At 42.9% G+C, this 56,410-nt stretch carries 69 protein-coding genes and 1 riboswitch (2 of these 70 running past the window's edge); of the genes, 11 read left to right on the top strand and 58 right to left on the bottom strand.

Annotated elements, in window-relative coordinates; translation table 11 throughout:
* On the bottom strand, positions 1-684 hold the 5' portion of the coding sequence (locus tag ABLT31_RS07050) for an alpha/beta hydrolase (RefSeq protein WP_367750080.1). Its footprint begins 132 nt before the window's first position; 684 of the gene's 816 nt are visible here — the first part of the coding sequence; its start codon is at positions 682-684; its stop codon lies off the left edge, out of view.
* 171 nt (positions 685-855) lie between these two features.
* Here ABLT31_RS07050 and ABLT31_RS07045 point away from each other — a divergent pair, with 171 nt between their 5' ends.
* Positions 856-1,710, top strand: a complete 855-nt coding sequence (locus tag ABLT31_RS07045; RefSeq protein ID WP_367750078.1) for a DUF72 domain-containing protein — start codon at positions 856-858, stop codon at positions 1,708-1,710.
* A 49-nt stretch (positions 1,711-1,759) separates the two neighbouring features.
* Here ABLT31_RS07045 and ABLT31_RS07040 read toward each other — a convergent pair whose 3' ends face one another.
* From ABLT31_RS07040 to ABLT31_RS06940, 21 genes are all read right to left on the bottom strand, one after another.
* Positions 1,760-2,428, bottom strand: coding sequence for an oxidoreductase (locus ABLT31_RS07040; protein WP_367750076.1), 669 nt, complete (start codon positions 2,426-2,428; stop codon positions 1,760-1,762).
* Between the two features lie 95 nt (positions 2,429-2,523).
* Entirely contained in the window at positions 2,524-3,477 is a 954-nt protein-coding gene (locus tag ABLT31_RS07035; RefSeq protein ID WP_367750075.1) for a glutaminase, read from the bottom strand.
* 208 nt (positions 3,478-3,685) lie between these two features.
* Positions 3,686-4,429 (bottom strand): ABC transporter ATP-binding protein, encoded by a 744-nt coding sequence (locus tag ABLT31_RS07030; RefSeq protein WP_367750073.1) that lies wholly within the window; start codon positions 4,427-4,429, stop codon positions 3,686-3,688.
* A 1-nt stretch (position 4,430) separates the two neighbouring features.
* A complete protein-coding gene (locus ABLT31_RS07025) occupies positions 4,431-5,117 on the bottom strand; it encodes an ABC transporter permease (RefSeq protein ID WP_367750071.1) in 687 nt (228 codons plus the stop codon).
* 11 nt (positions 5,118-5,128) lie between these two features.
* The gene (locus ABLT31_RS07020) at positions 5,129-6,067 is read right to left on the bottom strand and encodes a substrate-binding domain-containing protein (protein ID WP_367750069.1); all 939 of its coding nucleotides are present in this window, start codon (positions 6,065-6,067) and stop codon (positions 5,129-5,131) included.
* Between the two features lie 289 nt (positions 6,068-6,356).
* On the bottom strand, positions 6,357-6,716 hold the full coding sequence (locus ABLT31_RS07015; RefSeq protein WP_367750068.1) for a Lin0512 family protein: 360 nt from the start codon (positions 6,714-6,716) through the stop codon (positions 6,357-6,359).
* 43 nt (positions 6,717-6,759) lie between these two features.
* Positions 6,760-7,668, bottom strand: coding sequence for an HPr(Ser) kinase/phosphatase (gene hprK / locus ABLT31_RS07010; RefSeq protein WP_367750066.1), 909 nt, complete (start codon positions 7,666-7,668; stop codon positions 6,760-6,762).
* A gap of 134 nt (positions 7,669-7,802) precedes the next feature.
* Positions 7,803-9,158 carry a hemolysin family protein gene (locus ABLT31_RS07005; protein ID WP_367750064.1) on the bottom strand — a complete coding sequence of 452 codons (1,356 nt, stop codon included), beginning with the start codon at positions 9,156-9,158 and terminating at the stop codon, positions 7,803-7,805.
* Positions 9,159-9,531: 373 nt separating this feature from the next.
* Positions 9,532-10,443, bottom strand: coding sequence for a DMT family transporter (locus ABLT31_RS07000; protein WP_367750062.1), 912 nt, complete (start codon positions 10,441-10,443; stop codon positions 9,532-9,534).
* A 225-nt stretch (positions 10,444-10,668) separates the two neighbouring features.
* Positions 10,669-11,340 carry a GNAT family N-acetyltransferase gene (locus ABLT31_RS06995; RefSeq protein WP_367750060.1) on the bottom strand — a complete coding sequence of 224 codons (672 nt, stop codon included), beginning with the start codon at positions 11,338-11,340 and terminating at the stop codon, positions 10,669-10,671.
* A gap of 16 nt (positions 11,341-11,356) precedes the next feature.
* On the bottom strand, positions 11,357-12,037 hold the full coding sequence (locus ABLT31_RS06990) for a GNAT family N-acetyltransferase (RefSeq protein WP_367750059.1): 681 nt from the start codon (positions 12,035-12,037) through the stop codon (positions 11,357-11,359).
* 32 nt (positions 12,038-12,069) lie between these two features.
* Positions 12,070-12,927, bottom strand: coding sequence for a carbon-nitrogen hydrolase family protein (locus ABLT31_RS06985; RefSeq protein WP_367750057.1), 858 nt, complete (start codon positions 12,925-12,927; stop codon positions 12,070-12,072).
* Positions 12,928-13,084: 157 nt separating this feature from the next.
* A complete protein-coding gene (locus ABLT31_RS06980; RefSeq protein ID WP_367750055.1) occupies positions 13,085-13,471 on the bottom strand; it encodes a hypothetical protein in 387 nt (128 codons plus the stop codon).
* A 69-nt stretch (positions 13,472-13,540) separates the two neighbouring features.
* A complete protein-coding gene (locus ABLT31_RS06975; RefSeq protein WP_367750053.1) occupies positions 13,541-14,761 on the bottom strand; it encodes a benzoate/H(+) symporter BenE family transporter in 1,221 nt (406 codons plus the stop codon).
* Positions 14,762-14,827: 66 nt separating this feature from the next.
* Entirely contained in the window at positions 14,828-15,454 is a 627-nt protein-coding gene (locus tag ABLT31_RS06970; RefSeq protein ID WP_367750051.1) for a protein kinase family protein, read from the bottom strand.
* Positions 15,455-15,500: 46 nt separating this feature from the next.
* A complete protein-coding gene (locus ABLT31_RS06965; protein ID WP_462976473.1) occupies positions 15,501-15,893 on the bottom strand; it encodes a DUF350 domain-containing protein in 393 nt (130 codons plus the stop codon).
* A gap of 26 nt (positions 15,894-15,919) precedes the next feature.
* On the bottom strand, positions 15,920-17,203 hold the full coding sequence (locus tag ABLT31_RS06960; RefSeq protein WP_367750048.1) for a glutathionylspermidine synthase family protein: 1,284 nt from the start codon (positions 17,201-17,203) through the stop codon (positions 15,920-15,922).
* A gap of 46 nt (positions 17,204-17,249) precedes the next feature.
* Entirely contained in the window at positions 17,250-17,744 is a 495-nt protein-coding gene (locus ABLT31_RS06955; RefSeq protein ID WP_367750046.1) for a hypothetical protein, read from the bottom strand.
* Between the two features lie 26 nt (positions 17,745-17,770).
* Positions 17,771-18,253: a hypothetical protein gene (locus ABLT31_RS06950; RefSeq protein ID WP_367750044.1), complete on the bottom strand. Its 483-nt coding sequence runs from the start codon at positions 18,251-18,253 to the stop codon at positions 17,771-17,773.
* A gap of 158 nt (positions 18,254-18,411) precedes the next feature.
* Positions 18,412-18,852 (bottom strand): universal stress protein, encoded by a 441-nt coding sequence (locus ABLT31_RS06945; protein WP_367750042.1) that lies wholly within the window; start codon positions 18,850-18,852, stop codon positions 18,412-18,414.
* A gap of 89 nt (positions 18,853-18,941) precedes the next feature.
* Entirely contained in the window at positions 18,942-19,931 is a 990-nt protein-coding gene (locus tag ABLT31_RS06940; RefSeq protein ID WP_367750040.1) for a C40 family peptidase, read from the bottom strand.
* Positions 19,932-20,193: 262 nt separating this feature from the next.
* Between ABLT31_RS06940 and ABLT31_RS06935 the strand changes: the two genes are divergently transcribed.
* Positions 20,194-20,949, top strand: a complete 756-nt coding sequence (locus ABLT31_RS06935) for a sulfite exporter TauE/SafE family protein (protein WP_367750038.1) — start codon at positions 20,194-20,196, stop codon at positions 20,947-20,949.
* 43 nt (positions 20,950-20,992) lie between these two features.
* Here the strand turns inward: ABLT31_RS06935 and ABLT31_RS06930 are convergent, their stop codons facing one another.
* A complete protein-coding gene (locus tag ABLT31_RS06930; RefSeq protein WP_367750036.1) occupies positions 20,993-21,808 on the bottom strand; it encodes a serine/threonine protein kinase in 816 nt (271 codons plus the stop codon).
* A 3-nt stretch (positions 21,809-21,811) separates the two neighbouring features.
* Positions 21,812-21,988, bottom strand: a complete 177-nt coding sequence (locus tag ABLT31_RS06925; protein WP_367750034.1) for a hypothetical protein — start codon at positions 21,986-21,988, stop codon at positions 21,812-21,814.
* Positions 21,989-22,151: 163 nt separating this feature from the next.
* Between ABLT31_RS06925 and ABLT31_RS06920 the strand changes: the two genes are divergently transcribed.
* Complete coding sequence (locus ABLT31_RS06920) at positions 22,152-23,132, top strand: S-layer homology domain-containing protein (RefSeq protein ID WP_367750031.1); 981 nt, start codon at positions 22,152-22,154, stop codon at positions 23,130-23,132.
* 60 nt (positions 23,133-23,192) lie between these two features.
* Here the strand turns inward: ABLT31_RS06920 and ABLT31_RS06915 are convergent, their stop codons facing one another.
* Together ABLT31_RS06915 and ABLT31_RS06910 are read right to left on the bottom strand one after the other, a co-directional pair.
* A complete protein-coding gene (locus tag ABLT31_RS06915; RefSeq protein ID WP_367750029.1) occupies positions 23,193-23,936 on the bottom strand; it encodes an SDR family oxidoreductase in 744 nt (247 codons plus the stop codon).
* Positions 23,937-23,961: 25 nt separating this feature from the next.
* Entirely contained in the window at positions 23,962-24,852 is an 891-nt protein-coding gene (locus ABLT31_RS06910) for a metallophosphoesterase (RefSeq protein WP_367750027.1), read from the bottom strand.
* Positions 24,853-25,066: 214 nt separating this feature from the next.
* Between ABLT31_RS06910 and ABLT31_RS06905 the strand changes: the two genes are divergently transcribed.
* Positions 25,067-25,438, top strand: a complete 372-nt coding sequence (locus ABLT31_RS06905; RefSeq protein WP_367750250.1) for a BCCT family transporter — start codon at positions 25,067-25,069, stop codon at positions 25,436-25,438.
* 12 nt (positions 25,439-25,450) lie between these two features.
* Here the strand turns inward: ABLT31_RS06905 and ABLT31_RS06900 are convergent, their stop codons facing one another.
* The 12 genes from ABLT31_RS06900 to ABLT31_RS06845 all read right to left on the bottom strand — a co-directional run bounded on the left by ABLT31_RS06900 (position 25,451) and on the right by ABLT31_RS06845 (position 34,725).
* A complete protein-coding gene (locus tag ABLT31_RS06900; protein WP_367750025.1) occupies positions 25,451-26,845 on the bottom strand; it encodes a Mur ligase family protein in 1,395 nt (464 codons plus the stop codon).
* Positions 26,846-26,977: 132 nt separating this feature from the next.
* Positions 26,978-27,661, bottom strand: coding sequence for an ECF transporter S component (locus ABLT31_RS06895; RefSeq protein WP_367750023.1), 684 nt, complete (start codon positions 27,659-27,661; stop codon positions 26,978-26,980).
* Positions 27,625-29,289 carry an ABC transporter ATP-binding protein gene (locus ABLT31_RS06890; protein ID WP_367750021.1) on the bottom strand — a complete coding sequence of 555 codons (1,665 nt, stop codon included), beginning with the start codon at positions 29,287-29,289 and terminating at the stop codon, positions 27,625-27,627. Before ABLT31_RS06890 ends, ABLT31_RS06895 begins: the two co-directional genes overlap by 37 nt.
* Positions 29,286-30,161, bottom strand: a complete 876-nt coding sequence (locus ABLT31_RS06885; RefSeq protein ID WP_367750020.1) for an energy-coupling factor transporter transmembrane component T — start codon at positions 30,159-30,161, stop codon at positions 29,286-29,288. The genes ABLT31_RS06890 and ABLT31_RS06885 overlap by 4 nt, the downstream gene beginning before the upstream one ends.
* 4 nt (positions 30,162-30,165) lie before the next feature.
* Positions 30,166-30,885, bottom strand: coding sequence for a DUF4430 domain-containing protein (locus ABLT31_RS06880; protein ID WP_367750018.1), 720 nt, complete (start codon positions 30,883-30,885; stop codon positions 30,166-30,168).
* Positions 30,869-30,994, bottom strand: coding sequence for a hypothetical protein (locus ABLT31_RS06875; protein WP_367750016.1), 126 nt, complete (start codon positions 30,992-30,994; stop codon positions 30,869-30,871). The genes ABLT31_RS06880 and ABLT31_RS06875 overlap by 17 nt, the downstream gene beginning before the upstream one ends.
* Before the next feature lie 29 nt (positions 30,995-31,023).
* A riboswitch (cobalamin riboswitch) is annotated at positions 31,024-31,215 on the bottom strand.
* Between the two features lie 115 nt (positions 31,216-31,330).
* Positions 31,331-31,618 (bottom strand): hypothetical protein, encoded by a 288-nt coding sequence (locus ABLT31_RS06870; protein WP_367750014.1) that lies wholly within the window; start codon positions 31,616-31,618, stop codon positions 31,331-31,333.
* A 23-nt stretch (positions 31,619-31,641) separates the two neighbouring features.
* Complete coding sequence (locus tag ABLT31_RS06865; RefSeq protein ID WP_367750012.1) at positions 31,642-32,598, bottom strand: alpha/beta hydrolase family protein; 957 nt, start codon at positions 32,596-32,598, stop codon at positions 31,642-31,644.
* A gap of 12 nt (positions 32,599-32,610) precedes the next feature.
* On the bottom strand, positions 32,611-33,141 hold the full coding sequence (locus ABLT31_RS06860; protein WP_367750010.1) for a helix-turn-helix domain-containing protein: 531 nt from the start codon (positions 33,139-33,141) through the stop codon (positions 32,611-32,613).
* 316 nt (positions 33,142-33,457) lie between these two features.
* Complete coding sequence (locus ABLT31_RS06855; RefSeq protein ID WP_462976471.1) at positions 33,458-33,937, bottom strand: PCYCGC motif-containing (lipo)protein; 480 nt, start codon at positions 33,935-33,937, stop codon at positions 33,458-33,460.
* Between the two features lie 144 nt (positions 33,938-34,081).
* Entirely contained in the window at positions 34,082-34,381 is a 300-nt protein-coding gene (locus ABLT31_RS06850; RefSeq protein WP_367750008.1) for a 3D domain-containing protein, read from the bottom strand.
* 74 nt (positions 34,382-34,455) lie between these two features.
* Entirely contained in the window at positions 34,456-34,725 is a 270-nt protein-coding gene (locus ABLT31_RS06845; RefSeq protein ID WP_367750006.1) for a hypothetical protein, read from the bottom strand.
* 364 nt (positions 34,726-35,089) lie between these two features.
* Here ABLT31_RS06845 and ABLT31_RS06840 point away from each other — a divergent pair, with 364 nt between their 5' ends.
* Together ABLT31_RS06840 and ABLT31_RS06835 are read left to right on the top strand one after the other, a co-directional pair.
* On the top strand, positions 35,090-35,254 hold the full coding sequence (locus ABLT31_RS06840; protein WP_367750004.1) for a hypothetical protein: 165 nt from the start codon (positions 35,090-35,092) through the stop codon (positions 35,252-35,254).
* A 27-nt stretch (positions 35,255-35,281) separates the two neighbouring features.
* Positions 35,282-35,827: an S-layer homology domain-containing protein gene (locus ABLT31_RS06835; protein WP_367750002.1), complete on the top strand. Its 546-nt coding sequence runs from the start codon at positions 35,282-35,284 to the stop codon at positions 35,825-35,827.
* A 197-nt stretch (positions 35,828-36,024) separates the two neighbouring features.
* Here ABLT31_RS06835 and ABLT31_RS06830 read toward each other — a convergent pair whose 3' ends face one another.
* Both ABLT31_RS06830 and ABLT31_RS06825 read right to left on the bottom strand, forming a co-directional pair.
* On the bottom strand, positions 36,025-37,059 hold the full coding sequence (locus ABLT31_RS06830; RefSeq protein ID WP_367750000.1) for a CapA family protein: 1,035 nt from the start codon (positions 37,057-37,059) through the stop codon (positions 36,025-36,027).
* Between the two features lie 58 nt (positions 37,060-37,117).
* On the bottom strand, positions 37,118-39,559 hold the full coding sequence (locus ABLT31_RS06825; protein ID WP_367749998.1) for a WG repeat-containing protein: 2,442 nt from the start codon (positions 39,557-39,559) through the stop codon (positions 37,118-37,120).
* Between the two features lie 184 nt (positions 39,560-39,743).
* Between ABLT31_RS06825 and ABLT31_RS06820 the strand changes: the two genes are divergently transcribed.
* Positions 39,744-40,373 carry a DapH/DapD/GlmU-related protein gene (locus ABLT31_RS06820; protein WP_367749996.1) on the top strand — a complete coding sequence of 210 codons (630 nt, stop codon included), beginning with the start codon at positions 39,744-39,746 and terminating at the stop codon, positions 40,371-40,373.
* An 82-nt stretch (positions 40,374-40,455) separates the two neighbouring features.
* The gene (locus ABLT31_RS06815) at positions 40,456-41,190 is read left to right on the top strand and encodes a sulfite exporter TauE/SafE family protein (RefSeq protein WP_367749994.1); all 735 of its coding nucleotides are present in this window, start codon (positions 40,456-40,458) and stop codon (positions 41,188-41,190) included.
* A gap of 26 nt (positions 41,191-41,216) precedes the next feature.
* Here the strand turns inward: ABLT31_RS06815 and ABLT31_RS06810 are convergent, their stop codons facing one another.
* The 7 genes from ABLT31_RS06810 to ABLT31_RS06780 form a co-directional block, all read right to left on the bottom strand.
* Positions 41,217-41,963, bottom strand: coding sequence for an amino acid ABC transporter ATP-binding protein (locus ABLT31_RS06810; protein ID WP_367749992.1), 747 nt, complete (start codon positions 41,961-41,963; stop codon positions 41,217-41,219).
* Positions 41,964-41,977: 14 nt separating this feature from the next.
* The gene (locus tag ABLT31_RS06805) at positions 41,978-42,637 is read right to left on the bottom strand and encodes an amino acid ABC transporter permease (RefSeq protein ID WP_367749990.1); all 660 of its coding nucleotides are present in this window, start codon (positions 42,635-42,637) and stop codon (positions 41,978-41,980) included.
* Between the two features lie 76 nt (positions 42,638-42,713).
* A complete protein-coding gene (locus ABLT31_RS06800) occupies positions 42,714-43,502 on the bottom strand; it encodes an amino acid ABC transporter substrate-binding protein (RefSeq protein WP_367749988.1) in 789 nt (262 codons plus the stop codon).
* Between the two features lie 207 nt (positions 43,503-43,709).
* Positions 43,710-43,988: a Ger(x)C family spore germination protein gene (locus ABLT31_RS06795; RefSeq protein WP_367749986.1), complete on the bottom strand. Its 279-nt coding sequence runs from the start codon at positions 43,986-43,988 to the stop codon at positions 43,710-43,712.
* Positions 43,930-44,151: a hypothetical protein gene (locus tag ABLT31_RS06790; RefSeq protein ID WP_367749984.1), complete on the bottom strand. Its 222-nt coding sequence runs from the start codon at positions 44,149-44,151 to the stop codon at positions 43,930-43,932. The genes ABLT31_RS06795 and ABLT31_RS06790 overlap by 59 nt, the downstream gene beginning before the upstream one ends.
* A gap of 175 nt (positions 44,152-44,326) precedes the next feature.
* A complete protein-coding gene (locus tag ABLT31_RS06785; RefSeq protein ID WP_367749982.1) occupies positions 44,327-45,481 on the bottom strand; it encodes a toxic anion resistance protein in 1,155 nt (384 codons plus the stop codon).
* Positions 45,481-46,131, bottom strand: a complete 651-nt coding sequence (locus ABLT31_RS06780; protein WP_367749980.1) for a 5-bromo-4-chloroindolyl phosphate hydrolysis family protein — start codon at positions 46,129-46,131, stop codon at positions 45,481-45,483. The genes ABLT31_RS06785 and ABLT31_RS06780 overlap by 1 nt, the downstream gene beginning before the upstream one ends.
* A 290-nt stretch (positions 46,132-46,421) precedes the next feature.
* On the opposite strand from ABLT31_RS06780, the gene yyaC reads away from it, so the two are divergent.
* Positions 46,422-46,964 (top strand): spore protease YyaC, encoded by a 543-nt coding sequence (yyaC, locus tag ABLT31_RS06775; protein WP_367749978.1) that lies wholly within the window; start codon positions 46,422-46,424, stop codon positions 46,962-46,964.
* 95 nt (positions 46,965-47,059) lie between these two features.
* Here yyaC and ABLT31_RS06770 read toward each other — a convergent pair whose 3' ends face one another.
* From ABLT31_RS06770 to ABLT31_RS06740, 7 genes are all read right to left on the bottom strand, one after another.
* The gene (locus tag ABLT31_RS06770; protein WP_367749976.1) at positions 47,060-47,386 is read right to left on the bottom strand and encodes a YnfA family protein; all 327 of its coding nucleotides are present in this window, start codon (positions 47,384-47,386) and stop codon (positions 47,060-47,062) included.
* 43 nt (positions 47,387-47,429) lie between these two features.
* Positions 47,430-48,383, bottom strand: coding sequence for an MBL fold metallo-hydrolase (locus ABLT31_RS06765; RefSeq protein ID WP_367749974.1), 954 nt, complete (start codon positions 48,381-48,383; stop codon positions 47,430-47,432).
* Between the two features lie 492 nt (positions 48,384-48,875).
* Entirely contained in the window at positions 48,876-49,151 is a 276-nt protein-coding gene (locus ABLT31_RS06760; RefSeq protein WP_367749972.1) for a hypothetical protein, read from the bottom strand.
* Entirely contained in the window at positions 49,148-49,591 is a 444-nt protein-coding gene (locus tag ABLT31_RS06755; protein WP_367749970.1) for a MarR family winged helix-turn-helix transcriptional regulator, read from the bottom strand. Before ABLT31_RS06755 ends, ABLT31_RS06760 begins: the two co-directional genes overlap by 4 nt.
* A 50-nt stretch (positions 49,592-49,641) precedes the next feature.
* The gene (locus ABLT31_RS06750; protein WP_367749968.1) at positions 49,642-49,971 is read right to left on the bottom strand and encodes a DUF1904 family protein; all 330 of its coding nucleotides are present in this window, start codon (positions 49,969-49,971) and stop codon (positions 49,642-49,644) included.
* A 164-nt stretch (positions 49,972-50,135) separates the two neighbouring features.
* Positions 50,136-51,134, bottom strand: a complete 999-nt coding sequence (locus ABLT31_RS06745; RefSeq protein WP_367749966.1) for an ABC transporter substrate binding protein — start codon at positions 51,132-51,134, stop codon at positions 50,136-50,138.
* Positions 51,135-51,272: 138 nt separating this feature from the next.
* On the bottom strand, positions 51,273-51,746 hold the full coding sequence (locus ABLT31_RS06740; protein WP_367749964.1) for a GNAT family N-acetyltransferase: 474 nt from the start codon (positions 51,744-51,746) through the stop codon (positions 51,273-51,275).
* Between the two features lie 167 nt (positions 51,747-51,913).
* Here ABLT31_RS06740 and ABLT31_RS06735 point away from each other — a divergent pair, with 167 nt between their 5' ends.
* Together ABLT31_RS06735 and ABLT31_RS06730 are read left to right on the top strand one after the other, a co-directional pair.
* Positions 51,914-52,216, top strand: a complete 303-nt coding sequence (locus ABLT31_RS06735; protein WP_367750246.1) for a hypothetical protein — start codon at positions 51,914-51,916, stop codon at positions 52,214-52,216.
* Positions 52,217-52,218: 2 nt separating this feature from the next.
* Positions 52,219-52,707, top strand: a complete 489-nt coding sequence (locus ABLT31_RS06730) for a hypothetical protein (protein WP_367749962.1) — start codon at positions 52,219-52,221, stop codon at positions 52,705-52,707.
* A gap of 34 nt (positions 52,708-52,741) precedes the next feature.
* Here the strand turns inward: ABLT31_RS06730 and cobA are convergent, their stop codons facing one another.
* The 4 genes in view from cobA to nirB are tightly spaced (at most 16 nt apart) and all read right to left on the bottom strand, a layout consistent with a single transcriptional unit that may run on beyond the window.
* The gene (gene cobA / locus ABLT31_RS06725) at positions 52,742-53,527 is read right to left on the bottom strand and encodes a uroporphyrinogen-III C-methyltransferase (RefSeq protein ID WP_367749960.1); all 786 of its coding nucleotides are present in this window, start codon (positions 53,525-53,527) and stop codon (positions 52,742-52,744) included.
* Entirely contained in the window at positions 53,527-55,728 is a 2,202-nt protein-coding gene (gene nasC / locus ABLT31_RS06720; RefSeq protein ID WP_367749959.1) for an assimilatory nitrate reductase catalytic subunit NasC, read from the bottom strand. Before nasC ends, cobA begins: the two co-directional genes overlap by 1 nt.
* Positions 55,729-55,744: 16 nt before the next feature.
* Positions 55,745-56,059, bottom strand: coding sequence for a nitrite reductase small subunit NirD (nirD, locus tag ABLT31_RS06715; RefSeq protein ID WP_367749957.1), 315 nt, complete (start codon positions 56,057-56,059; stop codon positions 55,745-55,747).
* 15 nt (positions 56,060-56,074) lie between these two features.
* Positions 56,075-56,410 carry the end of a nitrite reductase large subunit NirB gene (gene nirB / locus ABLT31_RS06710; RefSeq protein ID WP_367749955.1) on the bottom strand. 2,070 nt of this gene lie beyond the right edge of the window, so only the last 336 of its 2,406 coding nucleotides appear in the window; its start codon lies off the right edge, out of view — the gene reads right to left on this strand; it ends in the stop codon at positions 56,075-56,077.

The following is a 56,410-nucleotide window of genomic DNA, read 5'->3' as shown; positions in this document are numbered from 1 at the left end:
TACAGCACTACTGCTGCTGCCTCGCTTAAAAGCATGCTGGTACAATGCGCAATAGTCGGAGGGAATCACTTCGTCTTTTGTCCCGTGGGCTACAAATACATCCCCCTGAAACGTCTTACACTTTTCTAACGGTACAAACGATTTAAGTGAATCCAGGAAAATATTTGTTAAGGCATATCCTTCGTGATCAATATATGGAACGGTTTTGGTTTTATCACATTCCTCCTGTCCAATAATTTGAACAATATCGTGGAAAGGATGACCTACCGCCGACCACATCATCAGCTTTTTGATACGCTCATCCACACTTGCTGTAAGGGCTGCAACGGCTCCTCCCAAACTATGACCTAATAAAATGATCTGGTTTTTGTCTACACCCGGGATGCTTGCGCCATACCCGATAACATCTCTAGTCTGTTGGATAAAACGCCCAAACTCATAGGATCCATATTCCCCATGGCTCTCTCCGCAACCTTCGTAATCAAATCGCAATACCGCAAAGCCTTGGGAGGCAAACTCACGAGCTGCTTTTACAAATAATCGATTAACGCCGATTCTATTTCCTACAAAGCCGTGACAAATGATAACTAAAGGAACCCTCCCCTCTGCTTTCTGATTAATGGGGAAATGTAGAGTAGCTGCTAACTGAACATGGGAGCTTTGAATCTGAACGTTTTGTTCCAAGACGAACCCTCCTAGATTAAGGATGTTATAACCACAAACATCCTTTTTGTGATGTCCTTATTATAATACATATAATCCCGATAAGTAAAGTAGGAATTTGCGCGAATAGGAACTTTAGCTTTTCCTGTGCTATACTTATTTTATTAAAAACTTAGATAAGGAAGATGGAAGATGAAGATTCGGGTCGGTCTCACCGGCTGGGGTGATCACGATGATTTATACCAGGATGGCGTTCCTGCGCAAAAAAAACTGGAAAGATACGCTGAGCATTTTTCCGTTGTGGAGGTTGACAGTTCCTTTTATGCCGTACAGCCTACTAGAAATTATGAAAAATGGGTAAAGGAGACTCCCCCTGATTTCTCTTTTATAATCAAAGCCTATCAAGGAATGACCGGACATTTGCGCGGGAAGAATCCATTTTCGTCCTCTCATGACATGTTCCAGGCTTTTATTGAATCCATCCAACCTGTAGCAGAGAGCAGCAAGCTAAAAGCGGTACTCTTCCAGTTTCCGCCTTGGTTCGACTGTACAAGACCGAATGTGGATGCTTTGAAATATATAAAAAGTAAAATGAACGAAATGCCCCTTGCGCTGGAGTTTCGCCATCAATCCTGGTTCACCCCGGAGATGAGAGAAAAGACTCTAGCGTTCATGAGCAAAGAGGGCTGGATTCATAGCATTTGTGATGAGCCCCAGGCGGGAGCAGATTCTGTTCCTATTGTATTGCATCCTACGTGTCAGCAGCTTACGATTGTCCGTTTTCATGGTCGCAACGCGGAAGGCTGGAGCCAGTCAGGGAATGCAAATTGGAGAGAAATCCGTTACCTGTACAACTATAGTCGTGAAGAATTAGCAGAGTGGGCAAACCGAATGGAACAAATAAAAAGTAGGACAGATGAAATTTGTCTCTTGTTTAACAACAATTCAGGCGGACATGCCGCATCCAACGCTAAGGAAATGATGGGTCTCCTTGGGATGGATTATCCAGCTCTACCTGTTCCTCCTCAGCAACTGGAGCTTTTCTGAAAATTTCCATGAAGACTTTGGGGGCTCCCGCCATTCCCACTTCCCCCAATCATTTTCTGGATTCCAGCATTATGTGCATCTGATTATTTTCAAAAATATGAGTACCAGGTAAAAAAGTTTGTGCCATGAGGGCCATTGCCTTAGCTACATCCCCTGCATCAATCGGACGGTACTTAGCCAATGCTCCTGCAAATAGAAAAGAAAGCGGTTGAGTGATCCATCCTGCTAGCCTTTCCCCCAGTCGGAACTCTTTTCGCGGTCCAAGCAAGAGCGATGGTCGAAAGATTAAAAATGAAGGAAGATTCAACTCTTGGACCGCTTTCTCCAGTTCCCCTTTTACCCGGTTATAAAATACCGATGAACTCGCATTCGCTCCGAGAGCTGAAACCAAAAGAAACCGTTTCGCCTTCATTGCCTTAGACATTTGAGCAGCTAGCAACGGAAAGGAAAAATCCACTTGTTTAAATTTCTCTTTCGTTCTGGCCTTTTTGATAGTCGTCCCTAAACAGCAGAAAACATCATCTACCGCAAAGACTTCCTCCATATCTGCCATCTTGCTGAAGTCATCCAAGACAATGGAAACCAATTTCGGATGGGTCATCGACACGGGGTCTCTCACTAAGATCGTTACTTTATCATAATTGTTGTCCGTTAGCAGCAGCTGCAACACGTGTTGCCCAACCAACCCAGTTGCACCAAGAATTAGAGCTTGTTTCATGCGATCTATAACTTCCTCTCTCCATCAAATACTTCTTCTATGTTATCATAACCTAGCCAACTCAAGTTGGTATTTGGCGAGGTTGCCGTGTACTGCTAAAAGATGTTGAAGTCCCACTCATCCGATAGATGCTGAAGGAGTTTTACCCCTGCAGCACTATTGCCGTATTCATCAATGGCCGGACCATAGATTCCGATCCCGCAGCCATTTCGGAAAGGCATTTCTTGAGAACGCAAGCGAGGAGGCATACAACACATGATTCCCCCAGATACTCCACTCTTTGCAGGCAGACCAACAAAGGCAGCAAATTTGCCAGAAGCGTTATACATGCCGCAAGTCAGCATAATTGCCTTGGTGAGGCGAGCGATATTTTTCGAAAGAATCCGTTCCCCACGCAACGGATGGTACCCATCATGGGCTAGAACTAGACCAATGGTAGCCAGGTCCTCCAATGTGACCTCTATGGAGCAATGCTTTAAATAAACCTCCAAGGCCTCTTCTACACTCGTCTCCAGAAAGCCGGTTTCCATTAAATAATAAGCTAGTGCCCGATTTCGGTTAGCTGTACGCCATTCCGACTCAAATACTTCCATATTGATATCGGGACGCCTGCCCAGGATATTATTTAATAGAACTAAGACGGAATCCAATTTTTCCTCTGGCATTTGTCCTGGCAAGATCGAAGCGATGGTAAGAGCTCCGGCGTTGATCATTGGATTAAACGGTTTTCCAAGCTCGTGAACCTCCAGACGAATAATGGAGTCGAAAGCATCTCCCGTAGGCTCTACATCAACCCTTTTCAATACCTTCTCCATTCCGTGGGCCAAGCAAGCGGTCATAAAGCTTACAATCTTGGAGATGCTTTGCATCGTAAAGGGAACCTCTGACTCTCCTGCCCCCCATTTAGCCCCTTCCGAACCTATGATACATATCCCCAGATGATCAGGATTCGCTTTTTGTAATGCGGGAATATAATCTGCCACTTTACCTTCTTTTGCATATGAACGAAACTGCTGTATCCATTCCCTAAGCTGTGCGCGATGCTCCATGTGACCTCCCGAATCTTTTATTCTTTTTCATATATTCCCCCTCCTCTGGCAAACTATCCAATAGTTTCCTTTATCATGCAAGTAAAAACCAAAAAAGGATGCTTAGCAAGCATCCTTATCATGATCTTTCTAGTGAAATACAGTTAGTATGGCAATGCCAATGGAGCACAAAGACCCTCCAGGGTTTGGAGGGGATATAAGCTAAACTTTAATAGATCATTCTTCCTGATATAAAATCCGCCATTTCTTGTACAGGAGGGGATTCAAAGAACTGATCCTTCTTTTGTTTTTCAAACACTTTTCCTTGATTTATAAAAATGATTTCATCCCCTATCCGCTTGGCTTGCTGCAGATTATGGGTCACCATCACTACGGTTACTCCAATTCTGTCATGGATCTGATTGACGGCATTTTCTATAATTTCAATATTGATTGGGTCTAAATTAGAAGTCGGCTCATCAAGCAAAAGCAACTTGGGTTCTATAACAAGAGCGCGAGCCAGCGCAATTCGCTGCGCTTCCCCACCGGATAGTGTTGTAGCACGTCGCTTCGCATATCCTGCAAGGCCAACGGCATTTAGGACTTCCTCTATTCGTTCCTCTGATTGGCTTTTTTTCATTTTACGGTACTTCAAACCCATGGCAATGTTTTCTTCTACGGTCATATCAAACATAATGGGCTTTTGCGATACATACACCATTTGACGTTGGATATGAAGCTGTTTACTGCGAGTATATCCTTTTTCCGAAAAGGGTTCTTCAAACAATTTCAGACTTCCGCTTGACGGCAGCTCCAATAAGTTAGTCAGTCTCAGGAATGTACTTTTGCCTGAACCGCTAGGTCCAACTACCGCGTATCGTTTTCCGGCTTGAATATCCAAATGCTGAACGGATAAAACATCTTTATGGTCAAACGTGACTTTTAGTTGGCGATACTCTGCTAGATTCAACATATTATCCTCTCCCGCTGCCTTGTATCCCCCTAAGCATCCCTACTAATAGAAAACTATTAATGGCAAAACTAATAAGAAGCAGAACGATTCCCAAGGTAAGGCCTACCTCAAAATTACCTTTTCTCGTTTCTAAAATGATGGCTGTGGTCATCACCCGGGTGTGGCCTTCGATATTCCCCCCCACTAACATGACCGCACCCACTTCAGAAATTGCCCTTCCAAAAGCAGTCGCCACGGCGGCCCAGATTCCCTTCCTTGACTCCTTGACTAGCGCCCATACCATTTGCAAGCGATTAGCTCCTAAACTCTGTGCAGTCTCAGCAAAAAAACGTTCCTTAGAGTAGACCGCGGTAAGTGTAAGTCCCGTGATAATAGGGGTTACCAGGATGATTTGGGCCAGGACCATGGCGGATGGTGTAAATAAGAGCTCCCAGCCCCCTAGGATGCCTTGTCTAGATAACAGCAAATAAACAACAACACCTATAAGAACAGGCGGAAAGCCCATCATCGTGTAAATGAGAGCAATGATGAGCTTTCTTCCTGGAAAGGAAAAAAGCCCAATCACCGCGCCAAGCGGTATGCCTAATAGCATCCCGATTATCACGGCAGTAGCGGAAACTTGCAAGGATAGCAAAATGACAGCTATAACATCCGGATTCTGAAATACCTCTACGAATTCACTCCACATATCAACCTCGCTTAGCTTATGTTTTCGATAATGATCTCTCCTAAGCGAGAAAAATCATAGCCTTCAAATTCGTGCAAGCTCTTGCGGAAGTCCAGGGAACACAATATGGAGTAAAAGAGTTCCCAGACCTCTTGATTTTGTGGCGTAAGCCTGACAATTAAATCAAAGCGCTCTTCAGCAAGAGGAATAAACGTGAGCCCCATCCTTGCGGCTGCACTCTCAATGCCCAGCGTAACATCTGCAGCCCCGCGAGCTACCGCAGAGGCACTGGCAAAATGATTCCATTCCTCGTTTTCATATCCCATGACGTCAGCTGTAGCGATTCCTTTTTTACTTAAATGATGATCTAGCAAAAAACGTGTTCCTGATCCTTTTTGCCGATTAACAAATCGGATGTCTCCACGGGTTAGGTCAGTCCAATCCTTTATCTTCTTAGGATTCTCCCTTGCTACGATAAAGCCTTGGTTACGCTTAGCCAAGTGTACCACTCGGATAGGTTCCTGTATAAAAATGCGTTCGATAAATGGAATATTATAGTCTCCCGTATGGGGATCTAATAAATGGATGGCGGCAACGTCTGTCAATCCTCTATGTAGCATCATTAGCCCTTCTAAGCTTCCGATATAACTGGCATGCAAAGAAAGCGAGGGAGAATTTGTGCTTAAATATTGTACTAGGTGCTCTACCAAAAAGTCGTGGCTGCCAGCAAGGCGGAGTATGGCGCTTGGGTGGTTGATCGGTCTGGGTTGGGCCCCTTCAGAAGTAGGCTCCACAGAGGAAGGCCCCTTCTTCATTTCGATGAACGCTTGTAAATCTTCTTGATCTACTCGAACTTTATTCCCTATTCTGTAGGATCGGAGCTCTCCCCTCTTAACCATTTCATATACCGTGTACTTTGAAATTTTAAGGAGTTTCGCTACCTCTTCGGGCGTATATGTCTCATCCCCCATCATCTCTTTCCCCCCTTAGGTAAATCATTTATGTCCAAATAATATGATAGATTTATCTGCTAGTCAATGAAGTCTTGTTCTTTCTTCTTCATTTTAATTAGTTTAAATGAGTTTTTGTTATGTTAAATAATAATAGCCCTATTCCTAAGATAGCTTAAGGGAATAGGGCTATATTGTATGTCATTTAGCTTTCTCTTTGGATGATATTAATAGGCAAGCTTAAATCCTCACAGAATTCTTCGGCACATTCTAGTTCGCTCGGGCTTTCTGGACTATAACAGTTTTCTTCTTAATAACCTACTTCTACGGATGCGATGACGACATAAGCCAGGTCATTTTTATCCTCTTTTTCTGCAATAACTACACCGCTTGTCGTCAACATTCCGCCGTCCACTACTTCAAAGCTTACTTGCCCATACGGCAATTCCGCTTCTACAGCAGACAAATCCAATTTATCCTTGTCAGCCGGAACGGCTAACCTAACATGCACTTTCATATTATGAAGATCGTTTCCGGGAAGGACCGAACGCAATCCCGGCATCGAATTATGGTGTATCGCATTTTGAACCGCTCTTACGGCTGCCTTGGTCACGTTCTGGCCATGCAAATCGATTCCCATCCCGATTTCAATAAACATCACTTTATCCATAGTCCTGCTCCTTATCTGATGTATTGTATAGGTTTGACTACTCTTAGCCCAGCATTAGCCGATTTTCGAATTCTGCAAGTGCATCATAGCCTTGTTGCTGGAGTCTCCAATTTTTAGCTGCTGTCGTGATTAAGCCTGCGACATCACGTCCAGGCCTGACGGGTATTTCAATGTGCCGGATGGTTACATCCAAGTAGGTTACCGTATGCTTTTCAAAACCGAGCGCATCATAGTGATGCTTGTCCTTCCAGGGCGAAAGAAGAATATCGAGATTGACTTCCGTTTCGTCCTGAACGGACCCGGTTCCATGCATTCTTGGAATGTCGACCAAGCCGATGCCTCGCAGGGAGAGAAAACCGCTATTGCTCTGATTATGTGTCCCTATGATAGTCTCTGGGTCGATCTGTTTTAGGATGACCAGATCGTCGGAAACTAGACGGTGTCCTCTTTCGACTAAAGCTAAAGCGGCTTCGCTTTTTCCGATGCCACTATCACCGCGAAGGAGAATCCCCACCCCAAAGACATTCAAGCAAACCCCGTGAACTCCGATTTCTTTAGCAAGTGATTTTTCTAGAAAATTATTGACTTTTGATATAAATTTCGTTGTCTTCTGACTGGTTCGGAGCAGGGGAATGCCTTCTTCCATACAGTGTTTCTCAAAATAAGTAAGGCCTTCCTGCTCTCGGGTAATAATGAAGCAAGGCGGATGAAGTCTCACTACATTCCCTATCCGCCGATCTCTTTCTTCATGGGTTAACGAGTGCAAATAGTCAATCTCTTGCCTGCCTAAGAGTTGAATGCGGTTATTCGGAAAATATTCGATAAACCCTGTGAATTCTAGTCCTGGGCGATGGATGTCATCCTCAGTGATTTGTCTGTCAAGCCCTGATTCCCCAGCTAAAACCTCTAGTTGAAATTTGTCGACTAGGTCTTTAATTTGTATTTTTTTCATTTCGTTTTCCTTTCTTCACGAGCGATTCTTTTCTATTATACAAGAAGTTATAAATTCTGAAAGTGAAAAAAAGCCCTGAAGAAATCTCGAAAGATCTCTTTTGGGCTTTCGCTATGCCTATAAAGTTGTATTACTTATGTGGTTGCGGTATCAATAACAGAGGTAATACTCTTCCCATTTTCCATTTCTTTTTCATCGATTTCTTCCAGATATCTAATTTTCCGAACTTGAATGCGATTGATTCTATGGTGGTCAATATCGGTAATGGTAAATTCATACCCGTCGTATTCCACTTTATGATCCAAATGAGGTTGTTTGCCTATGATAGAGTAAATCCAGCCCCCAAGCGTATCAATATGGTCTGTTTCAATATTGAAGCCAAATACTTGGTTGGCGTCATCGATCAGGAGTCTTCCGTCAACAGAATAGCAATCTTTTCCTTCCTCTTCAATCGGGAGGGGATCCTCGTCAAACTCATCTTGAATTTCACCGACGATTTCCTCAATAATATCCTCGATGGTTAACAGACCCGCTGTTCCCCCATACTCATCAACCACAATGGCTAACTGCATCCGATTCTTTTGCATCATTCTTAAGATCTCGCTAATCGGCATGGATTCAGGGATTGCGATCACTTCACGGATCACTTGGCTAATGTCCTTGTGTTCGCCATGCGATACCGTGGCAAATAAATCCTTGATATGAACGAATCCGATAATATTATCCTTGTCAGGATCACACACTGGATAACGAGTCATTTGTTCGCTAAGGGCAATCTCAAGATTTTCCTCAAACGTATTCTGTGTATATAAACAAACCATGTCAGTTCGCGGAATCATTGTCTCCCTTGCATTTCTTTCAGAGAAGTCAAATATATTGTCAACCAGAACCATTTCCGTCTTATTAATAAAACCGTTTTTATGACTTTCTTGCATTAGAATCCGGATTTCATCTTCTGTATGAGCTGCTTCATGTTCAGCAACGACCCGCAGTCCTACTAATCGCAATAATTGATTGGCTGTTCCATTTAAGAACCAAATAAACGGATACATCAATTTATGAAAAGCAATTAAAGGACCTGCAGTCCACAGTGTGACCGCCTCTGATTTCTGAATAGCCATGGATTTCGGTGCCAATTCCCCAATGACGATGTGAAGAAACGTAATAATCGAGAAGGCAATGGCAAAGGCAACCGCATGAATGGCTGTAGCTGAAAATCCAAAGTCCATGAGGAACGGCTCGATGATTTTGGCAATTGCAGGTTCACCCACCCACCCTAGCCCTAATGAGGCAAGCGTGATTCCGAGCTGGCAAGCAGATAAGTAAGCGTCAAGATTGCTGGTCAGTTTTTGGGCAAGTTTTGCCTTCCCATTCCCTTCTGAAGCTAAGCTTTCTAAACGTGTGCTTCTTACCTTCACCATGGCAAACTCAGCAGCCACAAAAAAACCGTTTAAAAGTACAAGAAAACCAACTAGAATAAGATTGAACAAAAGTTCCGGTTCAGGATCCAATAACGTTCTATTTACCCCGTCATTCGGAGTAAATAGTTACACCTCCCTATAGATGATATAATTTTGTATTTACATCTATTGTAAATAATAAATCGTAGCTGCTTCAAGGACCATTAGAATGTATATCAAGGCATATAGAGTCAAATAATCTGATTTTTGACCATTTTATTCGGCAAGAAACACAAAATGAGTGGATTACCCTGATTTACTTAACAATCCTTTCTTTTTTCCTTTTGGCAAATACTTTTCTTGCGAAGTGATGAAACTTCCCTCCTTAATTTTGAATGATATCTATTCTTATGATTGTAGTATTTTGTCTTATGATTATTTTCTGAACTTTTCACCCGGCACATTACAGTGCTTCTGCCTCACGGCTTTCTTTTAGTGACTCCCCCGTTTTAATTTGTTTACTGGTTAAATAAACACCGGTAAATACAGAAATACCGCCGAATAATTGAATGAGTGTAATTTGCTCACCAAGAATAATGCTGGTGATTGCTGTAAAAACGGTAATAAGATTTAGGAAAATACCACAACGGCTAGGTCCGATGTCACGAACAGCCAGGTTCCATAGCAAGAACGAACCCACGGTAGGAAATAATCCCATGTATAGAATCCCCGTTTTCGCTGATGAACTTATTTCTCCTAACGGAACCCACGCGGATGAAGCAAAAGGAAGCATAAGCAGCAGTCCGATCATCACGGTCATCGCGGTGGCCGCAATCGGCGGGATCTGAGGGATGGTCCTTCCAATGATAGAGTAGAAGGTCCATACCAGGATGGCGGCCAACATGAGCAAATCCCCCATGTTATATTGGATCCGAAAGAGCTCAAGAAGCTGCCCTCGCGTAAGTATAAGAAGAACCCCGAATAGAGAAATGGCAAAGCCGAGAATATTCAGCTTGCTTAGCTTCTCTTTTAATAAAATGACCGAAAAAATCACGATTACCGCAGGGTTAAGGGCATTGACTAATGAGGCGTTCAACGGACTCGTATACATTAATGCCTGATAAAGCAGCATATTGTAGCCAATCACCCCAAGCAAGCTCATCGCACCTAACACCTTCCAGTGCTTCCAAAGCCTATTCCACTTGGGCCGCTCGATAAAGTGAGCCATAGGAAAAAGAAAGCATAGGGCAATAAGCCACCTTACAAACGTCATTTGAATCGGTGATACCTCAGTAACAACATACTTCCCATAAACATAATTCCCAGCCCAAAACAAATTTGCCAACACTAAAAATAGAAGAGTTTTTCGCTTCATTCACATTTCCTCTCTAGAACGTTTTCTAATTTTTTCACTATACCATATCCCGCTCTTTACCTGATAGAACACTTGTATAAAAAAAGCTTCATTGAAGCTAATACTGGGTAGCCAGACCACTCTTGGAGGAAGCTTTTTATGCTTCTGGGAAAGTTAAGTTTACTTTCCCATCCAGAAAAAAAAGACACCTAGTTTCCTAGTGTGTCCTTGATAAAAAAATCTCTATTATATTGGCAGCAAAGGTATGGATGCCTTTGTTTTTAAATTTTCCACCATCTCGTACCACGATTTCGGCTTATTCGGTAACACTGTATAGTAGCGCTCCAAAAATTTAACGATTAATTCAGACTCTAGCTGATCCTGTTCTTCGTTGGTTGGCATAAAACCGAGATCAAGACCCGTGACCGCTTCACCATCGTTGTTCCAGGAGGGGTGCACATACGCAAAGTCAAGGCGCTTATAGCCCAGGTGGGATAAAACCTCTCGGCGAACATAAGGATCCATCGGCTTCATGCCGCCAAATGCGTGCTCCTCCACTTGATAAGGATCATAGATTTCCGCAAACATTCCATATAATTCCGTTCCATTGGCTCTAGCCAAGGTTTCTAGGTCTAGCTGTCGCTTCCGGGCCAAGAAACGCCCAATTCCTAGTCCCGCTTGTCCAATAATAGTAAAATCGGTCATAGCCACATTGAAGTCGTCATAATAACGATACTCCGTAGCCCCAACTACTTTTCCATCATGGATTGCCACAAAAACACGGATACCCGGGTCTTCCAGCGGTTCTTTCCACAGGCCGAATTCTAAAACCTCTTCTGGAGGAAAGATTTCTTGCATTAGTTGATGCATACTCTTGAACAAAGGATCTTGAATACTCGTTATTCTATGGTATTCCATAACTGCATTGACTCCTTTAATTGGATGAATTTGATCTATAGAAAGGATTCTTCCATTCCATGAGCGTACCGAAGTTGCAGGATTCTTCATCCTCCAGATAATTAGTAACCACTTTCACGGGGGTACGTCCGCAGCGAAGCAGGAAGGTTATGACAGGATCCTTCAAATCTCCTTTGACGACAGCATCCAGATACTGTTCAGCTGTCATTTCTCCCGCTTTTTTATAGTAGCCCGGCATTCTGCCGCCACCTAGCAGACGTTCCAAACCGTTATGTATAACCACATCATACATAGAAAACATGAGCCACTTTCCTAAGCCCAGTTTTCTAAAACTGGGTCGAACGCTAATATCGACAACATAAAGCGTATCCCCATCGGGTCTATGGTTCCGGATATAGCCATTATCGGTAATTTCTTCCCAAGCATGATCAGGATAATCGGGATCAAAGTCTACGAGCAATCCGGTCATAGAGCCAGCGATTTCTCCATCCACTTCCATGCATAATGCACCTTGAGGAAACAATGTCACATGATTTCGCAATTGTTCCGTGTTCCACCACAGTTCAGATGGAAAAGGAGGCGGAAAGCTTTCCTGTTGAATCCGGATCAGACCAGCGAAATCTTTTTCCTCATAGTTGCGGATGACAGCCGGGACACTCCGGTCCTGGTCGAAAACAAAAAACTCCTTGCGATACATGTTATCCCTCCCCGTTAGCCGATTGTCCGGCTTTACTTCCAATCCGTGTAAAGATCTGTCCTGCGGTCACGCCAAGTCGTCACGGAACCGCTCTCCCGGACTTGATAAAGCAAATCCAAATCGAGATCAGCCGTAACGATCATATCCTGATTGATCTCTCCTTCAACTAGGATCCCATGCTGTGGAAAGGGAATATCATTCGGTGTAATAATGGCTGCCTGCCCGAAATTCGCTCGCATAAAGTCAACTGTTGGAAGTGAACCTACGGTCCCAGTGGTGACGACATAGATTTGATTCTCTATTGTCCTGGCATGACACGAATAGCGAACACGATGGAATCCATGTCGATCATCTGTGCAGGAAGGGCAGAATATAACGTCAGCCCCTTTGGCTTTAGCCATCCGTACAATTTCCGGGAATTCGATGTCATAACAGGTGAGCAAGGCTATTGTTCCTTTATCTGTTTCGAAAACCTGCAGCTCTTCGCCCGCAGTCATTTTCCATTCCTTCACTTCCGTCGGCGTAATATGAAGTTTTGGCTGCTCAACAACCCTTCCATTGGGATAAAACATATGGGCTACATTATATAATCGGTCTTCTTTTCGCGTAACGTGCGTTCCTCCAATGATATGCATCTTCGTTTGCTTGGCAAAGGAGGAAAACAAGTCCCGGTACTGTTCCGTAAAATCAGGCAAATCATTTATAGTGAGGGCCTGTCCTTGGCTGTCACCGATGGACATCAACTGCGTAGTAAAGAATTCGGGAAATAAAACGAACTCAGCACCAAACTCCTCAGCCGTCTTGATATAGTGCTCGGATTGTTTGGCGAATTCATCAAAGGAATGGATCGTGTGAAGGTGATACTGTACAGCAGATACCCTAAGTTTCATTAAATAACCTCCTTTGCAGTTTTTAAAAAAATACCATTACTTTATTATTAGAGTTTATATGTATAAATTCAAGTATATATTTAATTGTAAGAGAGTTCTAACGGATATCAAAAAGGCAGTCCTTATACCCTTAATTCTGACTGACTGCCTTATCGATCTAACTCCCTTGTTCTTGAAGCTCTTTAATTTTCGTTATCCAATCTCGGAAACTATTATATTCATTCGGATCAAACTTAAAGTATTCTTTGATGAGCTGAATCGATTTGCGTTCCCCAGGCCGATACACACCGTCCGAAAAAATTAACCTCAAGAGCTCTATCAATGCAATGTGCTTAGACCTCTCGCTTTGAAAATAACTAAGAGCTTCTTCCATAGGCATATGTTGTATTTTATACTCCTCGATGTACATTTCAGCTGCGTATTCCTCTAATAAGATTTCTTTCGCAGGGGTTAAACAGTCATCAACGGAGGCTATCCGGTGCGCTAGCTCTAAGAATGCAATTTTCTCTTCAAAATTCAGTTCAAATAAAAACAATGATAACAACCCACTCTCTTCTCTTCTTAATAGCTTCCCCGCGGGGAAATATTTATACGTTCTACGAATGATTTCGAGTTATGTTTCGATATTCTTTTCTAATGTTGCGGCAATCGCAGCGCCGAACAGCAACGCCCATACAGGTGCGCTTATGTGGAAAAAAGATACATTGGATAAGGCAATAACAAACGCTGTAAGGGAGCTCATGGAATAATTTCTTCCGCTAAAACCTAATTTTAAGTTGGATAAAAGAACACCAATTAATGAAAATCCAGTCAGTATGGAAATGAGGGGATGAGGCAGGGATTGGATGAAAGGAACAATCTTCCAAGAAAAAAGTCCAAATATCATCATCCCGATTCCTGACAAGATCGAAGCAACATATCGCTTGGACTTTGGACCAGAATCCGGGCTGGAACATATGGCTGTCATCATCCCGGCAATATTCGCACATTGTCCGCCAAAGAAAGCCGTTATCATGGAAAAAAGTCCACTAGCGCTGACAATTTTCCGTATGGGCGGGCGATACCCCATGCTTTCTAATGCCCCAACTCCAGGGGCAGCATCATTGCTGAGTATCAGCATGGCCAGTGGGATAGCCAGGCTGATCAGCCCCATCCAAGTGAATTCCGGTGACTGAAAAGTTGGAAAAGGGGCCGCGCTGATTTCTTCTTTCATTTCCAGCCCCTGCGTCCCTAGTAACATAAGTATAGCCACAACGATGGCACCCAATGCGGGAGGCAGCTGTTTACTAAATTTTATCAGAATAAAGTAAGAAATTAAGGCCGTTCCTCCAATGATTGGCATTTCCTTGACAGCAGGGATTAGACGAACGACAAAACTGGCCACTAAGCCCGCTAGCATGGCCGAAATCACTTCTTTCGGCACCCATTTGATGATTCTTGTAAACAAACCGGAAATGCCGAGAAGGAAAATCAGCAAACCGGACATAAGAAAACCACCTATTAATTGAGGGTAGGTGAATTGGGCCGTGATTGCCGCCAGAAAAGCAATTCCTGTCAAGGAATGTCCACCAGTTATTGGCAAACGGTTGCGCATCGCCATCATAACACCAAACAAACCGCCAAAAAAGTTAACCGCAAACATCCAATTGACTGTTTGCTGGTCGGTTAAGCCTCCATAAGCTGCAGCTTCCAAAATAATCATGGCCGGTCCCGTCATAATCAGGGTGGCAGAGATAAGTCCTGTTGATACATTTTGTGAAGTAGCATCCGCAAGTACGCTTCTAGTTAAACGCCCCTGCGGCATGCTGCTCTTGTATGTTTTTGGCAACTCCATCATTTCCGCTCCTGTTAGATGCATAAGTATTATAGAACTAGACCCATTATACAAAATCGGTCCGTATTATACTATTTCCTTTTTCATCAGGAGAAGATTCTTCTTATATAAGGAGGAAATCAGATTCAGGATAAAAGCCGGGATTTTCTTCGGAAAAAAAGGCAGATGATAAAAACGGTAGAATGCTGTTTTCAAGTCATCCCATTGCCGACAGTTCTTATTCTGTCTAAACCGGGCAACATCGATAATCTTCACCTCCCCTTTACTTGTAATGATAATATTTCGAAGGTGAATATCCGAAGGATTAAGTCCCCTTTCCCTTGCAATCGATAACGCCTTATCGACTTCTTTCACTTTTTCTTCGGTAATAACGATTCCTTTGCGTAAGTGCTCAAATAAAGTATCACCTTCGATATAATCAAGAACCAAGTAATTGGGGCCTACCTGGTAGATGGAAGGGAAATAGGGGATCCCCTTAAGCTCCCGATAGATGGCCCCCTCTTCTTGTGCCCAGTGGACATGCGAAGGGAAAAAGATTTTCATTGCCTTATCTGTTGATTGGATTCGATAGACAAATGCACTTCTTCCCATACCTACCAATTTTAAGGTAGGGTCTTTTTCCACTACCTTAAAAAACCGAAATCCCTTTCTTTCGAATTTCACGCTGTGAACAAGCTCTGCAAATGATATCAAGTGGAAAAATCCCTCCTAAGATCCTGTCAACCATGCTATTCGGTTCCTACATCAATATGGTTCCCAATATAAATGAAGTTCCAATAATAACTGCACTTAATAAACGGGCTACGGCTTTATTTCCTTTGGAAATTTCCTCGCATACTTTAAACTTCGGTGTGAGAAAATCGAAAAGCACATAAACTAAACTTAATACGACCATTCCGACAAGGGACCAGGTTACCATAGCTAACCAGGAATGACTGCTGAAGGATACCATAGCGACAATAATTGAAAGCCCGAGCAGTTTGCTGCCCAAATAGATTCCAGCGGCTTCATTTCCCTTTTGGATTTCGGCCATGTCATCAAAGCGAGTTAGTTTGCTGAACACAAACGACCCTGTTAATAAAATAATCATGATCAAAACAATTCCGATACCAATATTTAAAATGTCAAACATAGCCATCATCAATCCTTCCGTTTTTTCTACAATGCGGCAGGCGCAAAATAAGCAAGATTCCCAGTCACCTTATTGCCGATGCGCGGCAGAAGGCCAGCGTATTGTCCCCCCATTACAAAAACTCCGGTAAGCAGGTATCCGCAAAATTCTCCTTCCTCTGTCCTCACATTAATCTGCTCCAGTTGTTCCCTTCGCTGATAAATCCGAATCTGATCATTATAGTAGGCATCACACACTACGGAATCCAAGGTTTTCTCATCCCCATCTGAACTCTCCGGTTCGCCTGCCTGGTTGTAAAGCAAGGTTCCTTTTCCTTCCCGTCCAAATAAAGCTTTCGAAACATAGGGTAGGCTTTTCTCATGAAATACATTTTCATCAAAATACGTTGGGAGAAAGTAACGCTCTATTACAGCATATTCTTCTTCATCAAATACTTTGGGAAGGACCTTCCGCTTTTCAAATAAGGACCAAATGATAGCCATTAATCCCTTGGATTGAGTGATAATACTTTGTGCTGGATTGATGATGGCTAACTTCTGCTTTCTAACCAAATCAAGAATTTCTTCCCCAGTCGCAAATCCTTCTCCGTCCCTATCGTATACCAGATATTCCAAAGGATAAAGCCGGTACCAGATATCTACTTTTTCCCCATCAGCAAACAGCCCCACACCAGGTTGAACTTCTAGTTTCTCCAGTGATACAAAACGAGCTGGGAAACCTGCCTGGCAAACTTGTTCCATGAGATACATCGTGTTGCAAAAATCCTCTTCATGCCACTCATAACAGGAAAAAACGATTTCGCCCGTAAAACCTTGCTCTCTGTAATAGGCAAGAAGTGAGCTGAATGCTTGGCGAATTGAAATATCCATTGGTTCTGAAGGGTTTTGAAAAGCTGGAACTTGCTTAATCATGGAGTCAGCCAGATAAGCTGCCTCAGGGATGCCGGTTGGTGTATCTGTATTATTTTCAATCAGTTTAAAGGTCCCATTGTTGACAATCCAGTCCTGCCGTGAAACCCCATGATAGGGAACTTCCATTCTAGCCGCTGGGATCAAGCGGGGATGAATCCCCAATTGATTAATCAGCAGGGTGTCCGGAAGGTATCGCTGAACAAAACGCAGCGCCTTTCGGTATATGCGATCTGCTTGCTCTGAAGCTACCTGCAAGGTACGATATTCATTTCTTCGATAATGCACTAAAGAGGAAAGGCAATATTCCTTACCATACATCCGATGATAGGGAATGCGGACTCCGCGCTCTCCAGCAAACAATTCGTCATGAGTGGGCAGAAGTGAAATGATCCGGTTCATCTTTACCCTCCCATCGAGGTTCCGCCACTGCTGATTCCCCCAGTGCCTACTCCTGATTTATATGTACCGGAACTGATTCCTGCACTGCCTGCCTGCTTACTCTGTGGGTGGAAGGAGCAGAAGATGACGGGGCAGTTGACGAGCTAGGCGAATCGCCTTTGACCATCCGATAATATCGAGAGGTAGAAGGGACATAGGAATGCCTTGAGCTATACCCACGGCTGCTATACCAAGAGGATGAATCATCTCCGCAATCAATTTCCCACTCCCCCAGCGATTCTCGTTCCCACATACATTCGTCATAGGCTGTCAAATTTTGGTTGTTTGACAGCTGGTTTGAGGATATCGAAGTATTCTCGGTTCTGGGCAGGGGTTGCTGAGCCGTTGGTTCTGGAGCACAGCCGGTCAGCACCACAGGAACGACTGCAACGAGAGAAAAAGCCAGCCATTTTTCTTGAAAAGAGATGTTCGTTAAGCCATTTGACTCTCCAGCTTTTTCGCGCTCTTTCTCAAACCATTCTTCTATTGTTTTTCGGTCCATTATTTGACTCCTTTCTAACACTGAACTCATAAAACCGAAAATGCCGTCCGCTTCAGGAAAAGGAGGAGCTTTCTGCGAGCTGGGTCAAGTACGGCATAGAGAATTTCATAATGGGTGCCATGAAAATGGACGTAATGATCCAAAAGGACTTGAGCGGCATCCATAGCCTGGTCAAATCGCTGCATTTCCCTAAATATAAAATTGTGATCACCTTTCGTCCAATATTCCGCTTCGTACTTGGGAGCTATATCATGCCTGGAAAAAACAGCCTTCTCTATGGCGTCTTTCTCCTCTAAGTGACTATACCGAAGAGGTTGGAGATAGATCAATGATTCCCTTCCATCGCTTTCGTTAGAGGTATGTTCAAAGAGCTGGTTTCGGATGACTGTAGCATTCGCGAGTTTTCTCAAAAAAAGCACTCCCTGATCGACTGCCACCTGTGCCAATACCTCTTTAGGCTGAAGTGCTGTCTCATCCCATTCGGTATATATAAGGGGAATTTGCCCCATGAGCATCACCTTCCATTACAGTTACTAAAAATGACCCTTTATATTTAACGGATTAATAGGTAAAAAAGTTACGTAATTTTGATATTTTATTCTTACTCCAAAAAAAAAGGGCCCCTTCAGATGCCATCGTGCACCTTATGAGAACCCTTTTCTAAAATTTATTTTACAATAAATACCGGACATGTCGCTTGCTGCACAACATAGTGGCTGACACTGCCCAGGAACAATTCTTTTACACCGCTTAGCCCGCGGCTCCCCATCACGATTAAGCTAGCCTCATTCTCTTTGGCAAATTCTAAGATCGCTTGAGCAGGACTTCCTTCCATTATAAATGTTCTTGATTTGTTCGGAAGGCTTTCCAGCTTTTCTTTAACCTCTTGAAGAACTTCCTTGGCAACCGCTAATTGAGCGTCGCGGATCGGGTCAATGCTATAGGCAGAGGCTGCATAAAAGGCGCTAGTCGGAATGCTCACGACTGTAATGACATCGAGTTCAATCCGCTCGTCCTGGGCAACGATCTTCAGGGCGGTTTCTAGTGCTTTTTTACCTAACTCCGAATGGTCATAGGCGACTACGATTCTAGAATAAAGAGAAAACATGGTATACTCCCCCTTAAGTAAAACCTATAATTTCCTCTATCTTATCAACCAATCGGAATGGATGATGTGTAAAAAATCACACTTGTTTATTATTTGCCTTCTTTTAAACCCTTTTTAGGCATGTCCACATCTTTCGCTTCAAACCCATTATCAGCAATGATTCGTTTCCCATAAAGGAAGGCCTTGGATAAATAACCCTTATCTTTTGTATCCATTTTCTCAACGATTACACCTTTACCCGGAAAACTATGTAAGACTTCTATCGTTCCATCCGAATGAACTTTCTTCACGATTCCTACGTGACCGTTCCGCCGATAATCGCCCTTTTTGTATTTTTTGTAGTTATGTTCTGTGGCAAAAAAGACTAGATCTCCTTTACGCAACTCACTCCTAGTTAACGGCTTGCTCCCATCCTCCATAAATTGCGCTCGGGAGGAACGCTGCAAGTTGAAGCCAATCGCCTCTTTAAAGATAATCTGGGTAAAGGAGCTGCAGTCAAATTTCATCGTACCGTCTTTATGATAATCTGCCCCTAGCTTGTACTTTACGCCTAGATATTTCATCCCTTTTGCAACGACCTGATCAGCTTTGCCTTCCCAACCTGTTTTCTTACTATTACTGCCTTGCTGCTGGGATAATTCGATTCTCTTTGCCCCGAGGAAGTATTTTTTTGCCACCGGATCGGTACTTAAATTGATTCTCTTAATCCGCTCGTATGGTTTATAAGCGATGATAAATTCCCCATTGCCAACATAGATTCCAGTAGCAATCAAATTGGAAGCACTTGTGCCAAAGAAAAGAACATCGCCTTCTTTTAGCTGGTTTTTATTTAAGATCAGATCGCCCGTTTGGCTTAATTCTTTTAAACTATCAGGTACATTGACGCCTTCTTTATCAAAAACATAAGAAACAAAATTCGCGGATTGAAAATCTGTTATTTTATACCCGATAAAATCCTGAGCCCGATCGGCAACTTCCTTCCCAAGCACAGATGCGGAGGTTTGCGTGCCAAAACCTAAGACACCACTTAGAATAAACGTTCCTGCTAAAGCAAGATTTAGTAATTTTAGCTTTCTCATACTTTTTATCCTCTCTTAGTTGTATTAGGTGTAATCTAGTTGAATTGGTAACCTTGCTATAAACATAACATCTTCTGGAAGGGGAGTTGTACCCTCAAATAGTGGACATGGATGAAGGTATTGCATATACAGGAGGATTTTGCTAGTAATAAAAAAATTTTGGGCTACTCGTCGAAAACATATCTAGGGCAATATACATACACTTTAATAAACCTAAGGGCGTTTGACGGATTTTTAATTTATCGGTGGTGAGACAAAGACAATGAGTCTGGGAATTTTGATGATGGGCTTATGTGTAGGATTTTTAGTGGGTTTGACGGGAGTCGGTGGCGCATCCTTATTGACTCCTATCCTCATGCTGTTTGGCGTGCACCCCATAACAGCGGTTGGGACGGACCTGGTTTACAATGCCATTACAAAATTTTTTGGAGCAATTCAGCATTGGAAACAAAAAACAGTCAATTTGAAGCTAGTGAAGAGGTTTTGTCTAGGAAGTATTCCGGGGGCTCTGCTAGCCGTCCTCCTCTTGCAGTATTTTCAAATTGCTTCCCTGGATTATCAATCCCTTGTTAAACATGCTCTTGGCCTGATGCTGATCGTGGTGTCGCTGATTACGCTGCTTCATCAGCTTTTCGAGAAAAAATTAGCCTCCTTCCTTCCAAACAAGGAACCAAATCCTTATGTCATTGTTGGCATTTCCATGCTCTTGGGATTTACTGTCGGCCTTACTTCCATTGGCTCTGGCTCTCTTTTTGCGATCATCCTTTTGTATTTCTACAAAATTTCTTCATCCGAGCTAGTAGGTACGGATATCGCTCACGCTTTCATCTTAGTAACCATTGCAAGCTTTTTTCACTTATCGATGGGGAATGTGGATTACGGTCTGGTGTTCAATCTTATTGTCGGTTCGATTCCAGGTGTCATTATGGGGAGTATTGTGTGCAAGAAAATACCGAATAAACCCATACGAATGGCGCTAGGAATCCTATTATTGATGAGTGGTGTGAAGCTGATATAACGTTAAACCCCCTGACCGAATTGGGAAGGGGGTTTAAGCTCGTTTATAGGTAGGTAAGTAAATGCTTCAAGTCTGATTTTAGTTCTTGAATCTCTTGATAGGGCAAATCGATTTGAAGTAATTTGCAGAGAATACTTTTAGTTATAGGAAAAAGATCGAGCTCTTCCTCCCAACTTCTCTCCTTCTCATCTTCGGCAGTGTAGTTGCTATAAAGCAGGAAGAGAAGAACATGTCCCATAGCATAAAAATCGCTTTTTACATCGATCTGGCGCCTTAGTTGTTTTTCGATCATATGATCAGCAATGTTCTCTTCCGGAGCTTGAAGGGAGCGGGCAAGACCGAAGTCGATCAGCTTCAATTGCCCATGATAAAGAATTAAGTTGGGAATGCGTATATCTCTGTGAATAAGCTGATGTTCATGGAGATATGCGGTGATCTCCACCAGTTGCAAGAGAAGTTCAACCGCTTCACGTTCCGTAAACTTTCTTTGATCTTCAAATATCAGATCTTCTAGATTCCCGCCCGGTATATATTCCATAGCATAAAATAAATGATCAAGGTGCGTGAATCGTTCGTAAAAAGCAGGAATAGCCGGATGGCGTAACCTATTTAAAATATCGGTTTCGTATTCATAGCTTTGCAGACCTTTTTCACTTTTTCTTAAGCTTGGCTTCACCTGCTTGACTACACAGTCGGTTCCTAGCTGGAGATCCAAACATAGGTAGCTCATTCCATAGCTACCCATGCCTAATAGCTTTATTACTTGATACCGTTCCTTTAACACCGTTCCCTGTGTTAGAGGACGATCAACTAAGGCTGAGCGGATTTCCGTCAACCATTGCCGTAAATAAGCCAACACGGTTTAACTGCTAAAAAAGCTGCGGCTAGAATACTTTTTCTTGTAATGCTTATAGCCATAGGATTTATGGCCCTTGGAGTAGTGATGATTTTTGTAAGAATAATCACTGCTGCTGTACTTTCGATAGTGATGGGGTTTTGTGTTGATTCCCAATAGCTTAGCAATTAGCTTTTTTAACATAAATTTTCCCTCCCTGATATCACTCTCCTCTACATACGTTCTAAAATCGAAATAGTTTCATTTCAAGAATTCGAAAAGAATATCCCTTTTCTCCCCCCCATAAAAAAGAAGAATGATCCGAATATAAAATAGGCTATTAAGGTACTATAGGGGGATTGTTTTAATGTACAGAAAAATAAGTTATATTTTTATTGGAATCATATTTGCTTGCATTCTATCTTTTTCCTTTATTTCTTTTGCAGATGATGTACGCAAAAAATTCTTGAATCAGGAAAACGATGACCCGATAGCTTCACAAGTAAATCCCGGTACCCGACCAGTTCCTGATTCCAATGTGTCGGGGAACCCCGTATATATAGACAAAGAACATAATCGAATCGCAATCTTTGATGGAAAGGATAAGTGGGAATTCACGCTTAATGAAAGTACCATTGTTTATCGCAACGACCAGAAAACGCAGCTTGATAAACTGCAGTTTTCTGATCAGATCAAGGTTGTGCTTAACTCTTCAAAAGAAGTTCGCTACATTATAGCGACTTCCGTTCCAGGTGAGTCGGAACCTCACGATTTTAGCGATCTGCACAAGGCGAAATGGGCAAAGGAATACATAGATGCTTTGAGTTCGAAAAACATTTTACAGGGTTATGAGGATGGGAGCTTTCGTCCTGACCAATTCATTCGAAGAGCGGAAGCGATTGTTTTGGTCACGCGTTTTATGGGATTAGACGAAGAGGCTAAGTTGAGTGTGGATAAGAAGCTATATTTTAAAGATGCCAATGTCATAGAACAACAATACAAGTGGGCAAAAGGTTATATCGTTGCAGCCCTTCAGCAAGGACTATTCGATTCATCTGTTGACATCCTGCAACCAGATAAGCCGGCAACCCGGATATGGGTAACCAACCTGCTTGTGAGATCGATGAAGTTACAAGCGGAAGCTTATGGACAAATGACAAACGCTCCGAACTTTAAGGATGTCCGCCAAATTCCCGCTGGTTCCATTGGTTATGTAAATATCGCCGTGAAAAACGGAATAATCAACGGTTATCCTGACCAAACATTTAGGCCCCATTATCCGATTACTCGAGCTGAATTAGCTGTCCTACTTGTAAAAGCAGACAAGATTTTACCATCGCAAAATTAACGTAATAAATGTAGAAACAAAAGGGAATGCCGGCACCATCGCTGCATTCCCTCTTGATTTTTATCTTTGCTGTGTTGGGCGAACAAGAATCTCATTTACGGCTACATGAGACGGTTGTTCAATGGCGTAACGGATGGCAGCCGCAATATCCTTTCCCTCAAGGGATTGGGTATCTGCGAACCTTTTTTTCAATAATTCTTTAATCTTCATGTCGCTAATGGTTTCGGTTAATTCGGTAGTAACAGCCCCTGGGGAGATGATGGTTGTTCGGATATTGTTATGGGCTTGCTCTTTGCGAAGGCCTTCCGTGATGGCGCGAACAGCATATTTGGTTCCAGAATAGACTGCACCTCCAATATGTACCTCGTGGCCCGCAACAGAAGATATATTAATAATATGCCCTTGCTTTCTCTCCTCCATATGAGGTAAAACCGCAGCGATTCCATAAAGTACGCCTTTTATATTCACGTCGATCATTTGATCCCATTCATCGACTTTCAATTTATTCATAAATGAGAGAGGCATCACACCTGCGTTATTTAGAAGAACATCGATTTTACCGAATTGTTCTATTGCATAATTAGCCAAATCTTCCATCTGTTTTCTGGAAGTGACATCGGTGATTTTAATAACAGCTGTTCCTCCAGCTTGTTCAATCTTTTCTTTCAATTGCTGCAATCGATCTTCCCTGCGTGCCGCAAGTACGACTTTTGCACCGTTCAGGGCAAGCTCATAAGCAGTGGCCTCTCCAATCCCGCTGCTTGCACCTGTAATGATTACTACCTGATCTGCTAAAGATGACATAAGTCTACGTCCCTCCAATAATAAACTATTTCGCTAGTATTAACATGCTATCTTTATTAATCCCCCTTTTCAATACAATCACCGTCACCTCAGGTCTGCAGAGAAATCTAATAGGCAGCACCGTTGTCCCTACTCCCCGATTGACATACAGCTGCAGAGAGGATTTTGGAACGTGATAATGACCATCTACAAAATGTTTGGCCCCATTGGGAGTCAGAATAGGTCCGATCCACGGCAACCGAACCTGGCCTCCATGGCTGTGTCCAGATAATTGCAGGTGGATGGGAAACTCCCTCGTGACCAAGGAATAGTCGGGGATGTGAGACAAAAGAATGGTAAACGTTCCAGGATCAATGGCCTCCAGTGCAGCCGCAAGATTTGGTCGACCGATAAGGGCGTCATCCACCCCTGTTAAGGCTAGCTTTTGACCCTTTTTCTCGAACACATGACTCTGGTTAAGAAGGAGCTGAAATCCTGAGCGATCCAAAGCTTCCTTGACATCGAGGACATCACTTCGATAATCATGGTTACCGAGAACCGCCCACTTTCCTAACGGAGCATGCAAACCAGTTAAAGGAGGAACGCTTGCCGCTAATGTACTTCCATCTTCATCCATCAGATCCCCGGTAAAGCAAATCAGGTCCGGATCTTGCTGTTGAATAAGTGCCATCAAATCTTTCAATGGCGCAGAGTCAAAAAAGTGATCGATATGCAGGTCACTGAACTGAACAATCCTAGTCCCTTCAAAGGCATCCGGTAAATCTGGAAAGAAAAGAGTTAATTCATTCACTTTAAACCAGAATCTCTCCCCCCACACCGTATAAGTCGATGGGATTGACAGCATTCCCAATAGACCCATTACTATCTTCATTCCTTTAGTCAATAGCTTTCGTCTCGTGATTTTCATTCTTTTCATAGCATTCTCTTTCATAGCATTCTCTTCCATAGGATTCGTTTAACTTTTATTACGGACTATAGCCGAGGATGGTTTCACGCGATTATTATACAGTACATATTTTGGGTTCCAGTTGAAAAAACTGTTAAAGCCTGTGTATAGTATTTCGTCAGTAAAAAGGAGAGTGCTATCAAGCGTGAAAAAAGTGTCTGCCGTCTTTTGAGTTTCCCTTGTCATATCCATTGTTTTTGTTTTATGGGGAGCCTTAAGCCCAGAAAATTTAAAGAGAGTGATGAATGTTTGGCAATCATTTTTCTTGGTTCAGTTTGGATGGTTTTATCAGCTCTCTGCCACGTTCTTTCTGTTCTTCGCCCTCTTCCTTATATTTAGCCGCTATGGAAAAATCAAATTAGGAAAGGACGAAGATAAACCCGATTTTAGCCGTCCAACTTGGTTTGCTATGCTCTTTAGTGCAGGCATGGGAATCACAAAGATCCTAAAAAGGGACGATCCCGAAAAGAAAAAGAAGAATACGTCCCAGTCATCCGAGAAAAAGCGAAGACGTAACCCAAAGAAAGGCGGCATTAATGGTGCTTTTGCGGAATAATTAGAAGCTCGCTTAGGGATTGAAGAGCTTTTTCATTAACTTTCGATAGGGTGGTTGAACTGATAAAGAATAGTAGTAAGGGAATTTAAGGAGGATAATTGTTTTTTTATTCAAATGGGGAAGCAGGGCTTGATAAACATCTTGGGCTGTTCGGCAGAAGTGGACGCGGCGGGGATCCATGCCAGCCTTGATGGCGCTAATTCCAATGGGTGTTGCTCTTTCCTCAACTATTATCAGGCTTTCCACTTTCATTTTCTTGGCAAGCTTGCCCATTTCCCCATATTGAGACATTCCTTGTTCCCCCAACTGTGGCATATGCCCCAGTACGGCTACCATTTTTCGCCCTTTCGACTGTTCTTTCAGAACATTGAGAGCTGCTTTCATCGAGGGTGGGGTGCAATTCCATGTATCGTCAATGATGGTGGTGCCATTCCGGCCTTTTTTAAATTCCATGTGCATGCGCATCTGTTGATAGGATGAGAGCGATCGGATGGATTCCTTGAGATCCATCCCAATAGCATGGCATGCAGCCAGAGCAGCCATGGCATTGTACACATTATGTTTACCATACCCTGGAACCGTGACAGAATACCGCTTTTCGTTGTAGTACAGGTTGAATGAAATTCCCTTTGTTGCCTCCTTCAGCCCTTCCGCTCTAAAATGGCATTTGGGACTCATACCTATATAAATGATCCTACCTTTGAAAGAACTCAAATCAATTTTCTTGATATTCTCATCATCTGCATTTAGGATCAGTGTTCCGCCTGGCTTTAATCCTTCCACTAGCTCAGCTTTGGCTTTGATGTAGGTTTCTAAGGTCTTGCAATACTGTAAATGATAAACACCAATATTTAGGATGACTCCTACTTGCGGTTGGAAATATTTGCAACTTCTTCGTATGATGCCTGGAGCATTTGTTCCTAGCTCAAAAACAGCTGCTTCTGTCCGGTCGTCGATTTCCGTCAAATACCTTAAATTCATACCAAGGCTATTTTCTCCATCATCGGTAGCCTGTACATTGAGCTTGGCTGCCAACATCTGCCTTATCATTTCCGTTGTCGTCGTTTTGCCGCATGTGCCAGTTACACCAATCACCGGAAGGGAAAATAAGCTTCGATAGTATTGGATAAATCTCATATACGCCTTATCTATATTTTTCACAGCCACAACAGTTACATGGGATCCCGTCTTTTTTACATAGTAAGCCGGATCATCCGTAACAATTACCGCTGGCTGCATCCCCACATCAAATCTCCAATCGCTTCTTCCTCTTCGCTGAAAAAACAAGGTATTTTTCTTAAAAGGCACCTGACGATGCGCAGCATGCTCAATTACGAGATCACTTCTACCTTTTACAATCTTTCCCTTGATTTGCTTAACAATCTTCTTTAGCGGTAAAGGTTTCAAGTGGATACCTCCTTCTTCTGTTATCCGTGAGCAAAACTTAATCTAGTAATATATTATGTTCCCTGAAATTAAACGGATTGTTTGCTAGTCTACTTAAAAGGAAAAAGTCTGCTAGAGAGCAGACTTTTGATGTCAATGCAGCATTCCATATTTGCGCTTAAACCGTTCAAGCGTTTTAATCCATGCTGTGCCGAAAATCAGAAGGAAGACAACATTGGACAGCGCATGCATGGTATCAAATATTATACTTCCCATATATGCTGTAAAAAAGGCGGTCCATGAAAAATCATCGATAAATGTAAAGATAAATGTCAGATTCATGATCCATCCAAATAAGAATCCCCAAAGAAATCCAAATATGAGTTTTCCCGCTTTGGTTGCCATCCACCAAGTGTTTCTCAGCAAGCCTGTGCTGAACCCAATCATCCCCCACGCAAACATTTGCCATGGTGTCCATGGACCCTGGCCAAGAAACATATTCGATACCAGAGCGGCAATCGCGCCTACCATAAAACCAGTTTCTGCCCCGAAAACATAGCCAGCCATCATAATCACAAAAGAAGTCGGCTGTACGCTTGGTATCGGGGCAAAGGGAATTCGGCTAACGGCCGCAATCGCAGCTAAAATGGCTACAAGAACCAATTCCCTTCCTGCTATGTTTCGCATCTCGTATCGCAAGAAAAACGGCAGTAAAGTTAGTATGACAAAGATAAGACTGATTAATAGATAGTGATCCTCGTAATAGAATGACCCCAATCCGATCAGCAGAAGGCCAAAGGCTATGACGGAAAAGAGGACAAGTTTGGCACGGGCCATCGCTTGATTACCTCCTCCTCGGTTAAAGCAGTTGGAAACCAATCTCTGCTCATGCGGTTAAGATGGGTGGTATAAAAAAAGTTACCGGAAAAGAAGGACGAAGGGTCCCCTTCGGCCGTCATTATTCCATCAAACAGCATTGCACATCGGTTCGCATACCTTGCCGCAAATTCAATGTGATGAGTGACCATGACTATGATTAAGCCTTGATGATGAAGCTCACCAAGCAACTTGGCAAAAGCCTGCTGCGAGACAGGATCCATTCCTTTGGTTGGCTCATCTAATAAAATGATTTCAGGCTGTCCTAATAACAGGCAGGCCAGAGAGACCTTTTGCCGTTCTCCCCCGCTGCAGTCATGGGGGTGATTTTGTAATAAGGACTCTATTCCAAGGTCTTGTATCATCGTTTCCAGCAAGGCATGACTAGAAAATCGGTTTGCGGCATACTCCAATTCTTGCTCCACGGTATCATATGTAAAATAGGTTAGAGGATTTTGAGGCAAATACGCTACTCTCCGATAAAGTTCCTGTTTGTTCAGCTTGCCCATTTTTATCCCGCCCAAGAGAACCTTACCGCTTTGCGGCTTCAATAAACCGCCCATGATCTGCAGCAGCGTCGACTTTCCTGAGCCATTGCCACCGACGATCGCTAAAAAATCACTTTTATATACATCAAGATCAAGTCCATTCAGAATCGATGGGCTGTCCTTAACATAACGAAAGTCAAGATCGCGGACTTGAAGAACACTTTGTCTCTCTTGTTGTTGAGGCTTTTGACTTTCCTCTACCCGTTTTATTCTTTTTTTGGCCAACCACTTCCGGCCGTCCTTGACACTGAATGGGATTTCGATTGCCTGGGGGGTATTTTCCATTTGCAAATACACGCGGGTAATAGAAGGAATATAGGAAAGAAAGTGATGATCTTTTGATCTCCAAATTTTTTCCGTCACATCCTGCGGGGTTCCCACATATCGAATCGAACCCTCCTCCATCATAATCACGCGATCCGCAACGGAAAAGACGTCTTCGAGACGATGTTCGACCAGGACGATGGTCATGCCGAATTCTTCGTTGATCCTTTTTAAAACCTGGATGAATTCCTTTCCTGATACGGGATCAAGTTGAGCTGTCGGTTCATCCAGCAATAATACTTTAGGCTGTAGGAGGAGGACGGATGCCAGGTTAATGATTTGTTTTTGTCCCCCCGACAGTTCCATTGTTTTTCGGGATAGCCAGGTCTCGAGTCCAAAAAATTGAACCATTTCAGCTAGACGCTTGCGCATTATGTCAGTAGAATATCCTATATTTTCTAACGCAAAAATAAGTTCTTCCTGTACCTGCTCCATCACAATTTGATTCTCTGGATCCTGCCAGACCATGGCCATATGTCTCACCGCTTCCAGCGGATCGAGATCCTGCAGCAATATTTGATTATAGTAGATCTCTCCTTCCATTTTTCCAAATGGCTGGGTTTCATGCTTGAGCAATCTCAAAAGGGTTGACTTCCCGCATCCAGAGGGACCGCAAATCACAACGAATTCTCCTTCTTCTACTTGGAGATTAATCCCGGAAAGGGCCATCGATGATTTAGCCGGGTATTGAAAATGCAGATTTTTAATTTTAATCATGTACCCCATCTCCATTCTTCTCTTCCTTCAATAAAGACTGGGATCCCTATATAGACAATAAAGCTAAATAGCATCCACCTTTCAAAGGGAACCAGTGTCAAAGACTCCAGTGTAGGATAGATTTGCAGCTTGCCAAATCCTTGAAACGAACCCCATGCGCAGATAGAAAAACCAAGTGCTAGGAAAAATAGCACGACATAATCTGCCCGTTTCATGAAAAAGCGCTGGTAGGATGATCTTTCACTAACCAGCCCATACCCTCGTGATTGCATCGAGTCTGCGGTTTGCAAAGCTTCCTCCAGTGACCAAGTCAACAGCGTCTGCAAAATCACCATTCCATCCCTTGCCCGTTTCCAAAGAGGGCCGGAAGAAATGTCGATTCCTTTCGATTGCTGTACAGTTGTGATATCGGATAATCTTCGTTTTAGCAGTGGAACAAATCGAACAGATAACATGGTGACTAAAGCTGTTTTCGGAATGAAGCGGGCAAAAAGATACAAGAACTTTCCAGAAGTAATAATGAGATTAAAAGAGACAAATCCGCATAAAACGCAAAGCATGGATAAGGCCATAATCCAGCCATACATAATGGCCTCAAGAGTCACAGGCTGATCCCATATGTAAAACAAAATTTCTTTGCCGCGGCGGGTGAACAATGGATTTAATAGGAAGATAGAAAAAGCTAATATCGCATACATCCAGGCATTGGAACGCAATTGCCTTCCCTTGTCTTGCACGACATTCAAAAGAATAATGACGGCTAAGGCGGCCGTTAAAAACAGCGGATGCAGCAGCAGCATACATAATATAAATAAGCCGATATAGTAAACCATACAGGTTACAGGATGAAAACGGTGAAAACCCTTATACATCGGATTACTTTAGATCTTTTCCCAAATCTAAAGTATAAACCCATTCGATCTGGTCATTCGGCTTGATAGCAATATGCCCTGCGCTGCTTTTTCCGAATACCCCGTTTACACGGTACATCCATCCGCTTTTCGGTCCATGGTCAAATTCGTAGAGATTATTAATTCCTTCCACATACGCTAAACTCCCCGTGCCTCTGTATTCCAATTGAATTTTCTTTTCTTTGGTTGCTTTTTTTAGAATATCGAGAACGGTATCCCCCTCTTCTATTCCAACCTCCGAAGCATTCAGGATCGTTCCCGTTTGTTCATCCCCTATAATCGAAAGCGTCACGCTCTCCTGCTTCGCCGGTACGCTAGCCGTTTCAGTTTTCACGGTTGGTTGCGGAGGGGAAGCAGGTGGGGCTTCTACGGGTGCTGGCTGATTGGAAGGGGCTGTTTTTACGGGTTTATCCGTTGGAGCAACGGCCTCTGCCTTTGGCTTCGATTCAATCGGCGGAGATTTTTTTTCTTCTTGCATGAGAACCTGCGACTCTTCTTTAGGTGTAGTAGGTTCCTTTTCAACCATAGGTTCCTCGATTTCAGTGGTTATCTGGGGAGACTCTTCTGCGGCAGGAGCAGGAGCTGATACTTCTTGAGGCGGCTGCCCCTGCTGACAACCTGCTATCATCCCACCTAAACCCATAACAAGCAAGGTCGACTGTATTCCCTTATATAATGGCTTCATGTTTATCCTCCTCTTCTGCCTGCTGTTTCCCGCCATGCACAAAAAAAGCACTTCCTACAAAAGGAAGCACTTTACCAAAGTTAAATGAAAACAGACTGATATAGTTCAATCTATGATCACATCCCAATCCTCGTAGGTCTGCATCTTGTAAAATAGGCAGTTCTCCTGGCTCTTGGTCATTGCTCCCCCTACACTTCCCATTTCAGAAAACAGTGGTATTACGTAGGCTTGCTACCAATTACAGTGGCGGGACCGCGTCGGATTCACACCGATCTTCCCTATTAAGTCCGTAAGCACTTCTTACTGGACACCTATTTTATTCAACATTTATCCTAGAAAACATCATATCAGATATGAACCCTCATCGTCTATTAGAAATTCGCTATAGTGAGTGAACCACAATCATACCGTTCTAAAAAAAGAAGCCGCATGGTCGGCTCCTCTGTTACTCTACGATAAATTTTCCTTCATCATCCACGTAAAGATTTTTTCGCGGATTATTATTCAGCTTGACATTGCATAATCTCAATTGGCTTTCAGAGACCTCCAGCAATTCCCATCTGTCCGCCTCTTCCAGTGGTACCTCCATTTGCTGCAGGATGAATTTGTAATTTTCTTCAGCCGAAGCTCTATCATTCCAAGAGAGAGGTCCGTAATAAGATAGACCGTATGCGTTGGGCAGCAACGCGGTGAAAATTTGGGCATTTGATTTATTTTTTAATACGTAAGGCATGAGTAATCCTCCTGTCCATTTTCTTATAAAAACCTTTTCAGCCAATTGATCATCTTTTCTTGAGCTACAGGATGAATAGGTTTACCAAGGTTATCCTTTATCACTTTCTTATAATTTAAGATGGTTTTCGGTTCCACTTGTTCTTTCAAGGCATGTTCCATGTTCGGAATAATGTGGCATTCTGAGGGACCTTGCACAAGGCTTGGCAATTCCTTTAATACTTCGTTTTCCACTAATGGATCTTTTTCCCCATGGATGGCAAATACCGGGCAGGATATGTTTTTTAATGCCTCTCTCGTGTTGTAGGAAAAATGCTCCCGAAACCATTTAGCTGGTTGTTTGAAAAACAGTTGGGCCTTCACTACGTCTTTCTTTGATTCTAACATAGGCTTCATTTGCCTGCGTATTTTCGCTTCTTGTTTTTCACTATTGATCGTTTTGCGAAAAAACCAACCTGAAATCCCTTTTTTGCTCCGTAATTCTTCGTAGGAAAATTTCCTTTGGTGGACTAAAGCCTCATCCAAATTATCTACTCCACCGCTTAATAACATAAGGCCAGCTATCTCTTTTTGCCTTTCAGCAACGGCTGTGACTAGTACGGTTCCTTCACTATGACCTGCCAGTATGATCTTCGATTCATCCACTTGAGGATGTTCCTTTAGGTATTGATACACTTGCTCAATATCCCGAACCAAGTCCCACATCCCTGTTTTCAGCCATTCTCCGCCACTTTTACCCGTACCCCGTTTATCAAAGCGAAAGGTAATGAAGCCTTTTTCAGTCAAAAAATAAGCCAAATCTTTGTATAGATTGGTCCTCAGCTTTCCCTTTCCTATTGTACCATCCCTGTCGATAGGTCCACTGCCAGCTACAATGATCACAGCAGGAACTTTTCCTTCCACATCTTTGGGAACCGCGATTGTCCCATAAATTTCTACCTCACTTGTAATTTTCACTTCATCTTCCATAAATGGCGTCAAATTAATCCCCCTTTAATTGGTTTTCTTTTGCGGTATAATAATGGTTGAGATTGTTCGTGTCTTCCTGTCTTCTCTCGGCTCTTTTTGTAGAGCGCTTTGCATGACCTCAGATAGACTCTTAATAAACTCTGCCCATTCCTCATCACTCAAATGGACCATTGCTTGGCGATACATGACGCCATCACGGAGCGGGTCAAATTGTGGGTGCTTTGCGTACTGGCTAAACTCACCCAAGAGATTCGTCATGAAGGCGGTAAATAATTCAATATGATCTTCTGGTGATAGATGAGCCAAATCATGCTGATTCATCTCCCCTTCATTGATCGCCAAAATCCTCTCCACTGTTCCGCGAACCTGATTCTCTTGCACTACCTGAAGGATGTTATGCTCAATTAATTTATTGACATGCCGATAAAGGGTTGCTTGAGGAATGTTGGGAAGAAGGGCAGCAATTTGCTGAATGCTAAGCTTCTTCCCGCCACCTAGTGCCTGGATCACTTTCATCCGTATAGGATGAAGGATGATATCTATTTTCTTTTTCACCGGGGCCCTCCTTTCAGGCTTTTTCTTTAAAACCATTATACTCCACTTTATTATCATTATCAATAATGATAATAAAGTGTTTGAAAAAAGTGTAAACACATAGCTGAACCATCTCCCTCATCCAGAAATATCAGCGTCATCCTCAATAAGGAGTATTTTATTTTGCATTATGATCACCGCCTCTATAAGAGCAAAGGATTATCTGTCTCTTATATTAACAAAAAGATTAATCCAAAAATATAGAATATAGACGAAAAAAGTCGAACCATCCCTGCTTTCTAGGAAAAAGTTCGACTTTTTTGATTTTCATTGCCATTTAAGCTTCGGGCAGTGGAGTAGGTGTCGACTCTACTCCATTCCCCCCGTATTTCTGATCGATCATATTGCGAATGGTTTTCAAATCCGTTCCTTTTACAAATTCCTGTTTCGCCTCACGGGCGATGTCTACGCAGATGCCTCAGCCAAGGCCCATGTTATCCAAAACCGCTACGTTGTCTTCCACTTTGTCTACAAAGCATTGGGTATTGTTGGCATGTCCATCCTCTTCAAAGCAACCGCAATAACATGGCATGTAATCCAGCACTTCTGGATGGTCGACAGCAAACTGATAGGCTTCCTTCACTTTATCTTTAGGCGCAAACACCTCTAATGCAGACCAATCATTACTTCCTAATTCATATTTCATCACATGAGCTGGCGCTTGTCCATTCCCAGTTGGAGGATTCGCCTCCTCCGAAGAACCGCATCCAGTCACTAACAGGATCAATCCAAGCGATATGGGTAAAAGTTTCTTCACTTGTATCTCCTCCAACTCTCAGTCTTGACGTTGAATCCAGACGATAGTAAAAAAAGTCTCTACCCATTGTACCATACTAAACCTTCCGCTTGATCTCTTCCCGCAAGTTTTAACAAAATTGTCATAGGAAACATGTTGCTTACCCTATCCGATTTTCACATAACCCACAATCCGCAATTTAATAGCTTGCCGCCCGTTTTGTATAGCATTCGTTTCATCCCAAGTGAAAATATCCACCTTATTTCCGCGAATAGCACCGCCTGTATCTGCAGCTATTTTACGTTCTATGCGCCCGTCACGATATTGAATTTCAACCCTGCTGCCAAGTGGGATGACAGAAGGATCGACAGCAATGAGATCCTCCGATACTCGAAGTCCGCTACGAGTCGTGAGGCCATCCCCGACTCCGCCCGCTGGAGTATACCATGTTGCGGTAAAATTCATCCATGGGCCTGACCGCGCCGATCGAGAGACGATTTGATTCTGGTTATGACTAGAGTTTTTTCCCGATCGGCTCCTTAAAAATTTACATCTTTTTGAACCTCTTCAATCGCCTTCTGTTGCTCATTGATTTTTTGCTGGAGTTTATCTATTTCCTGTTTTTGTTTTTCCATCGTTTTTTGATTTTGTGCCATTCGGACGTCTAATGTTCGGATTTGAAAATCTTTCTTATTCGATTCTCGCTGGAGAACGTTAATCCGTTCGGCTTGTCCATAGTTTATTCCCCCTAATCCAAGGGAAATGACTAAGATTAGAATCCAAGAAACCCAAGCGGTACGTTTGTCCATCGTTTTATAACCCCCTTTGTACTCTTTTGATTGAAAATATGTTTCAAGTGCAAGTTATTAATTTACATATTATCGTATTTCTTTCATTTTCCTTTTGGTAAATAGTGGTTAGGACTTTTAGCTGCTTCCTGAATGAAGATACGTCATACCAATAGCTTCAAGGGTTAGATGCTCGAATAGGGCAGTTGCAAAACTTAAATTGGTACTTATTACCTGATAAAATAAACGGCGAATTCAAGTATAATGATCGTATGGAAATTCCTGTACAAATTCAGCGGATATCCCCTGTTCTACTTAGTGGGTTTAAGAGCCGTGCCCTATCATGCAAAATCATTCTTAATTATCTGGAAAGGAAGAATGTCTGTTGAAAAAGCATGAACTAGTGAAGAAAAGTGTAGTAGACATACTAGGAGAAATGGAATTGAAAATTGAGCAGGTAGAGTTGGAATCGGTTGCATATTCTAATGAGAATGGGGAAATGGTTGAACGTTTTGTTCTAGTAATCCATGGCTATGAACGGAAATGTTAGTCTATAAGTTTTAAAGGTGGATGTTTTATGTATCGGCATATGTTTATAATTTTCAGCATCATCATAGGTTTACAAATTATGTTTTATAAAAATACATATACAAAAGATTTTGCTTTGACTGATATCTCTGGTCACTGGGCTGAGCAGAAGATCCGAAATCTCGTTAATGAAGGAGTTATCATTGGGTATCCCGATCTGACATTCCAACCCGATACACCGATCACAAGGGCTGAAGTTGCCATGATACTCAGTCATTTAAACCAGTCAAAGGAGCAGTCTGGCAATCCCAGCGAAGCCGTGATCAGAAACTATACAGATATGAATGCAATTCCTGATTGGGCTAAAAAAGCTATTGCAGATGTTACCGAAGCTCATACCATGAATGGCTATCTAGATGAGACATTCCGGCCAACCCATTACATTTCACGCAAAGAGGCTATCCAAATTGTAAGTGTCATTACCCATAAAGATCCTTCAGAAGTATCTAGTAGCCTAGTAAAGTTGAATTCATCTCCGTTTATAACAAGAGCTGAATTCTGCACTTTTGTTGTGGATAATAAAATGAATGTTTGATCCAAACGGACGATTTGATGAGAAAAACAACCACTTCTTTTAAAAATGAAGAATAGTAATAAAGGGATAGTTGGAAAGTCCACTTATCATCGATAAAACAATCCAAAACGGAGTCATTATCGTGATTAGTAGGAGATTTTCCAACTATTTGGCTGACACCCTCTTCTTCAGATTGTATGTGTTTGACTAAATAGGCATCACTTAATGCTTCTTAATGAGAATAATCTTCTATTATAAGCCCACATTCTCCGCATCATCCGTTGTTCTTCAACTGGTATGTTCGAATGTGGATTTCTCAATGTTTGCGGGATTGGCAAAATCCGAAATTGGCTTCTACCTCTTGCCATGCTCTGATATACCCAGGTTGGGATATAATGAATGCCTGTAATTGATGTTTGACCTTTGTTATCTTTTCTTAATCTTAGATAAAAAATCACTCCATTTAAGGTAAAGGGGTTCTTCCGAAGCATGGTGGAGATAAAATTTCCTAAAGAATAAATGACAAACTTCCCTTTTGGCGTAAAAACCATTGGCTGGAGAACGTGCGGATGAGCTCCTAGTACTATATTGGCACCGTGGGCAAATAGCCATTCGACGATTTGCTTCTGTTCTTCGCTGGGAGTTTGGTGATATTCTTTTCCGAAATGCAGATAAACAACAATGAAGTCCACTTGGGCTCTTAAGCGCTGAAGATCCTCCTTCATCTTTGCGAAACCGATGAGATTCACTAACCATGGTTTTTCGGCAGGTATAGGGATTGAGTTGGTTCCCTTGGTATAAGCCAAGAAACCGATCCGAATTCCTTTTACATTTTTAATTAGAAACTTCCTCGATTGCAGAAAGTCCGCAAAGGTTCCTGTATGAGCAAGGCCATTGGAATCCAGGACCCTCAAGGTTCGTTTAAGTCCCTCCACCCCTCCATCCATGCAATGATTGTTTGCCGTCATCAATATATTGAAACCGGCCCTTCTAAGGGCAGGAGCAAGTTCATCAGGACAGTTAAATAAAGGAAAGCCGGTTCTTGGGCTTCTTCTTTCATAAATAGCGGCTCTCCCGGAAAAAGTGGTTTCTAGATTGCCTATAGTTAAATCTGCTGATTTCAGAAAGGGGGAGACTTTGTTAAACATCGAATCAAAGGAATATTGATTTTTCCCTGCAACTCTTGCAGAGTCGATAATCTTTGCCTTCATCAGCAAGTCCCCTACTGCCGATATGATAATTTCTTTGCCCATTATACTTCACACCCTTAAAATTACTCATGATAGCGAATCCCTAGGGAGCATCTGCTATTCAGTAGCTGAAATGAAAGGATCTCCAAAACTCCCCGTCAAAATCTATTATTTCATTGAGTTGATGAAATGGAATTTTGAAAGTCGGAAAACCGGCTGCGTAAGGGGCAATTTCATATGGGTTAAAGTAAACATACAAAGCATCAGCTGTCACGTAGAAGGGTTGGTTAGCCTCAATCCCTTTATAGCTATCGGCAAACACATAAGAATATTCGGGGTTCGTTTCGATTTGCTTCCCGATGATGTCGCTCAGTACCCTTACATAGTAACTTCCTGGCTTGAACAAATCTTTTAGCTGATAGACATTACCGTTGGCTAAGTTTATATGCACCTCCACTTGCGAGGGCATGCCGTGAGCCGCACCAAACGGATACTCATATGAGGTAAGCTCTAAGACGAGCAGGTCCTTTTGATAGAATTTAACCGTAAAGTCACCTGCATAGCTTGCTTCCAGCTGCACATGGCTCGGTACATTTTTTACTTGTGATAGTTCCTTTAGTCTCTGATTGACTTGTTTTTGCGCTATCTGGTTGTTCATTCCCTCGATCTGCGGGTAGTACACATAGTAGTCTTTATTAGGATTGTAGTATTTTTCCCTAATCTGATAAGGAGGGTTTAACGGAATTAGAGTGTTGGGTTCCCATACCAGGCTTCCGCTGGCATCATAATATGAGGTCCTTTGATTCACGTTTGCTTTTATCAGATTTCCTTCAATGGACAAGGTTCCTGCCCCCTGTACATTCGGCAAGTGTTTCACACGTTTTCCGCTGCGATTAATAAAGAAGGTTATCTGGCCATTACTCACGGATGAAAGGCCCCTTTCATAAGGCAAAACATCATAATAAACGAAATCCGTAAGAATCTTCCCGTTGAGATCCGCAATGGCATACTTTGATCCATAGTAGGGCTTTCCTTCTGCAATCGCCTTTCCGACAGCCACCCGCTTATCACCAAGTCTTACGATGTCGTTATATTTTGGTGGGATAAGAAAGTTTCCTTTTCGATCAATGAGTCCATACTGGTTGGTCATATAGTTATCGGAAGTATTAACGACTGCTCTTTCTTCCTGAAAAGCCTCTGCACTAGAGAACCTTGCTGGGATCGTCACCTTACCCTTAAGGTCAATATAACCAAATTTTCCATCTGTCGTTGATTTGAAGGCGAGCAGCTGATCTCCCAACTGTCCAACATACGCATAAGGATAGGTTTGTATCCTTCTTCCGTCCCGATCAATGAGAGCGAACTCCCCCTCCCTCACTTGAACCACAGCATATCCATCTTTAAAGGGATCCGCTGAATCATATTCGGCCGGAATGATCTCCAGACCCTGAAGATCTAAGTATCCGTATTTGGTTTGTCCCTGAGTACTGCTGGAAAATTCGGCCCTTCCCTCTTGGTAGCTTCCAATAAAGCCATAAGGCTTCTGGGTGATGATTTTCCCGCTTTCATTTATCACCTTGAAGCCTTGTTCATCGATGGCAATCGCACGACCCTCGGAAAATTCACCAATATAATCCCACTTTTCTCGGGTCACTACCTGGCCTGCACGGTTAATTAATGCATTTCCATCTTTCCATCCCACAACAGCCAAGCCGTTGTCTTGGAATGAATCCGCAAAGTCGTACCGAGGCGGGATGACAAAGCGTCCCTGATTATCTATATACCCCCATTTCATCCCCATTACGGACTTATAAGAAGCCGGGTGCAACGAAGTGTTCCTGTTTTCTGACAGAGCAAGAATATTCTTTTTCAATAGTGCCCATCGCTCTTCAGAAGGATAGCTAGGTTGAAGAAGTAGTCCTTTTTCTAGAGATAAAAGGGCTTGTTCAGGCCAACCGGCCTTTAATTCCGCATCTGCAAGATAGTACCAATAAAAAGGATAAGCCGGAAATTGCGCAGTCAATCCCTTGTAGTAAGAGGAAACTTTTTTAAAATAGGAAGGATAAGCGTCTTCCGAAAGATACAGTTTGCCATGGTCCCAATGGTAGATCTCTACCTCATAAGCTTCACCAGTATCATGGACCCATAAGGCAAGATCCGCCTTTCCATCTTGGTCCATATCCTCAACCTCCAAGCGGCTAAAACTCACCTGATCTGTCAGCTGTTTGTTAAATCCTTCCCAGGTCCAATCATAGATGGCAAGCATCGACCATTGTGCTCCCACCTGCCATCCGACAACGACACTGGGTTTTCTTTCGTTCGTCACGTGCGCCACATGAAAATAAGAAACCTGGTACCCCACTCCCTTGAGATGAGCAGCCGGAACCCAACCTTGAGGGCAAAGCTTCAGGAGGAGAAGATAATTAACGTCCTTCCACCGATAAGCTCCGACAATTTCCAGGGCAGTATCTCCATCCAGGTCCGCCATCTGAATGGCCAATATCCTAGCCTGATTCGGCAAAAACCGCATAAACAAGCTTCTTGCTTCTTTTTCATTCCACATATGAAAAATCTCCTTATATTCGGTTCATCCTATCTTATTGGAGATTTCCGTAATTGGTGCCTAGGGTAGGAGGTCTCCCTATTTCCTAGGGAAGCGCAACGTTCGACACTTATTCAAAAGACTCGCACAAAACTTTTTCCTTCGAATAGGCTGTTAGTGCAGTACGTGGAGGAGGAATGCCTATATGTCTAGACCCGTTGGATTTTATCCTTTAAATACAGTTCTATTCCATAACGCACCTGTCAAAGAAGCGCCAAAACCTTTATACCCCTCTGTTAGCCCAAAAGCGGTCATTGGAGCAAATTCTCTTATTATTGGAGATATCCGGATTGCTGAAGATGTTTTCATTGGTTTCCATAATGTCCTCCGTGCGGACGCTTCACCCCCGTACTATATCGGTCCTCGAACGAATATTCAGGACTTTGTCATGATGCATTGTCATCCAGGAGAGGCGATCAACGCAAAAGGACAAAAAATGGGTGTCTATCTTGAGGGAGACGTGAGTGTCTTACACCATGCAGCGGTTCACGGGCCTTTATTCATTGGACGGAATACCTTTATCGGCCAACACGCTTCGATTTATGGTGCAACGATTGGCCGCGATTGCGTGATCATGCATGGAGCCGTAGTAACGGAGCATGTAAAAATTGCAGATAACCGATTTGTTGCTCCAGGGCAGGCGGTATATACCCAAGAGCAGGCAGATGCCTTGCCGGAGGTCCCCAGTAAATTCAAGGGACTGAATGCGTACATTGTTGATTACTATCTTCGTCTTGGTAAGTCCTATCAACAGCATACCCCGTTGGTGTTCTGACCCGATGGATTGATACTTAGCTTCGTACTCTACCATTTAATTCCCAAAGTGATATAATTCCTATAGAAGGGATGGATGTCACTTGTCTTGGGAGATTATTTTTGTTTTTCTTATCTTATTCATAGGAAGCTTTCTACAGGGATCAAGCGGTTTCGGTTTCGGTTTGTTTTCTATGGGTCTTTTGCCCCTCGTGCTTACAGTAAAGGATAGTACGCTATTGGTATTATCCCTCACGCTTATTACTTCTACCATTATCGTTGCTAAAATCTATAAGTATATTGAATTGAAGGGCCTACTTTTGATTTTAAGCGCAGCTTTAACAGGGAGGATTTTTTCTTTCTTTTTTCTCAACCTGTATGGGGAAATGCCGTTTATGAAAAAGGGGCTTGGCCTATTTCTGGTGTGCATGGTCATCTTTTTGCTATTCAGTAAGAATCAGGCGGATACTTCCATCAGGATGAATCCGATTTTTCCTATCGCATTAGGATTTATTGGCGGATTTGTCGGTGGTGTGTTTGCCGTAGGTGGTCCGTTTTTTGTTTTTTACTTCCTTATGCTTTATGAAGAGAAGCACCGTTATAATGCAAATCTTCAGACTACCTTTGTGTTTACCAGCATTTTGACGTTAACATTACATGGATTCCATGGCGATTTTAGTTCTTCTTTTATTCTTTACTTCTTATTTGGAGCAGTGAGTGTGTTTCTTGGATCAAATATAGGCTTGAAATGGTTTGAGAAGCTTCCTCGCGAACAGATTAAAAGATATGCTAGCTTCGTCATCCTTTTTGCAGGATTGAACTTGATCCTTTTTACCTAAAAAAAAAGACCAATCATGGTCTTTTTTCATTTTAGAACATTATTCAAAAAGCCTTTCGTCCGGTCAGATTTTGGGTTTGTAAACAGCTGTTCAGGTGTTCCAGCCTCCGTAATTTCACCCTTATCCATAAACAAAATGAGGTCAGCAACCTCTTTGGCGAATCCCATTTCGTGCGTAACGACAATCATCGTCATTTGTTCCTCGGCTAGCTGCTTAATTACCTGCAGCACTTCACCTGTGAGCTCCGGATCTAACGCTGAAGTCGGTTCATCAAAAAGCATAATGTCCGGGTTCATCATTAAAGCCCTGGCGATGGCGACTCGCTGTTTTTGTCCGCCTGAAAGCTTAGCAGGATAAACGTCCGCTTTATCGGACAAGCCAACCTTTGCCAAGAGTTCTTTGCTTTTTTTGCTTATTTCCTCTACGGTTTCCCCTTTTACAATCTTAGGAGCAAGCTCTAGATTTTCCTTGACCGTCAGATGGGGAAAAAGATTGAAATGTTGAAAGACCATTCCCATTTTGGAAGTGATTCGTTTTAAGTCTTGACTGTTGGAATAGATCCCATCTTTTACGAGATATTGATCTTCCACACAGATGCTCCCGCCATCGATTTGTTCAAGTTGGACAAGGCTTCTAAGCATGGTGCTCTTCCCTGAACCGGAGGGACCGATAACGGCTACCACTTGGCTCTTATTTACCTCGAAGGTGACATTTTTGAGCACATCCAGATTGCCAAAGGATTTTTTCAAATTGGAAACTTGAATCATAGCCAATCTCGCCACTCCTTTTATTCAAATTTGAACTTTTTTTCAAGCTGTTTAAAAAACCAAGTCAATACAAGGGTCATCAACAAATAAATGACACCAGCTATGAAAAAAGGAGTGATTGTAAAATCACGATTCACTGCCGTTTGGGCAAAGTGCAGTAGTTCCGGAACCGCTACAGCATATAACAATGCCGTATCTTTTACTAGCGTAATGGATTCATTGGAAACGGAAGGCAGCGCGACACGAAACATTTGGGGAACAATAATTTTCGTCGTCGTTTGCCATCGGCTTAACCCTAAAACTTGTGCAGCTTCATATTGCCCTTTATCAATCGCTAACAGGCCTCCCCTGAATATTTCAGCGAAATATGCTGCATAGTTAAGGACAAAGGCCAAGCAGGCAGCCACAAAGCGATCCATGACCAGATATTCGCCAATAACAGGAAGGATGGGTAAGCCAAAGCATACAAACAAAAGCTGCAGCAAGAGTGGAGTACCGCGCATGATATAAATGTAAAAGTGGGCAAACCACGCTAAGGGCTTGATTGTGCTTCTGGACATTAAAGTGAACACAAACCCCAAAGGAATAGATGAAACGACTGCAATCAGGAATAGCAAAACCGTCATCTGAGCCCCTTGCAGCATAGGAATAGTAATCGTAATTAAGTAATCTAGGTTCATAGTCCTTTTGCTCCTATTTGGCAAAACAAAAGCGGATCATCAAGCGATCCGTTTCTGTTTAAACTAAAATGCAATTTTACTTTAAGACTTTGTCTTCACCGAACCACTTTTCGGAAATTTTTGCTGCTGTACCATCTTGGTTTAATTCATCAAGAGCTTTTTGCAGCTCGTTTAACAAGGCTTCGTTTCCTTTCTTCACGCCTATTCCATACTCTTCTGGCGCAAGGCTTTCGTCTAGGATTTTGAATGTGCCTTCTTCTTTGGTCATATAGTATTTTGCGACAATATCATCAATGACAACAGCATCAAGACGACCAATTTTCAAATCGCTTAGGGCCAAAACATTATCCGAAAACTCTGTAACGGTTTTTACTTGAGACTTTACTTCATGAGCATTTAATGCATCTGCTGCGGAGGACAGAGCTTGAAGTCCCACAACCTTCCCAGCGAGATCAGCAATTTTTGTCATGTCGGAGTCAGCTGCTGTGACGATTACTTGTGCATTCTTCAAATAAGGCTTCGTAAAGAGAACCTTTTCTTTTCGTTCGTCCGTAATGGTATAGCCATTCCAAATCAAATCGATTCGTCCGCTATTTAGTTCGGATTCTTTAGCCTTCCAATCAATCGGCTGAAAGGTTACCTCATATCCCATTTTTTCGCCAGCGGCTCTTGCATAATCAATATCAAAACCGACTATTTCATTCTTTTCATCCCGAAAGCCCATCGGTGCAAATTTATCATCTATTCCAATCACTAACTTTTTGCTCTCGCTTGTAGCTTCAGAGCTCGAGTCGGAGCTAGAACATCCTGCAACTACGGACAAGATCATCCCAAATAATAATAAAACAGATGCTATTTTTTTCATCTAAGTCTCCCCTTGAAGATAATTAATCAACCTTTTCGATTCTACACTTTATAACGCTAAATTGCTAATTCGATAATAGAATAAATTCTTTATCAATAAACGTTTTTCTTCTGTTATTTCGTTTATACATCAATTTTCTCAGGTTTTCTTTATAACAAATACCCTATCCATAATGGATAGGGTATTCTTATAGAAACCTGTTGTTCCTTATCGTTCCACTAATTCTAGCTTCTCTCCATTCAATCCTTTAAGAAAGGCAATCTTCACATTCCCCAGGATTGCTACGGCTTCACTGACAGCGATGACTCGCAAATGCCCAAAGAACAATCGGTCGGCCACTTGCTGCTGGAGGTTCGAGAGGGCATCCCCTATGGTATGCCCGACAACATCCAGCACCCAAACCGGCTTCTCGCCACCTCCGCCCCCTTCACCGGGTCCTAAGGGGATTCGGCCGGGTATGGCAATCTGTACGGTCAGCCGGATCATTCTTTTTTTGCGATTCCGGAACCATTCCGCCTAAATGGGCAACATCCTTCTCTTCTTTGGCAGCCTCGGGCTCTTCTTCATCTATGGCAATCGCCAACACAACCGCTCTTTCTTCGATTTCAAAGCGATCCCACGGGCCATCTCCTGAAAAACATCTCGCCATCTCCTCAATTGGAGTTTTTTATTAATGTTTCCCCATATTTCCTTTTTAATGAAATTAAACCCATTTCATTTGGATACAAGAAACACCCTAACCAACCAGTTTTGATCGGTTTAGGGTGTTTTCTGAAATTCGGTGGAATATTCAACTTCTAAGAGTTTGCGCGCTACCGCTTTGCTTAATCCCCTTTTATATCTAAAAGCTTCTGCTTTAACTCACTTCCCATTAAAGCCAGCTCATTTTCCGCTTCACGGCGTTTGTTTCTTCCCTCTTCTTGAATCCTCAACGTTTCCTCAAGTGTAGCTATAATATTTTCCTGGGTTTTCTTTAACGTTTCAATGTCAACAAGTCCTCGTTCATTTTCTTTTACAGTTTCAATCGTATTGGTTTTCAACATTTCTGCGTTTTTAAGCAAGAGCTCATTGGTGGTTTTAGACACCTGTTTCTGCGCTTCTACAGCATGACGTTGTCGAATCAATGTTAGGGCAATAGCCATTTGGTTTTTCCAAAGAGGGATAGCCGTCATAATGGAGGATTGTATTTTTTCCACCAGCGCTTGGTTCGTATGTTGAATCAGACGAATCTGCGGAGCGCTTTGAATCGTAATCTCCCGGCTTAGCTTTAAATCATGCAAGCGTTTATCCAAACGATCCGCAAACTGGATCATATCCTTAACTTCTTGAAAGTTCATTTGATCATTGGAAGACTCGGCTTCTTTTCTCAACGCGGGTATTGTCTTTTCATATAGTTCCTCCAGCTTGATTTCACCTGCTGCAATATACACATTCAAGGCATGAAAGTATTCTTTATTGTGTTCATATAATTTTTCCACCAAGTCGATGTCGGATAACAGGGCATTCTTGCTCCGGTCTAGCTTCACGCTGATCCGGTCAATCTGCGCTCCCGTTTTCTGGTATCTGGATAGCACCTCTTGCACGGAGCCTGAAAGTTTACCAAACATGCGCGCGAACAAGGACCTCTTTTCCATTTTCAGATCGTCCGGATTCACCTCATTAAACCTTTTCATAAGATCGTTGATAATCTCGCCGACTTCACCGATATCTTTTTTCTGTACATGTTCAAGCATAGTCTCCGAAAAAGATAGGAGCTTGGATTGTGCTGGCGTTCCGTATGAGATCATGGCTTGATGATTTTTCGGATCAATCTGTCCAGCTAACTGGTAAGCCTTTGCCCTATTTTCTTCGGGAATCACATCAATAAGTCTTGGTGGTTTATTTCCTTGCGGTTGGCTCGGCAGAGTCTGCCGATCTTGCTCCCCAAATGGATCAGACAGCAAATCCTCCATGAGGTTGGAGGGGGTATGTTCGCTCATCATTTTAATCTCCCGCTTTCATTATTTTTTCTTAATCCTTTTTTTATAGACTGCTTGGCCACATCGAGTTCAAACTGGAGCTGATCCATATCATTGGACAGGAGATGGTATAAATCTTCTTCTATTAAATGATTAAGTTCATCTAGAGTTTGCCTCGTCTCCCGGACAGCTCGGTCCATTTCCGCAGTCTTGGCTGGCTGGGCAGCTAAAAGTGCATACTTTTCGGATAGTTCAACGGCAGTATCTAAATGAGAAAAATAAAACGTTTCGGCCTGGTAAAATCTCTTAGGTTCTTTTTTGGTTAATCCATATATTTTTCGCGTGAGTCGAGAAAGTTCAATGCGCTGCGAAAAGGACGGAATATGCCGAATGGATAAGAGCGCCTTATGCAGTCGATAGATTTTCCTTTTTGCTTCGGTAAGATTGTCATGGATGTACTGATATTCTTTTCTAGACAGGCGGTGTCTTTTTAAAAAACTGTACTTCGAAAATGCGGACATGATGATATAAGTGAGGAAACCTCCCATCAAAGAAAGCGCTGTTGAAAACCAGAGGGTATAATCAAAGGCAAATAAACTCAATAGCCAGGTCAGAAAAGCTACAGGGACGGCTGCGAACATACGGAGAAAAAAAGCTAAAATTGGATTCATCGTAAAATCGACTCCTGACATAGATTCCTATTGGTATATACGAATGAAATCAAAGCGAAGTTTCAGCTTCTGAAAAGAAAATTCAACGGGAAAATAAATAACGTTTCTTTCCTCAGTTTAACAATACCTGAAAAGCTCTATACCTTCGATAGACCGGTTAGACTCTGAATCCAATTCCTATTAATCGACAGGAAACTTGTGGAATATGTTGGAAAATAAATATTCATTATAACGAACAAAGCGGCAATTAATATGATACAATGAGTCTATAGGTTCTGGAGGTGATACGTGTGATTGCAGAAATTAAAAGTAGGATTGATTCAAAACAAAAAGTTCCGAGCTATGTTTATCGAAACGCATGGAGTTCACTAATCCCATCCTCTCTGCATTATGACAACACGGTCTTCTTATGCATTGGTACCAACCGTTCAACTGGTGATGCTTACGGCCCTCTTGTTGGAACCTATCTTAAAGAACGGGGGTACAAAAATGTACTGGGTACTATTAATCAGCCAGTACATTATTTAAATTTAAAAGAAACGATAGAACAAATACCTCCGGATAAGGAAATCATAGCAATAGATGCTGCTTTGGGAAGAATAGATCATGTGGGCTATCTTTTTTGCGCAGAGGGTCCCCTTTCGCCCGGGAGCGGGGTTGGAAAGGAGATCCCTCCTGTCGGAGATTATCATATAAAAGGAATTGTAAACATCAATGCCGGTTTTCAAAATCAAATGCTGCTTATGTGTACACAGCTTGACCTGGTCATGGATATGGCTAAACAAACTGCTTTTCTCTTAGGGTGGCTATTTCCCAAACCGAAAACGAATTAACTCGCCGGAAGAGATAATCCTGTTTTTCCTTTAGGATGTCTCCTCCTCTTTTTTCTTTTTTGTACCCAAAAACGATTGATGAGTAGCTTAGACAGTTACTGCCTTGGTGCCCATAGCATTATTGACACTCCCGCAAGGCAAATGGCTGCTCCGATCCAATCGTACATATCCGGAGTTTTCTTATCCACCCACCATCCCCAAATGACGGCTAAAACCACAAATACCCCACCATAAGCGGCATAGACTCTCCCGAAGGTAGGAAAACCTTGAAGTGTAGGGATGATCCCATATAAAACAAGAACCACTCCACCAAGAATACCATACCAAATGGGTTTAGCTTCTCTTAGCCAAAGCCAAACCAGATAACCACCGCCAATCTCAGCTAATCCTGCTATCATAAATAAGACTATGGCAGATATCATTTTTCCTCCACTAAGATGTTGAAAGAGCTTTAGAGACATTGCCTCATTTACTAAAGTAAATTTCACCTTTAGTGCTCATTTCCTTGCTTATTTCCCCTCTGACAACCAAGTAATTCAAATGCGCAAGGGTTTCTCCGATGGCAAATCTTTGTTCATGAAGCGTTAGTTCTCGGTTGAACAAACTCCGACAAACCTGATAAGCCGTTCGCTCCTTGACAACATGTTCCAACACACTCTCAAGGCGATCTTCATGATGCTGCAGAATTTCCAGGATTCTCTCCCCGGCATCCCTGAATATAGGTCCATGGCCTGGGATAACGATTAAAATATCCAATGCTTGAAGTCTTTTTAGGGAGTCAATATACACCTGCAAGGGATTTTCTTCACCATACCCATAATAGGAGATGTTAGGAGTGATTTTTCGAAGGAGATGGTCCCCGCCTAGAAATACTTTTTCCTCCTGGTTATAAAAGCATATATGTCCTTCCGCATGGCCCCCAGTTAAAATCGCTTCATACGTTAATTCTCCAATTTGCAGCTGCTGCCCCTCTACGATGGTTTCAAAGCGTCCTGGAGGACGGATGAAAGAGCGAAACTGCTTGTCATAATCCGACATCTGTTCGATAAGTTGCTGGGGGAGGCCATGCACACGAAAAAATTGATAGTTTCTTTCATAGGAAGATGACTGCCAAACGTTTCGTGCCATAAACTCTCCTTTACTGCTTATCCAAACAGGCGCTTTCGTCCATTCTTCAAGCTCTCCAGAAAAGCCCAGATGATCGGGGTGATAATGGGTTAAGATAATCTTTTCTATATCCTCTTGAGGGTTGATGTTATGAATTGCAAATGCTTCTTCCCATGCCTTTCTTGTTTCCGCTCGATTCAGGCCGGTATCAATAATGCTCCAGCCTTTATCCTGCCTCGTTAAATAACAATGAACATGATTGAGGCGGAATGGGAGCGGTACCGTCACTTGATAAATCCCATATTTCTCCATCTAGTGCTCCTCCTGTTGTTTTCCTTTATTTTACCATACTCAACAGAATAACCTCTAAAATGAAAATAACCGGAAATGTCCCCATCAATACAGGGATCATCTCTGGTTATTTACGTTCAGTTATGAAATTTGCCGGAAGTATCTCAGAGTCTGTCAATAAGGTTTAGATAATAACAGGAGTTTTTCAAAATAGCCGGAATTTCTCCCGTTATTCCATTTTCTTTCTAAGCAAAACCCCTTGCTTTAAGTTCTCGATATTCTTTCTCGCGATCTTTGGCTACTTGCAGTTTCTTTTGGAAGTTGGCGGAATACTCTGCATAGATCACCCCGCGAGCCCTGAAAAGGTTAGCTTCTAGCGCATGCGTCGTCTTTTCTTTCGAATGTCGAATGGAAATTCGCCTCCTTGTTTGATTCTCCTTTATTTTCTAATAAATTTCCAATTGAATCAAACGGCTAAAGAGAGCATCTCCGGGGTGTATCATGGGAGAAACTTTAAAGCAGATAATAAGCGGACGCAGATAGCAAGATCCTCGATATTTCCCTCATATCCTTATTTTTATTCAAGTGGGGCGCACCGATTTCACGCTGCAGTTGTTTCTTCCCGCTCAGCTCAAAGGTAGTCACGGCTAAAATGGGGATTCCAAACACACCTAAAGGAACGACCCTGAATATTCTGCAGATAGAACGGGTTAGGTATACCCCGCCGAACATCCCGATTATAACAAAGGTTGACGCAACCGTGCTTAAGCTGAAGAGCTTTCTTTTCATGATTTCTCCTCAACCTTCTTTTCTAATATCATGGTAAGTAATTCAAGGGATTGGATGATTTGATCCATTTCATCCTCGGTAAGACCTTCAAATAGATAGGCATAATAGCTTTCCTGGAAAACGGGAGCCTGTTTTTTGATCTCTTCTACTTTTTCTGTTTTTTGGATCCATACGACTCGACGGTCTTCCTCATCCCTAATTCTTCTGACCAGCTTTTCTCTTTCCAGGCGATCGATAATCCCGGAAACGGTACTGTAGGATAGGCTAATTGACTTGCTGATATCGCCGATCGTTTTGGGGCCAGTTGCTATTTTTCGCAAGACTAGCAATTGAGGGAGGGTGATCCCATACTCGGATAGTTCTCTCGTAATAGCCAGCTCAACCGATTTATTGAGCTTTTTCAGCAATTCTCTTAATATAGTAACTTTGCTCACAGCCATTCCCCTTTCCAGTTCAACCGACGAGGCCAACATATTTCCTATACGAAATATTATCTGATAACATATCCCGAAAGCGGCTTTCCATTCTTGTAGTACAGTTGAGGGGACAGAATAATATAGAAAATATGCGTTTCCTTAAATCCGCCACTCTGCAAAATGTCGTCGAGAACCGCTACAATTCGGTCGTGCTTGTCTTGACTCCGCTGAAACATCCGAATCTCCAAATAACGGGGACTGTTTGTCAAGCGCTCTGATTGACAAAGCTCGACCTTCACCTTCTCTTCGTCTACTTCTGCGGTATTAGCAAATTCTCGTGTAATTCTAGGGATTAACGGCGATAAATCCTCCTTAGTGAAACCATCAAAACGGAGGTAAGGCATGATCATCTTCCTTTCCTGAGAGTGCCAAGCCCATTCTCTCGATCAGTTTTCCGGTATAATTGTTGGCACAATGTTTTCTGTACGAAATAATAGCATAAAAATATCAGCTTAGAAAGCAGAATTTGAAAAAAGGCCGTTTTAAAACAGCGGCCTTTTAACTAATACTATTCGATAATCTCATCCGCCCGGTCTAGAAGCTCCTGCGGCAATTTAATTCCAAAACGATCCGCTGCTTTTTTATTGACATAAAGCTTGAGGTTCTTTTGGGTTTCAATAGGCATCATTTCAGGCTTAGCTTCACCATTTAAGACCTTTAACGCCATTTCTCCCGTTTGGCGTCCCAACTCATAATAGTCAATCCCAAATGTAATCAGCGCCCCTTTTTTCACGGCCTCGGATTCACCAGCCACCACTGGCAATTGATTGTTCTCCGCCACCATAAATATCGTGTCCAATGCGGAGTAGACAGTGTTATCTGTCGTGATATAAAAGGCGTCAATTTCACCGAGAGATTCTGCCGCCTGTTTGACTTCAGAACTATTAGTAATCGCCCGCTCGACGAGTTCCAGGCCTAACTCAGGGGCTATTCGCTTCGCTAGCTCCATTTGCACAACGGAGTTCGATTCCCCGGAGTTGTACAGAACACCAACTTTTTTCGCATTGGGTTTAACCTGTTTAATGAGGCTTAATTGTTCTTTGATCGGGTTCATATCAGAAGTACCTGTAATATTTCCGCCCGGCTTAGCTAAATCTGATACGATCTTTGCGGATACCGGATCTGTGACCGCTGTAAATATGATGGGGATATCCTTAACTGTTTGCGCTATTGCTTGCGTGGTTGGTGTAGCAATGGAAAAAATAAGGTTGGGTTGATCGCTGGAAAACTTTTGTCCGATTGCTATGGAAGTATTCATATCCCCTTGAGCATTCTGGAAATCATAGGTGACCTTAGAACCTTCTTCATAACCATTCTCGTTCAAATAATCGATAAATCCCTGTTTGGCTGCGTCAAGAGCAGGATGTTCAACAATTTGGGAAACACCGATCCTTACGGATTCGTTAGCTGAGGAAGCATCTGAAGGCTCCTCTCCACCGCATGCGGAAACCAAACACATTGCAGCCAAACTAAAACACAGAATGGATCTCTTTGTTATTTTCTTCATACTCTTATCCTTTCGTTAGAAGCAAACCGCTGTTATCAGGATCTTCTTCATATGTTCAACCCTTTTTTTCGGCTATGTCCACTATTTTTCAAAGAGTATAAAACCAAATAACAATTTTTACAATAAACTAAACTAACGCTAAACTGTGTTAAAGTTTTCGAGATCATCCTTTGTCCAGTTACCCCATGCCACGATAAAGGTGGGCTTGCCGGTAGGACCTTTTTCGATTTGCAAAGCTACCATTCCCATAGAAAAGCTGGTCAGCAGACTTGGAATATTATCAAGAGCAATTTTGGCATAGAACCTATCCATTCTACTGGGTATTTGCTTCAGCAAAATCTGTGCAATCCCCCTTTTCCGGTATCTCTTGTGAACGGCAATAAAGGAATGCTTCAATCCGAACCTGGCAACAGCCAGTATACCGATTAGCCTACCATAGTCTGTTGCAATGATGATGCTGTTCCCCTCTTCTTCTAATTCATCGGAGGATAAACGCGCCAACCATCGGATCCCTTTAAGAGTGATCCTTTTATCCCCATGGCTCCGAAGCAATTCGAGCATGCTATTCTTTACAATAGGAAGCTGTTTGGCTTCAATGACCTGAACTTCCACAGTGAGACCCCCTTTGGTCAGCTGCATCCATTTTCTTTATCGTTCCTATTGTATGGCGCGTGTTGGAAGATGGACTTTCAAGAGTGCGTTTAACCATTTCAAGTGACCTTACATAAGATATAACGACATAAAGATGAAAAAGGAATGGGGAGGGTAACATCGTGAGCATGCCTCAAATACCGCAAAACAAACACCGACCAACCATTGATGAAACGATTATAGATCTTCTAGAGTCCATCGCACTAGAAGAAACCGCTCTCTCTCATATCATCAATGCTGAAGCAGAAAAGATACAGGCCTTTGTCGGTAAAGACTTGGATTTCCCAACCAATCCGACCAACGGTGATATCCTTCGATTTAATGCCACAGTATTACGATTAATGGAAACCTTGATGTTTAAGGAATTATTCCTGCTGCGCAAGCTGGAAACAGTCAGCCTAATCGGTACGGATGTTGATCTTGAGGAATAGCGATGAATGATTTACCTTTCCAGAAAACGTTAAGAAAACTGATTGAAGCTAACATAAGAAATGAGCAATCTTATATCCGTCTAGTGGAAAAACATACTGATTTCTTGCTGCTATTCGGACGCGACCCAACCCTATTCTCCTCTACCCTCGCAAGGCTTCTTCATAGTTTAACGACGATACAGCATATCCAATGGGTCAAAATCAGACAATATCACGAATTGTCACCAAGGTACTTTAAAGGTTGTATTACCAACTTTTGTGCAGAAGAACTTCACCAGATTGTACGGCAAAACGAGGTCTTGATAGAGCGAATTCAAGATCTCCTGTCTGAAAGGAAAACAATGAACCTTCCTTCTCACCGATGGTATTTGGAAGAACTGAGCCAGCATTGTACGAAGAAAAAGCAATTTTTTTCTTACCTGTATAGTTCTCCAGCTAAGCCGTGGATTTCACCGCATATCCGGTCTTTTGCAGGCAAACAAGCGCCGTAACTAGGGTCCATGCTAGGTTACGGCGCTTTGTTTTTTACGCAAGTATTTGATATTCCTCGGGGTTCATATTTCCTTGAAACCAGTTCAGCTTCTCCCTAAGTTTCACTACTTCACCAACCACGATGATGGCCGGTGAAGCGAATTGTCTTTTCTCAACTTCTTCGGCAATATTCCACAATTCACCTGTCAGTACTTCTTGCTTCTCCATTGTCCCCCATCGGATTAATGCCACAGGTGTATTCGAAGGCCTCCCGTGCTTCATCAATTGCTCCTGAATATTTGGCAAATTCGATACCCCCATGTAAAAAACCAACGTATCTACACCTTTCGCCAAATGCTCCCATGCAATGTCAGTGACTTCCCGATCCGTTCTTCGATGACCTGTTACAAAAGCAACAGAAGCGGCATAGTTTCGGTGGGTTACCGGAATGCCTGCGTAAATGGGAGCAGCTATCCCAGAGGTTACTCCTGGAACAATTTCATATGAAATACCATGGTCCGCACAATATTCCGCTTCTTCTCCTACCCGCCCAAAGACACTCGGATCGCCGCCTTTCAAGCGAACAACAATCCTTCCTTCTTGAGCATGAGCCACCAAGATGCGATTGATTTCTTCCTGAGGAATGGTATGGAAATCCTTTTGCTTTCCGCAATTGATTTTCACCGCATGCTTTGGAGCATATTCCAGGAGACCTGTGTCAAGCAGCCTGTCATAAACGATTACATCAGCTCGGTTGAGTATCTCCATTCCCTTAACGGTTATTAATTTGGGATCGCCTGGTCCAGCCCCGACAAAATACACCATACCTTGATTCCGCATTACACTAGCACCTCGTCTCCATTATAAACTTTCTCTATTTTTATTTCTGTTTCTGGTTTCTCTCCTGAGTCTTCGGCGATCGCAGTAACCCGCACCGCACAAGCTTTAAATTCTGGCATCCGGCAATACGGATCGAGTTCAGGCAGGGTAAGCTGATTTACGCATTCTTTCCCGCCCCAATGGAAGGGAACAAAAACGGTATCTTCGCGGATGCCTGCAGAAAGCTTTACTTTAAGGGTGACTTCTCCCCTTCGCGAACGAACGAGTGCTTTTCCCTTATCTATTAAACCGATTCGTTTGGCCGTTTCTGGATGAATTTCCAAGAAAGGCTCTGACGTTTTATTTAGCTCCGATGTCCTCCTCGTCTGCACACCTGTCAAGTAATGCAGCATGATGCGCCCTGTCGTAAGCGTAAGCGGATAAGCATCATCTGTTTTCTCTTTCGGATATTGGTGCGGCACAGGAATCACTCGGGCTTTTCCATCTGCATGATAAAATTTTCCTTCCGCGAACATCCGTGGAGTACCCCCATGCGAAACGCTCGGACAAGGCCAGAAGATTCCCTTTTTCTTCTCGATTTTCTTGTACGTAATCCCTGCATAGTCGGCAATGCCACCCTGACTGGCTCTCCGTAATTCTTCGAAGATATCCTCGGAAGAGGTATAGGGAAAGTAAGGTGCCTTACCTAGATATGCAGCGATCTCGGATAGGATTTTCCAATCTAACTTGGCTTCCTCTGGAAGCTCTTTGACCGCACGGCGCAAAATTACCCGACCCTCTAAATTGGTCATTGTTCCCTCATCCTCTAAGTACATCGACCCAGGAAGGATCAAGTCAGCTAAAGTGGCGGTTTCTGACATTAAATAATCAATGACTATCAAGAAATCGAGCTTCTGTAAAGCCGATTCTGTCAAACTAGCATTAGGATTGGAAACAATGGGATTAGACCCGAGGACAATGAGCCCCCTTATTTCTTGATTATCCATCTTTTCAAACATTTCATAGGCTGATACGCCTTTGCCTGGAATCGAGGCTTCATCTATCCCCCATACTTCTGCGATATGCTGGCGATGCTCCAGATTCTCAATCAGTCGATAGCCCGGCAATTGGTCAGCTTTTTGACCATGCTCTCGTCCGCCTTGCCCGTTCCCTTGCCCTGTAATCGCGCCATAGCCGCACCCTGCCTTGCCAATCTTACCGGTGAGTAACACCAAATTGATGAAGTTCCGTACATTCATTACCCCGCTCGCATGCTGCTCCACCCCTCTAGCGGTGAATACCATCCCTGATTCAGATTTTCCATAGAGACGAGCAGCTTCCAGGATTAGTTCAATTGGCACGCCGCTTAATTGAGAAACCTCTCCCAAATTAATCGACCGAGCAAAGGCTAATAACTCTGGACCTCCAAGTACAGATTTCTGTAGAAAGGTATGATCCACATAGTCTTCTTCGACAATGACCTTAAGCAACCCATTGACGAGCGCTGCATCCATACCTGGCTTCACCTTCAAATGAAGATCTGCGATTTTTGAGGTACCCGTTTCCCTTGGATCAATGACGATGATTTTACATCCATTGGCTTTGGCTTTCCTAAAGTATGGCATCATGGTAGGCTGACATTCGGCTACATTGGTTCCAGCAAGAATAATGCATTTGGCAAGTGGGATTTCGGAGAGGGGGTTCGTTAACCCCCGATCCACCCCGAATGCCTGATTGGATGCTCCGGCAGCCGCTGACATGCAATAGCGGCCATTATAATCAATGTGCTTGGTTTGCAATGCTACTCGAGCAAACTTTCCAAGGAGATAGGCTTTTTCATTTGTCAAAGCCCCGCTTCCGAATACTCCAACAGCATCCTTGCCATAATGTTTTTGAACGGCAGAGATTTTCTCGCGAATCCATGCATAAGCCGCATCCCACGAAATGGGGATATGGGTTTGGCCGACTCTTAATAAAGGGGTACGCAAGCGCGTAGGATTGACCGCATGAGAGTGAGCATACACTCCTTTTGCACAAAGCTTGCCGTCCGAGACGGGGTCGTTCTTATCCGGTGTGGCATTGTACCGGCTTCGCTGGACAATTTTTTCTTCATGCAGGTTGATCTTGCACTGCATACTGCAAAAAGGGCATTGCGTCTGGTACTTGTATTCTCTACGCTGCTGTTGTTCTGCTTGCCGGTATCCCTTTAAAAAGTCAGACATGGTTTCTCTCTCCTTTTTACATCACGATATATACTTCTGTACCCTCTATATCCACTTCATAGGCTTTGACACAGCCATGATCGGGAGCCTGCACTTGGCCGTCCTTCAAGCTAATTTTCCAATCATGGAGCGGGCAGAACACAAACTCTCCAGATACTATTCCCTCTGCTAGGGGACCCGCTTTATGCGGGCATTTGTTTTCTACCGCCTTAAAGCGATTCCCAGCCAATCGAAAGACGGCTATCTCGTGATTCTGTACATGCACTACCTTTCCTACAGCCTCTGGAAAGTCGTTCAATTCCCCTATTTTTATTTGAATCTTAACACTCATCTTCTACTCCCCCTCTTAATCGATACTCACGGTCTCAAACATGGTTCGAACTTCTTTTTCTTCAATGGCTTCTTTCCATGGATCCTTCGTCACGGCTAATGCCTGATCCATCCGCTTGACCAATTCCTCACGAGTGCTGGCCTCCGCAAGCACCTCTTGAATGTGTTCCAAGCCGACGCGCTCTACCCAATGAGAGGTTCTTTCCAAGTACTTAGCCGTTTCTCGGTAATATTGCATAAATGCAGCTGACCATTCGAGTACTTCTTCCTTCGTCTTCACCTTTACGAAGAGATCACCGCCGCGCAAGTGAACGCCCCCATTACCGCCTACATATAACTCCCATCCACCGTC

This window comes from Ammoniphilus soli, from assembly GCF_040813775.1.
The sequence above is the reverse complement of the archived record's forward strand: the minus strand, read 5'-3'. Positions and strand labels throughout refer to the sequence as shown.

Coding starts and splice junctions, on each gene's coding strand:
- ABLT31_RS07045 (WP_367750078.1), top strand. CDS start 856: ATGAAGATTCGGGTCGGTCTCACCGGCTGGGGTGATCACGATGATTTA.
- ABLT31_RS07040 (WP_367750076.1), bottom strand. CDS start 2,428: ATGAAACAAGCTCTAATTCTTGGTGCAACTGGGTTGGTTGGGCAACAC.
- ABLT31_RS07035 (WP_367750075.1), bottom strand. CDS start 3,477: ATGGAGCATCGCGCACAGCTTAGGGAATGGATACAGCAGTTTCGTTCA.
- ABLT31_RS07030 (WP_367750073.1), bottom strand. CDS start 4,429: ATGTTGAATCTAGCAGAGTATCGCCAACTAAAAGTCACGTTTGACCAT.
- ABLT31_RS07025 (WP_367750071.1), bottom strand. CDS start 5,117: ATGTGGAGTGAATTCGTAGAGGTATTTCAGAATCCGGATGTTATAGCT.
- ABLT31_RS07020 (WP_367750069.1), bottom strand. CDS start 6,067: ATGGGGGATGAGACATATACGCCCGAAGAGGTAGCGAAACTCCTTAAA.
- ABLT31_RS07015 (WP_367750068.1), bottom strand. CDS start 6,716: ATGGATAAAGTGATGTTTATTGAAATCGGGATGGGAATCGATTTGCAT.
- hprK (WP_367750066.1), bottom strand. CDS start 7,668: ATGAAAAAAATACAAATTAAAGACCTAGTCGACAAATTTCAACTAGAG.
- ABLT31_RS07000 (WP_367750062.1), bottom strand. CDS start 10,443: ATGAAGCGAAAAACTCTTCTATTTTTAGTGTTGGCAAATTTGTTTTGG.
- ABLT31_RS06995 (WP_367750060.1), bottom strand. CDS start 11,340: ATGGAATACCATAGAATAACGAGTATTCAAGATCCTTTGTTCAAGAGT.
- ABLT31_RS06990 (WP_367750059.1), bottom strand. CDS start 12,037: ATGTATCGCAAGGAGTTTTTTGTTTTCGACCAGGACCGGAGTGTCCCG.
- ABLT31_RS06985 (WP_367750057.1), bottom strand. CDS start 12,927: ATGAAACTTAGGGTATCTGCTGTACAGTATCACCTTCACACGATCCAT.
- ABLT31_RS06975 (WP_367750053.1), bottom strand. CDS start 14,761: ATGGAGTTGCCAAAAACATACAAGAGCAGCATGCCGCAGGGGCGTTTA.
- ABLT31_RS06965 (WP_462976473.1), bottom strand. CDS start 15,893: ATGTTTGACATTTTAAATATTGGTATCGGAATTGTTTTGATCATGATT.
- ABLT31_RS06960 (WP_367750048.1), bottom strand. CDS start 17,203: ATGAACCGGATCATTTCACTTCTGCCCACTCATGACGAATTGTTTGCT.
- ABLT31_RS06955 (WP_367750046.1), bottom strand. CDS start 17,744: ATGGACCGAAAAACAATAGAAGAATGGTTTGAGAAAGAGCGCGAAAAA.
- ABLT31_RS06950 (WP_367750044.1), bottom strand. CDS start 18,253: ATGGGGCAAATTCCCCTTATATATACCGAATGGGATGAGACAGCACTT.
- ABLT31_RS06945 (WP_367750042.1), bottom strand. CDS start 18,852: ATGTTTTCTCTTTATTCTAGAATCGTAGTCGCCTATGACCATTCGGAG.
- ABLT31_RS06940 (WP_367750040.1), bottom strand. CDS start 19,931: ATGAGAAAGCTAAAATTACTAAATCTTGCTTTAGCAGGAACGTTTATT.
- ABLT31_RS06935 (WP_367750038.1), top strand. CDS start 20,194: ATGAGTCTGGGAATTTTGATGATGGGCTTATGTGTAGGATTTTTAGTG.
- ABLT31_RS06925 (WP_367750034.1), bottom strand. CDS start 21,988: ATGTTAAAAAAGCTAATTGCTAAGCTATTGGGAATCAACACAAAACCC.
- ABLT31_RS06920 (WP_367750031.1), top strand. CDS start 22,152: ATGTACAGAAAAATAAGTTATATTTTTATTGGAATCATATTTGCTTGC.
- ABLT31_RS06915 (WP_367750029.1), bottom strand. CDS start 23,936: ATGTCATCTTTAGCAGATCAGGTAGTAATCATTACAGGTGCAAGCAGC.
- ABLT31_RS06910 (WP_367750027.1), bottom strand. CDS start 24,852: ATGAAAAGAATGAAAATCACGAGACGAAAGCTATTGACTAAAGGAATG.
- ABLT31_RS06895 (WP_367750023.1), bottom strand. CDS start 27,661: ATGGCCCGTGCCAAACTTGTCCTCTTTTCCGTCATAGCCTTTGGCCTT.
- ABLT31_RS06890 (WP_367750021.1), bottom strand. CDS start 29,289: ATGATTAAAATTAAAAATCTGCATTTTCAATACCCGGCTAAATCATCG.
- ABLT31_RS06885 (WP_367750020.1), bottom strand. CDS start 30,161: ATGTATAAGGGTTTTCACCGTTTTCATCCTGTAACCTGTATGGTTTAC.
- ABLT31_RS06880 (WP_367750018.1), bottom strand. CDS start 30,885: ATGAAGCCATTATATAAGGGAATACAGTCGACCTTGCTTGTTATGGGT.
- ABLT31_RS06870 (WP_367750014.1), bottom strand. CDS start 31,618: ATGCCTTACGTATTAAAAAATAAATCAAATGCCCAAATTTTCACCGCG.
- ABLT31_RS06850 (WP_367750008.1), bottom strand. CDS start 34,381: ATGAATTTTACCGCAACATGGTATACTCCAGCGGGCGGAGTCGGGGAT.
- ABLT31_RS06845 (WP_367750006.1), bottom strand. CDS start 34,725: ATGGACAAACGTACCGCTTGGGTTTCTTGGATTCTAATCTTAGTCATT.
- ABLT31_RS06835 (WP_367750002.1), top strand. CDS start 35,282: ATGTATCGGCATATGTTTATAATTTTCAGCATCATCATAGGTTTACAA.
- ABLT31_RS06830 (WP_367750000.1), bottom strand. CDS start 37,059: ATGGGCAAAGAAATTATCATATCGGCAGTAGGGGACTTGCTGATGAAG.
- ABLT31_RS06825 (WP_367749998.1), bottom strand. CDS start 39,559: ATGTGGAATGAAAAAGAAGCAAGAAGCTTGTTTATGCGGTTTTTGCCG.
- ABLT31_RS06820 (WP_367749996.1), top strand. CDS start 39,744: ATGTCTAGACCCGTTGGATTTTATCCTTTAAATACAGTTCTATTCCAT.
- ABLT31_RS06805 (WP_367749990.1), bottom strand. CDS start 42,637: ATGAACCTAGATTACTTAATTACGATTACTATTCCTATGCTGCAAGGG.
- ABLT31_RS06800 (WP_367749988.1), bottom strand. CDS start 43,502: ATGAAAAAAATAGCATCTGTTTTATTATTATTTGGGATGATCTTGTCC.
- ABLT31_RS06795 (WP_367749986.1), bottom strand. CDS start 43,988: ATGATCCGGCTGACCGTACAGATTGCCATACCCGGCCGAATCCCCTTA.
- ABLT31_RS06790 (WP_367749984.1), bottom strand. CDS start 44,151: ATGGCGAGATGTTTTTCAGGAGATGGCCCGTGGGATCGCTTTGAAATC.
- ABLT31_RS06785 (WP_367749982.1), bottom strand. CDS start 45,481: ATGAGCGAACATACCCCCTCCAACCTCATGGAGGATTTGCTGTCTGAT.
- ABLT31_RS06780 (WP_367749980.1), bottom strand. CDS start 46,131: ATGAATCCAATTTTAGCTTTTTTTCTCCGTATGTTCGCAGCCGTCCCT.
- ABLT31_RS06770 (WP_367749976.1), bottom strand. CDS start 47,386: ATGATATCTGCCATAGTCTTATTTATGATAGCAGGATTAGCTGAGATT.
- ABLT31_RS06765 (WP_367749974.1), bottom strand. CDS start 48,383: ATGGAGAAATATGGGATTTATCAAGTGACGGTACCGCTCCCATTCCGC.
- ABLT31_RS06760 (WP_367749972.1), bottom strand. CDS start 49,151: ATGAAAAGAAAGCTCTTCAGCTTAAGCACGGTTGCGTCAACCTTTGTT.
- ABLT31_RS06755 (WP_367749970.1), bottom strand. CDS start 49,591: ATGGCTGTGAGCAAAGTTACTATATTAAGAGAATTGCTGAAAAAGCTC.
- ABLT31_RS06750 (WP_367749968.1), bottom strand. CDS start 49,971: ATGCCTTACCTCCGTTTTGATGGTTTCACTAAGGAGGATTTATCGCCG.
- ABLT31_RS06745 (WP_367749966.1), bottom strand. CDS start 51,134: ATGAAGAAAATAACAAAGAGATCCATTCTGTGTTTTAGTTTGGCTGCA.
- ABLT31_RS06735 (WP_367750246.1), top strand. CDS start 51,914: ATGCCTCAAATACCGCAAAACAAACACCGACCAACCATTGATGAAACG.
- ABLT31_RS06730 (WP_367749962.1), top strand. CDS start 52,219: ATGAATGATTTACCTTTCCAGAAAACGTTAAGAAAACTGATTGAAGCT.
- cobA (WP_367749960.1), bottom strand. CDS start 53,527: ATGCGGAATCAAGGTATGGTGTATTTTGTCGGGGCTGGACCAGGCGAT.
- nasC (WP_367749959.1), bottom strand. CDS start 55,728: ATGTCTGACTTTTTAAAGGGATACCGGCAAGCAGAACAACAGCAGCGT.
- nirD (WP_367749957.1), bottom strand. CDS start 56,059: ATGAGTGTTAAGATTCAAATAAAAATAGGGGAATTGAACGACTTTCCA.